46 protein-coding genes (2 of these 46 only partly in view) are annotated in these 57,671 nt (G+C 68.8%); 26 read left to right on the top strand and 20 right to left on the bottom strand.

What is annotated here, in order from left to right; all coding sequences use genetic code 11:
* A protein-coding gene (locus tag OV207_RS09340; protein WP_267554354.1) for a cyclic nucleotide-binding domain-containing protein crosses the window boundary here: on the bottom strand, positions 1 to 481 show its start. Its footprint begins 707 nt before the window's first position; 481 of the gene's 1,188 nt are visible here — the first part of the coding sequence; it begins with the start codon at positions 479 to 481; its stop codon lies beyond the left edge, outside the window.
* A 147-nt stretch (positions 482 to 628) separates the two neighbouring features.
* Here OV207_RS09340 and OV207_RS09335 point away from each other — a divergent pair, with 147 nt between their 5' ends.
* The 4 genes from OV207_RS09335 (at position 629) to OV207_RS09320 (ending at position 9,166) form a co-directional block, all read left to right on the top strand.
* The gene (locus tag OV207_RS09335; RefSeq protein WP_267554352.1) at positions 629 to 1,615 is read left to right on the top strand and encodes a Rieske 2Fe-2S domain-containing protein; all 987 of its coding nucleotides are present in this window, start codon (positions 629 to 631) and stop codon (positions 1,613 to 1,615) included.
* Positions 1,602 to 2,513 (top strand): fatty acid desaturase, encoded by a 912-nt coding sequence (locus tag OV207_RS09330; RefSeq protein WP_267554351.1) that lies wholly within the window; start codon positions 1,602 to 1,604, stop codon positions 2,511 to 2,513. The genes OV207_RS09335 and OV207_RS09330 overlap by 14 nt, the downstream gene beginning before the upstream one ends.
* Positions 2,510 to 4,021 (top strand): phosphatase PAP2 family protein, encoded by a 1,512-nt coding sequence (locus tag OV207_RS09325; RefSeq protein ID WP_267554349.1) that lies wholly within the window; start codon positions 2,510 to 2,512, stop codon positions 4,019 to 4,021. The genes OV207_RS09330 and OV207_RS09325 overlap by 4 nt, the downstream gene beginning before the upstream one ends.
* 303 nt (positions 4,022 to 4,324) lie before the next feature.
* The gene (locus tag OV207_RS09320; RefSeq protein WP_267554347.1) at positions 4,325 to 9,166 is read left to right on the top strand and encodes a hypothetical protein; all 4,842 of its coding nucleotides are present in this window, start codon (positions 4,325 to 4,327) and stop codon (positions 9,164 to 9,166) included.
* Between the two features lie 86 nt (positions 9,167 to 9,252).
* On the opposite strand, the gene OV207_RS09315 is transcribed toward OV207_RS09320, so the two are convergent.
* Positions 9,253 to 9,873, bottom strand: coding sequence for an SgcJ/EcaC family oxidoreductase (locus tag OV207_RS09315; protein ID WP_267554345.1), 621 nt, complete (start codon positions 9,871 to 9,873; stop codon positions 9,253 to 9,255).
* Positions 9,874 to 9,938: 65 nt separating this feature from the next.
* Entirely contained in the window at positions 9,939 to 10,928 is a 990-nt protein-coding gene (locus OV207_RS09310) for an HNH endonuclease (RefSeq protein WP_267554343.1), read from the bottom strand.
* 254 nt (positions 10,929 to 11,182) lie between these two features.
* Between OV207_RS09310 and OV207_RS09305 the strand changes: the two genes are divergently transcribed.
* A complete protein-coding gene (locus tag OV207_RS09305; RefSeq protein WP_267554341.1) occupies positions 11,183 to 12,436 on the top strand; it encodes a type I restriction enzyme HsdR N-terminal domain-containing protein in 1,254 nt (417 codons plus the stop codon).
* 93 nt (positions 12,437 to 12,529) lie between these two features.
* Here the strand turns inward: OV207_RS09305 and coaA are convergent, their stop codons facing one another.
* Positions 12,530 to 13,483, bottom strand: a complete 954-nt coding sequence (gene coaA / locus OV207_RS09300; protein ID WP_227028065.1) for a type I pantothenate kinase — start codon at positions 13,481 to 13,483, stop codon at positions 12,530 to 12,532.
* Positions 13,484 to 13,624: 141 nt separating this feature from the next.
* Between coaA and OV207_RS09295 the strand changes: the two genes are divergently transcribed.
* Both OV207_RS09295 and OV207_RS09290 read left to right on the top strand, forming a co-directional pair.
* Positions 13,625 to 14,920 (top strand): OprO/OprP family phosphate-selective porin, encoded by a 1,296-nt coding sequence (locus OV207_RS09295; protein ID WP_267554338.1) that lies wholly within the window; start codon positions 13,625 to 13,627, stop codon positions 14,918 to 14,920.
* A 207-nt stretch (positions 14,921 to 15,127) separates the two neighbouring features.
* Positions 15,128 to 16,084 (top strand): hypothetical protein, encoded by a 957-nt coding sequence (locus OV207_RS09290; protein WP_267554337.1) that lies wholly within the window; start codon positions 15,128 to 15,130, stop codon positions 16,082 to 16,084.
* A 27-nt stretch (positions 16,085 to 16,111) separates the two neighbouring features.
* Here the strand turns inward: OV207_RS09290 and OV207_RS09285 are convergent, their stop codons facing one another.
* Positions 16,112 to 17,398, bottom strand: coding sequence for an AAA family ATPase (locus tag OV207_RS09285; RefSeq protein WP_193430301.1), 1,287 nt, complete (start codon positions 17,396 to 17,398; stop codon positions 16,112 to 16,114).
* A complete protein-coding gene (locus tag OV207_RS09280; protein WP_267554335.1) occupies positions 17,395 to 18,096 on the bottom strand; it encodes a glutamine amidotransferase-related protein in 702 nt (233 codons plus the stop codon). Before OV207_RS09280 ends, OV207_RS09285 begins: the two co-directional genes overlap by 4 nt.
* Positions 18,097 to 18,323: 227 nt before the next feature.
* Here OV207_RS09280 and OV207_RS09275 point away from each other — a divergent pair, with 227 nt between their 5' ends.
* From OV207_RS09275 to OV207_RS09240, 8 genes are all read left to right on the top strand, one after another.
* Positions 18,324 to 19,406, top strand: a complete 1,083-nt coding sequence (locus tag OV207_RS09275) for a M35 family metallo-endopeptidase (protein WP_267554333.1) — start codon at positions 18,324 to 18,326, stop codon at positions 19,404 to 19,406.
* An 86-nt stretch (positions 19,407 to 19,492) separates the two neighbouring features.
* The gene (locus OV207_RS09270) at positions 19,493 to 20,110 is read left to right on the top strand and encodes a protease (protein ID WP_267554331.1); all 618 of its coding nucleotides are present in this window, start codon (positions 19,493 to 19,495) and stop codon (positions 20,108 to 20,110) included.
* Positions 20,111 to 20,213: 103 nt separating this feature from the next.
* Positions 20,214 to 21,320 carry an isopenicillin N synthase family dioxygenase gene (locus OV207_RS09265; RefSeq protein ID WP_193430297.1) on the top strand — a complete coding sequence of 369 codons (1,107 nt, stop codon included), beginning with the start codon at positions 20,214 to 20,216 and terminating at the stop codon, positions 21,318 to 21,320.
* A gap of 101 nt (positions 21,321 to 21,421) precedes the next feature.
* Positions 21,422 to 22,699: an MFS transporter gene (locus tag OV207_RS09260; protein WP_267554328.1), complete on the top strand. Its 1,278-nt coding sequence runs from the start codon at positions 21,422 to 21,424 to the stop codon at positions 22,697 to 22,699.
* A gap of 213 nt (positions 22,700 to 22,912) precedes the next feature.
* Positions 22,913 to 23,083, top strand: coding sequence for a hypothetical protein (locus OV207_RS09255; protein ID WP_267554326.1), 171 nt, complete (start codon positions 22,913 to 22,915; stop codon positions 23,081 to 23,083).
* Between the two features lie 39 nt (positions 23,084 to 23,122).
* On the top strand, positions 23,123 to 23,686 hold the full coding sequence (locus tag OV207_RS09250; RefSeq protein ID WP_193430294.1) for a class I SAM-dependent methyltransferase: 564 nt from the start codon (positions 23,123 to 23,125) through the stop codon (positions 23,684 to 23,686).
* A gap of 72 nt (positions 23,687 to 23,758) precedes the next feature.
* Positions 23,759 to 25,393 carry a fumarate hydratase gene (locus OV207_RS09245; RefSeq protein ID WP_267554322.1) on the top strand — a complete coding sequence of 545 codons (1,635 nt, stop codon included), beginning with the start codon at positions 23,759 to 23,761 and terminating at the stop codon, positions 25,391 to 25,393.
* Between the two features lie 146 nt (positions 25,394 to 25,539).
* Positions 25,540 to 26,349 (top strand): SDR family NAD(P)-dependent oxidoreductase, encoded by an 810-nt coding sequence (locus tag OV207_RS09240; protein WP_193430292.1) that lies wholly within the window; start codon positions 25,540 to 25,542, stop codon positions 26,347 to 26,349.
* A gap of 17 nt (positions 26,350 to 26,366) precedes the next feature.
* Here OV207_RS09240 and OV207_RS09235 read toward each other — a convergent pair whose 3' ends face one another.
* Positions 26,367 to 27,455 carry a type IV pilus twitching motility protein PilT gene (locus OV207_RS09235; RefSeq protein WP_193430291.1) on the bottom strand — a complete coding sequence of 363 codons (1,089 nt, stop codon included), beginning with the start codon at positions 27,453 to 27,455 and terminating at the stop codon, positions 26,367 to 26,369.
* Between the two features lie 223 nt (positions 27,456 to 27,678).
* Between OV207_RS09235 and OV207_RS09230 the strand changes: the two genes are divergently transcribed.
* Positions 27,679 to 27,972 carry a FruA-associating protein, FapA gene (locus OV207_RS09230; protein WP_193430290.1) on the top strand — a complete coding sequence of 98 codons (294 nt, stop codon included), beginning with the start codon at positions 27,679 to 27,681 and terminating at the stop codon, positions 27,970 to 27,972.
* A 126-nt stretch (positions 27,973 to 28,098) separates the two neighbouring features.
* On the opposite strand, the gene OV207_RS09225 is transcribed toward OV207_RS09230, so the two are convergent.
* Positions 28,099 to 28,476: a MarR family winged helix-turn-helix transcriptional regulator gene (locus tag OV207_RS09225; RefSeq protein ID WP_227028064.1), complete on the bottom strand. Its 378-nt coding sequence runs from the start codon at positions 28,474 to 28,476 to the stop codon at positions 28,099 to 28,101.
* Positions 28,477 to 28,680: 204 nt separating this feature from the next.
* Here OV207_RS09225 and OV207_RS09220 point away from each other — a divergent pair, with 204 nt between their 5' ends.
* From OV207_RS09220 to OV207_RS09210, 3 genes are read left to right on the top strand one after another with little or no spacing between them, the layout of a single operon-like run.
* The gene (locus tag OV207_RS09220) at positions 28,681 to 30,108 is read left to right on the top strand and encodes a TolC family protein (RefSeq protein ID WP_267554318.1); all 1,428 of its coding nucleotides are present in this window, start codon (positions 28,681 to 28,683) and stop codon (positions 30,106 to 30,108) included.
* A complete protein-coding gene (locus OV207_RS09215) occupies positions 30,096 to 31,313 on the top strand; it encodes an efflux RND transporter periplasmic adaptor subunit (RefSeq protein WP_415835574.1) in 1,218 nt (405 codons plus the stop codon). Before OV207_RS09220 ends, OV207_RS09215 begins: the two co-directional genes overlap by 13 nt.
* 25 nt (positions 31,314 to 31,338) lie before the next feature.
* Complete coding sequence (locus OV207_RS09210; protein ID WP_267554316.1) at positions 31,339 to 34,479, top strand: efflux RND transporter permease subunit; 3,141 nt, start codon at positions 31,339 to 31,341, stop codon at positions 34,477 to 34,479.
* 87 nt (positions 34,480 to 34,566) lie between these two features.
* Here the strand turns inward: OV207_RS09210 and OV207_RS09205 are convergent, their stop codons facing one another.
* Together OV207_RS09205 and OV207_RS09200 are read right to left on the bottom strand one after the other, a co-directional pair.
* Positions 34,567 to 35,550 (bottom strand): hypothetical protein, encoded by a 984-nt coding sequence (locus OV207_RS09205; protein WP_267554313.1) that lies wholly within the window; start codon positions 35,548 to 35,550, stop codon positions 34,567 to 34,569.
* A gap of 159 nt (positions 35,551 to 35,709) precedes the next feature.
* Positions 35,710 to 37,281: a carbohydrate-binding module family 20 domain-containing protein gene (locus tag OV207_RS09200; RefSeq protein ID WP_267554311.1), complete on the bottom strand. Its 1,572-nt coding sequence runs from the start codon at positions 37,279 to 37,281 to the stop codon at positions 35,710 to 35,712.
* 189 nt (positions 37,282 to 37,470) lie between these two features.
* Here OV207_RS09200 and OV207_RS09195 point away from each other — a divergent pair, with 189 nt between their 5' ends.
* Entirely contained in the window at positions 37,471 to 38,757 is a 1,287-nt protein-coding gene (locus OV207_RS09195) for an MFS transporter (protein ID WP_267554309.1), read from the top strand.
* 226 nt (positions 38,758 to 38,983) lie between these two features.
* On the opposite strand, the gene OV207_RS09190 is transcribed toward OV207_RS09195, so the two are convergent.
* The 4 genes from OV207_RS09190 to OV207_RS09175 all read right to left on the bottom strand — a co-directional run bounded on the left by OV207_RS09190 (position 38,984) and on the right by OV207_RS09175 (position 45,425).
* Positions 38,984 to 39,523, bottom strand: coding sequence for a hypothetical protein (locus tag OV207_RS09190; protein WP_267554306.1), 540 nt, complete (start codon positions 39,521 to 39,523; stop codon positions 38,984 to 38,986).
* A 651-nt stretch (positions 39,524 to 40,174) separates the two neighbouring features.
* Positions 40,175 to 40,756 carry an imm11 family protein gene (locus OV207_RS09185; protein ID WP_267554304.1) on the bottom strand — a complete coding sequence of 194 codons (582 nt, stop codon included), beginning with the start codon at positions 40,754 to 40,756 and terminating at the stop codon, positions 40,175 to 40,177.
* 1 nt (position 40,757) lies between these two features.
* The gene (locus tag OV207_RS09180; RefSeq protein ID WP_267554301.1) at positions 40,758 to 42,056 is read right to left on the bottom strand and encodes an AHH domain-containing protein; all 1,299 of its coding nucleotides are present in this window, start codon (positions 42,054 to 42,056) and stop codon (positions 40,758 to 40,760) included.
* Between the two features lie 93 nt (positions 42,057 to 42,149).
* A complete protein-coding gene (locus tag OV207_RS09175; RefSeq protein ID WP_267554299.1) occupies positions 42,150 to 45,425 on the bottom strand; it encodes a C45 family autoproteolytic acyltransferase/hydolase in 3,276 nt (1,091 codons plus the stop codon).
* 252 nt (positions 45,426 to 45,677) lie between these two features.
* Between OV207_RS09175 and OV207_RS09170 the strand changes: the two genes are divergently transcribed.
* From OV207_RS09170 to OV207_RS09155, 4 genes are all read left to right on the top strand, one after another.
* Positions 45,678 to 46,709: a 1,9-bis(guanidino)-5-aza-nonane synthase gene (locus OV207_RS09170; protein ID WP_267554282.1), complete on the top strand. Its 1,032-nt coding sequence runs from the start codon at positions 45,678 to 45,680 to the stop codon at positions 46,707 to 46,709.
* A 139-nt stretch (positions 46,710 to 46,848) separates the two neighbouring features.
* Positions 46,849 to 47,922 (top strand): bifunctional DNA-binding transcriptional regulator/O6-methylguanine-DNA methyltransferase Ada, encoded by a 1,074-nt coding sequence (gene ada, locus OV207_RS09165; RefSeq protein WP_267554280.1) that lies wholly within the window; start codon positions 46,849 to 46,851, stop codon positions 47,920 to 47,922.
* A 29-nt stretch (positions 47,923 to 47,951) separates the two neighbouring features.
* Entirely contained in the window at positions 47,952 to 48,662 is a 711-nt protein-coding gene (locus OV207_RS09160) for a 2OG-Fe(II) oxygenase (RefSeq protein ID WP_267554278.1), read from the top strand.
* Positions 48,663 to 48,972: 310 nt separating this feature from the next.
* Complete coding sequence (locus OV207_RS09155) at positions 48,973 to 49,734, top strand: hypothetical protein (protein WP_267554276.1); 762 nt, start codon at positions 48,973 to 48,975, stop codon at positions 49,732 to 49,734.
* Positions 49,735 to 50,168: 434 nt separating this feature from the next.
* Here the strand turns inward: OV207_RS09155 and OV207_RS09150 are convergent, their stop codons facing one another.
* Together OV207_RS09150 and OV207_RS09145 are read right to left on the bottom strand one after the other, a co-directional pair.
* Positions 50,169 to 50,615, bottom strand: a complete 447-nt coding sequence (locus OV207_RS09150) for a hypothetical protein (RefSeq protein WP_267554275.1) — start codon at positions 50,613 to 50,615, stop codon at positions 50,169 to 50,171.
* Positions 50,616 to 50,992: 377 nt separating this feature from the next.
* Positions 50,993 to 52,846 carry an Ig-like domain-containing protein gene (locus OV207_RS09145; RefSeq protein WP_267554273.1) on the bottom strand — a complete coding sequence of 618 codons (1,854 nt, stop codon included), beginning with the start codon at positions 52,844 to 52,846 and terminating at the stop codon, positions 50,993 to 50,995.
* A gap of 338 nt (positions 52,847 to 53,184) precedes the next feature.
* Between OV207_RS09145 and OV207_RS09140 the strand changes: the two genes are divergently transcribed.
* The gene (locus OV207_RS09140; RefSeq protein WP_267554270.1) at positions 53,185 to 53,760 is read left to right on the top strand and encodes a hypothetical protein; all 576 of its coding nucleotides are present in this window, start codon (positions 53,185 to 53,187) and stop codon (positions 53,758 to 53,760) included.
* Positions 53,761 to 53,801: 41 nt separating this feature from the next.
* Here OV207_RS09140 and OV207_RS09135 read toward each other — a convergent pair whose 3' ends face one another.
* Entirely contained in the window at positions 53,802 to 54,329 is a 528-nt protein-coding gene (locus tag OV207_RS09135) for a hypothetical protein (RefSeq protein WP_267554268.1), read from the bottom strand.
* 90 nt (positions 54,330 to 54,419) lie between these two features.
* On the bottom strand, positions 54,420 to 56,114 hold the full coding sequence (locus OV207_RS09130; RefSeq protein ID WP_267554266.1) for an acyclic terpene utilization AtuA family protein: 1,695 nt from the start codon (positions 56,112 to 56,114) through the stop codon (positions 54,420 to 54,422).
* A 72-nt stretch (positions 56,115 to 56,186) separates the two neighbouring features.
* Between OV207_RS09130 and OV207_RS09125 the strand changes: the two genes are divergently transcribed.
* A complete protein-coding gene (locus OV207_RS09125) occupies positions 56,187 to 56,852 on the top strand; it encodes a TetR/AcrR family transcriptional regulator (protein ID WP_227028060.1) in 666 nt (221 codons plus the stop codon).
* A 42-nt stretch (positions 56,853 to 56,894) separates the two neighbouring features.
* Here the strand turns inward: OV207_RS09125 and OV207_RS09120 are convergent, their stop codons facing one another.
* Entirely contained in the window at positions 56,895 to 57,233 is a 339-nt protein-coding gene (locus OV207_RS09120) for a hypothetical protein (protein ID WP_267554262.1), read from the bottom strand.
* Positions 57,234 to 57,284: 51 nt separating this feature from the next.
* Positions 57,285 to 57,671: the 3' portion of a hypothetical protein gene (locus OV207_RS09115; protein ID WP_267554260.1), read on the bottom strand. The gene runs 9 nt beyond the window's last position; only the last 387 of its 396 coding nucleotides appear in the window; the start codon falls outside the window, past its right edge — the gene reads right to left on this strand; its stop codon occupies positions 57,285 to 57,287.

Below are 57,671 nucleotides of genomic sequence, written 5' to 3'. Positions count from 1 at the left end.
GGTGGTACAGGTCCGCGGCCTCGAAGGGGCGTCCCAGGCGGACCAGGCAGTGCGCCATGGATTCGCTGGCGCCCAGGCCCCGGTACACCTCCAGCGCGCGCTCCAGCGCCCCACCGCGCTCGAAGGCCGCCGCGGCGCGCTCCACCTCGCCCGCGCGCAGGTAGGCCTCCGCCGCCGCCACGTGCTGGCCGCCCTGCGCGTACAGGTCCGCCACCTTCACGTCGTCGCCGCTGCCATCCAGCAGCCGCGCCGCGCCCGTGAAGTCGCGCGCCCGGCGCAGCACGTCCACCAGCCAGTGGCGCTCCTTCGCGGTGCCCTGCGAGGCCTCCTTGCGCAGACGCTCGCGCTGCGCGGCCCCCAGTTCCTCGTAGAGCTGCGCCGCGCGCTCCGGCTCTCCCTGCGCCGCCAGGGTCTGCACCACCTGGAGCGTGCCGCCTCGCATCGCGCCGCCCCGTCCGCTGCCCGCCGTCTCGCCTGCCATGTCGCCTTCCCTTCCCGGACCCGCACCGCCTCGGACGACGTGCCCGGTTCCGCCAGCGTCCTGACTAAACAGGAACCCGGGCGCAAAGCTACCACTCCACCATCCTCCCGTGGCCCAAGGGACACCGGGTCCGCTAGGGTCCGGGCCATGGCTGTCCCCGTGCCGGCCGGGGAGGATGTGGCACGCCTCCCCGGGCCCGTGTGTCCGCGCTCCTGGTACCTCGTGGGTCCTTCCGCGTCACTGCGGCGGGGCCAGACGAGGGGTGTGCAGGTGGGTGGGCGGGAGCTGGTGGTGTTCCGGAGCGCGTCGGGCCGGGTGCACGCGCTGGAGGCGCACTGTCCCCACCTGGGGGCCCACCTGAAGCACGGCACCGTCCAGGGCGAGCTGTTGCGCTGCCCCCTGCACCACTGGAGCTTCGACGGGGCGGGCCGGTGCCGCGCCGTGCCGGGCCAGGGGGACGTATCCCACCTGCCGGGTCCTCGTGCCTTCCCGGCGGAGGAGCGCTTCGGGGGGGTGCTGGTCTTCAACGGCCCCACGGCGCTCTTCCCGCCACCGGACGTGGGCGGCCCGGAGCACGTGTGGAGCGTGGGCGAGCCGGTGACGGTGCGCTGTCCGTGGCTGCCGCTCGCGGCGAACTCGTTCGACCTGGAGCACCTGCGCACGGTGCACCACCGGGAGCTGTGGGACGTGCCCACATTGGACACGCCGGATCCGTTCACGCTGCGTCTGCGCTACACGTCGCGGGTCATCGGCACCGGGGCGAGCGACCGGGTGATGAAGGCGCTGTCGGGCAACCGCATCCGCGTGACGCTCATGCTGCACGGGGGCACGTTGATGTCGGTGCGGAGCGACCTGGGCCGGGCGCGGGGCTTGCTGCTCGCGGCCCTGACGCCGGTGCCAGAAGGGGTGTCGGTGCGGCTCGCCGTCGCCGCGCGAAGGGGGCGCGTCCCGGGCGCGGCGGCGCTGGCGCTCGCGGTGTCGCGGTGGCTCTACACGTCGTTCCTGCGCCGCGACCTGTTCGTGCTGGACGGGATGCGCTTCAACGTCGCCACGGCGACCGCGGATCCGGTGATGCGCCAGTTGCTAGACTTCGCCATCGGGCTGCCCGAGGACCCGGCCGATGCGCGCCGATGACGCCCCGCCCATCCCGGCCGCGCTCAACGCGGTCCTGCTCGCCGCGGCGATGGGCGCGGGGGCGCTGTGCCTGTGGACGGCGTCGCACGCGGAAGGACTGGCGCTGCGACTGGTGGCGGCCGGGGTGTTCTCCTACGTGAACAACACGGTGTTCTCGCTGTTGCACGAAGCGACGCACGGCGTGCTGCATCCGTCGAAGCGCGTGAACAACGGGCTCGGGCGCCTGGCGGCGACGTTCTTCCCGACGTCGTTCACGTTGCAGCGCGCCTTCCACCTGACGCACCACCGCCACAACCGCACGGACCGCGAGCAGTTCGACTACCTGCGCCCGGGCGACCACCGCTGGCTCAAGCGCGCGCAGTGGTACGCCATCCTCACCGGCATCTACTGGGTGTTCGTGCCGGTGGGGGCGCTCGTGTTCGCGCTCGCGCCGGGGTTGCTGAAGCGGCTGCGAGGCACGGGCACGCGCTACGGGGAGCAGACCGGCGCGGACGCGTACCTGGGGCGGCTGGAGGAGGCACCGGGCGGCGCCATCCGCGCCGAGGTGGTGTGGATGGTGGCCGTGCAGGCGGGGCTGGCGTACGCGCTGGACCTGACGTTGGGAGGCTGGGCGCTGTGCTACGCGGCGTTCGCGGTGAACTGGAGTTCGCTCCAGTACGCGGACCACGCGTGGTCCCCGCTGGACGTGCGCGAAGGCGCCTGGGACCTGCGGGTCGCCGCGCCGGTGCGCTGGGTGTTCCTCAACTACCACTACCACCGGGCCCATCACGCGCATCCCCAGGTGCCCTGGCTCTACCTGGGCCGCTACGTGGATGAGCGCGTCCCGCGCCCCGGGTTCCTGCGCATCTGGCTGTCGATGTGGCGGGGGCCGCGACCATTGCCGGAGAAGGCGCCATGAGCGAATCCCCCGCGCTCCTCGGGTGGCCGACGTCCGGGGAGCTGAAGCGCACGGGGGCGCTCGCGCTCGGCTTCACGCTGTTCTTCCTGGCGGTCTACGGGGGCGCGAGCTGGGTGACCGGCTTCCATCCCGGCGGCCTGCGGGTGGACCTGCCCTTCGAGCAGCACATCCCGTTCATCCCCGGCTGGGCCGCCGTCTACGTCAGCATGGACGTGCTGCTGTTGCTGTCCCTGTTCATCTTCCGGACGTGGCGACAGATGCTCCCCTTCGCGCTGGCGCTGTGCGCGGAGACCGTGCTGGGCGCGCTCTGCTTCCTCCTCCTTCCCGTCGAGGTCGCGTGGCCACCGCGCGCCGTGACGGGTGGATGGACGCAGGTCTTCCACCTCGCGGACACGATGAACCTGGAGCGCAACTACCTGCCCTCGCTCCACGTCGCCTTCGCCTGCACAGCGGCCATTGCCTACGGTGAGCGTTCAGGGCCGGTGGCCCGCACGGTGTTCGCGCTGTGGGCCCTGGCCATCGCGGCGTCCACGCTGCTCATCCACGAGCACCACCTGGTGGACGTGTTCGCCGGAGCGCTGCTGGCCTGGGGCACGTGGCGCGTCGTGGCGCCCCGGGTTCGGGAGGCAGGGTTCGTCGAGGCCGTGCGGGTGGAGGCGCTCTGCGCGCGGGAGATGTACCGCTTCGCGCGCCGGCACCCGCGCTACGGACTCATCGCGCTGGCGCTGTACCAGCAGTCCGTGGGGCGCTGGCGCAAGGCACGCAGGGCGCGGGCGGGGTTCTGCTTCCTCCAGCTCGTGGACGACGTGCTGGATGGGGACCGTCCCGTGGAAGGCGAGCCGCTGGAGCACATCGACGCGCTCCTCGTGCGGCTGGAGACCGGCGCGCCCCAGGTGCCCGGGGCATCGTCCGAGTTCCACGACACCGCGACGACGCTGGGACGGGTCCTGCTCACGGAGCTGTCCGATGACCGGGCCCGCGCGCAGGTGCTCGAACTGGTGCGCACGATGCAGAAGGACCGCGAGCGGGTGCGCGACGGTCGCTGGTGGGACGCGGCCGCGCTCCAGGCGCACCATGCGGCCACCTTCCGACTGTCGGTGGACCTGATGCTGCACGTCGCGGATGCGCGCGTGCGAGCGGAAGAGGCCCCGTCCCTGCTCGCGGCGCTGGGCTGGTGCTCCGTGATGCGCGACCTGCGCGAGGACCTGGCGCAGGGCCTCTTCAACGTGCCCGCCGACGTCGCGGAGGAGGTGCGCGCCAGCGGCCATGACCCCGCGAGCCTCGACGCCCTGCTCGCCTCCGAAGCCGGGCGGGCCTGGGTGCTCGCCGAACATCAGCGGGCCCGGGCGCTGCTTGATCGGTCAGCGGTGGAGCTGGCCACCCTGGAGGGCAGGCCAGGAGCACCGCTGCTCCGCCTGTTCCACCGCTCGGTGGAGTCCTTCTGGGCGAAGAGGCTTCCCCGGAGGATGCCCTTCCTCCGCCAGTCGTCCGCGCTCAGGACCTCTTGAACTGTGACAGGCGCCGCATCCCCTGGGCGACTCAGCAGGAGCAGGCAGGCGGATGACAGCCCTCCGCGGGACGTCTGGACTTCAATCGCAGCCACGCCATGTAACAGGCGCGGTTGACGCTCCGTCAACCGCGCGTGAGTGCCCCATGAGGGGCCTGCCTGAAACATTTCTCACTCTTTGATAAACAGGTTTGAACTCAAATTGTTGTATCTTTCACTGTGCGCTCCAGAAACAATTCATGCGCCAATGAAACTTTACGGACAGCTAGAAACCTCGGAACCCAGCAACCTGGAAGCCTGCACGTTGCTGCTGGGCCAGACGCCCAAAGCGCCGCTCTTCACCGCGGAGATCACGGACCCTCAGGGTGGGTTCTTCTTCCAGAAGCTCACGGCCTCCGCGCTTCCCTTCCCCCTTTCGCTCTATGTGCTCATTGAGGGGACCCCCGTCGTGGAGCACACCTTCGCCGACAAGGCCGCGCTGAACGCGGTGCTGGTCGCGGAGAGCAAGTCCGCGGAAGCGGCCCGGCTCGTCATCCTCCAGTTGCCCGCGCGCGCTCCCGTCGTGAAGGTGGCTCAGCGCACTCAGGTCATGGCGACCACGGAGCCTGCGTCGGCTTCCCGGGCCCCGCTGGAGGCCTCTCAGCAGACCCGCCAGGTCACCGCGGCGATGCCGAAACAGGAGGTGGAGTTCATCTCCATTCAGGGCGCGGTGGAGAGCTCCGCCGGCTCGGTCACGGGGTACACCCTGGAGGTCTCCTGTCCGGACACCATCGCCGGAGACAGCGAGGTCACGCCCATCCACCAGGAGCGCCTGCTGGGCCCCACGGGCGCCTTCCAACTGGACCTCGCCGTCACCGGCCGCTTCTCCGCCAGCCCCCTCACCTTCGTGGTGCGCACCCCCAACGGCCTGCCCACCCGGCTCATCTCACCCACGCACCTCACCGTGAGCCAGGCGGCGAAGCTGGCGGTGGTGAAGGTGCAGGTGGAGCCGTTCTCGCCCATCGTCCTCGTGCCAGGCTCCAGTGCCGCGCCAGCCACGCGTGTCCTCAAGGGACGCCTGGTGGACCCCACGGGCAGGGCGCTGAAGCGGCAGCAGATCCTCTTCCAGGCCCTGCGCGGCGACGGGACGAGCCCCCCGCTGAAGATCTCCCTCGCCGCGGTCACCACGCACAGCAGCGGCAACTTCTCCGTGGTGGTCCCCAACGAGCCATTCCTCGCGGCCCACGCGGTGGTCTCCTCCCGTCCCGAGGACGAACTCCCCATCGCGCTCAACGCGGATGGCACGTTCCCCGCGTTCACCCTGCTGGTCGTCGAGACAGGGACCACGGCCGAGGATGGCGGCGGTGAAGACGACTGCGCCTGCCATGACCCGACCCCGCGCCTGCCGGGGACGGAGGAGCTCGTCGCCAACGCGTCCAGCTACTCGCAGGACATCGGTGGCTCCTGCGTCAACTTCACCGTCCCCAACCGGACGCTGGAGGAGTTCAGCCACTACGCCATCGTCCGCACCACGGATCCGCGCGGCCAGCTCGTCCCCATCCGCGAAGCGCCCGCCTGGGAGTGGAATGGCGACACCTCCGACCCGGTCGGCTACGCCCGTCATCTCCACCGCACCTTGCGGCAGACGCTGGGGACCAAGAACCCCCTGCGCTGGGACGACGACGCCAACGACTACGAGCTGTATCAGGCCGTCTCGCTGGCGCACGGCCACGTGCTCCACTTCAAGCAGACCTTCAAGGCGGACGGCTATTCGATGGGAGACCTGCTCTACTCCCTGCCGCTGGCCCCCGGTCAGAAGAAGCAGCTCGTCATCTACGACTGGAACCGGGAGGACGGGGCCTCGCGCGACGAGGCCACGGTGGCCGAAGAGGGTTTGACGCACAGCCTGTCGCGAGACCGCGACATCGACGAAATCCTCAGCGGGACCGTCCAGGAGTCCATGCGGGGTGGCAGCTCGGCCAAGACGCGAGGCTTCTCCTTCGGCCTGGGGGGCGCTGGCAGCGGCAGCAAGAACGGCGTGGCCGTGGGGCTGTCGACCGGCTTCAGCATCTCCGGCGGTTCGGGGACGTCCTCCGCGTGGCAGGACAACACCCGCGACATGACGTCCAGCCTGCACAACCGGCTGCGTGACGCCACCATGCAGGCCACGTCCTCCGTGCGCAGCCAGCGCGCCACCGTCGTCACCAGCGCGAAGCAGGGCGAATCGCTCTCCGTGCAGACCGAGGTGGTGGCCAACCACAACCACTGCCACGCGCTGACCATCCAGTACTTTGAAATCCTCCGGCACTTCGTCATCGAGCAGCAGGTGGTGGACGTCCAGGAGTGTCTCTTCGTCCCCTTGATGATGAGCCTCTTCACGGACGCGAAGATCCTGCGCTGGCGCGAGTGCCTGTCCGAGCACCTGCTCTACTCCGGGGACACGACCCGGGGGCAGGAGCTGCGCCGGGGGTTCGACGCGCTGGAGCGCATTGCCCAGAACTACCAGGGCACGGACTTCCCCCGCCGCGTGGAGCCCTCCGGCGCGGTGACGTTCCTTCCCTTCAGCGAGGAGTCCATCGAGGAGTTCTCCGGTGAGCTCCAGCTCCGCCTGACGCTGAGCCGTCCGGCGGATCAACCGGATGGGACGATTGACGCGGCCGCCTGGGCCACCCTGAGCCACGTCTTCCTGGGACTGGACATCCAAGGCATCCGCAACCTGTTCCTCAAGCTCTCCATCGAGGAGCGGGAGCGCGCCTTCCAGACGCAACACGCCCCCGCGCTCGCCCGCAACTTCGTCGAGCAGCTTCGCTTCGAGGCCATCCTCGCGAACGGGACGACGGTGAAGGACCTGCGGCTGGACTGCACCCTGCTCACCGACTACGCCCCGGGCCGGCCGTTGACCGTCTCCGTGCGCTCCACGCGGACCACGGACCTGAAGGCGCTCAAGGCCGGGGTGGCCCAGCAGCCCTTCTCCGGCACCCCCGCGGACCTCAAGCGCAATCAGATTGTCGGGCTGCGGCTGAGCGCCCCCAGCGTGAGCCTGTCGGGCAGCTTCGCCGTGCTCGACCGGGGCACGCTGCGCTACCGCACGCCCCACTTCAGCGGGACGCTGGTGAATGACCAGGCCATCCGCAACGACATCGGCTTCGCGGATCAAATCTACCTGCCCACGCCCATGAAGCCCGAGGAGCAGCGCAACCCCTGGCAGGAGGATCAACGGCTGGCCCAGCAGCTCAGGGACCATCTCAACCAGGAGAACCTCGAGTACTACCACCACACCATCTGGTGCCACGGCATCACACCGCACCGTCGGTACATGATGCTGGACCGCATCCATCTGGCGCAGGACGACTTCAACTCCATCTATGCGCAACGCGGGGTGCTGGGCCGCTCCCTGGCCTCGCTGGTGGAGAACCGGCTGCTGGGGGTCGCGGGCAACTCCCTCGTCTTCCCGGTGGCCCGTGGCCTCAACCTGGACCCCACCTATGAGATGGGCACCCCGGACCAGAGCGGCAGTGGGGCCATTGCCCATGCCTCGCTGCTGGAGCACTACCAGACGGAGGCCGAGCGCGAAGGGGGCCAGGGCTCCGTCTTCCGCCTGAGCGTGCCCACGCCCGGAGTCTTCGCGGAGGCCGTGCGCGGCGCCTGCAACGCCTGCGAGCGCATTGATGACACGCGCTTCTGGAGATGGGAGCAGTCGCCCACGGACGAGCCCACCGCCATCAACCCGGTGAGCACGGACAGCCGCTACCAGACGCCGCAGAGCACCACGCCCACCTCGCTCCCGCAGCCCATCGTCAACATCCAGAACGCACCGGCCGCGCCGGACCCCACGGGGGTGGGTTCGCTGCTGACCGCGCTCGGTCAGGTGAGCCCCTTCGCCAACCTGACGGGCCTGGACCAGAACCAGAAGAACGCCCTGACGGCGATGACCTCCAACCAGGAGACCGCGCGGGCCTTCGGGGAGATGGCCACGAAGCTCGCGATGTCGGCCCAGAGCAGCCGCAACTCCGCCGTCCTGAACGAGCAGATCGACAAGGCCTTCCCTGTCGCCAGGGCCCCGGCGAAGAACCAGGAGTGGAAGGAGCGGCTGCTGAACGCACAGCTCGGCGGCGAGTCGGTGGCTTCGGGCTCGAAGGCGTCGCCGCTGGAGCAGTTGGACCTGAGGGAGACCATCAATGCGGTCCGCGGCTCGCCTGGCATGGAGGTGGACGTGGGTCCATCCCAGGTCGCGGTGCGCAACCGCTCTGGCGCCAGGCGCGGCAGCTCCGCGACCTCCGCCCCGGAGGTCGCGGACGAGCAGCCGTCCGCGACGGAGTGGCCTTTCATCGAGGGCTACTCGCAGATCACAGCGCTCTACCCCCGACTGACGCAGATCCTCGAAAGTTCGAGCGTCTTCCGTCAGTCCGTCATCGAGCCCTTCTCCGGCCCCAGCGCCGCGGTCCCGTTGATCATCGAGGCCCATCCGACCGCCCCCAACGGCTTCGATGGCCAGTGCATCATCGAGGTGAGGGATCCTTCCGACACGACGACGCCGGGCGGCACCTGGATTTCGCTCCTCCAGCTCACCCGGGACCTCGCCGGGTTCGACATGGCCCGCGACGTGCGGATCCGCGTCCTGATCGCGATGAGGGGACAGGCCACCTCACATCCGGGCGGCATGCTCCTGATCATCTCCCACGAGTGGGCGCTGCATGCGCTTGGCTGCCGCGAGACGATTCTCCGGGCCCGAAGCGAGGCCTGGACGCTCAAGGCGCTGCGCGACTTCTACGTCGCCGAGGTGAGCAGCCATCAGCACCACCGGCAGATCGGATCGAGCACCAATGCGACGTACGAAGCGGTGAACGATGACCTGGAGCGGTTGCTCAATGAGGTGACCCCGCTGCTCACCGTGAGGATCAAGCGGTCGTACATTGATGGGCAGTCCCAACTGCTGCCGCTGCCCACCCGTGCCGTCGCGCCCCTTCCGTCCAGGATCTACAACTTGAACCACCAGCACAGCCTGTACACGGCCTACCAGATGTTCGTGTTCGAGCGAGAGATGGAGAAGAGCTACAAATACAATCCGGCGCATCCCATGAACTACCTGCAGGAGGGCACGTCGGCCGACGCCTGGCCGTGGGATTACCTCGATTCCAACCAGACGCAGCGGCCAGTGGAGCCGTAGTCCGCGGTAGCGCGGCCGGGAGGGCGCTCCGGACTCTTCGCCTCAGGCGAGGGTCCGGAGCAGCTCATCCGCCAGGTGGATCGTCATCAGGCCGTCGCGGGCCGGCGGCCCCGACGGCCGAGGAAGACCCCCACCGCGAGCGCGGCGACCGCGACGAAGGCGCCGAAGCCGAGGGCGGCGTTCTTCACCTTGGTGAGCAGGGGGTTGTCGAACACGTTGGTGGAGTAGTGGAACGCGGCGATGAGCCAGCGGTCACCCTCCTTCACCATCGTGCAGGTCCACCGGCCGTTGATGACGATGTCGCTGCCATCGCTCAGTTCGTAGTGGTCCAGCGACGAGCCATGCGCGACGCCCGCGTTGCCATACAGCCGGGTGAGCGCATCCACGTCGAACTTCGCCGTCACCTTCTCCACGACGCTGTCCGGGCCACCCAGCATCTGGGCGTAGTAGGCGCGGATGGAGTCCTTGCCCACGCGCACGTCGTTGTTCATGGTGGAGAACACGACGTCCGGGTGCAGGTGCGACAGCAGCCGCTCCAGGTCCTGCTTGTTGAGCGCGTCCTCCATGTCCTGCTTGATGGCGCGAAGCGCCTGATGCGTCGCTTCATCCCCGGAGGCGCCCGCCAGCTCGGCCGGAGCCTGCGCTCCCGCCACCACGGGAACCACGACGAACAGCAACGCCAGGAGATACAGCCGGGTGCGCACCATCGAAGCTCCGTGAAGGAAGAGGACGGCGCGCAGCATAGACGACCGGAAACGTTTGGGGCGCGAAGTCAGGAAGAGGGCTTCTGGCGTGACTGGAACTTCTCCCAGCGACTCTCAAGGGCTTCCCTGCTGATCCCTGTTGCATCGCAGGCCAGTGGAATGCGGTGAAACGGGTCGTACCCCATCCCCACGACCCTGGGATGGAGGCTTACGGTGAGGGTTTCAGGATGAATGCCCAGCAGGTCCAGATCGAAGAGCGTGTGGATGTCAGCTCGTAGGAGCAATCCATTGGAGACATGGTTGTCCTTCTCACCGCGATAGGGCGCGATGTGCGCGGCCTCAAGGAGATCAACAAGGCCGCAGCGGGTGATGACACAGGTGTCCGCAAAGCGCTCCCTAAGCTCTTGACGGAAAACGGCCTGTCCACGGCGTGCACGGATAGCCCGTGTAATGATCTCCCTCGCATCGACTTCATCCGGAACGTACGGCGCTTCCTCAGCATCCTGCGCCAGGAGAACTGCGCTGGGCACAGGCATGGCGAGCCCTGTCAGCGATGAGACCAGGGGCTTTGCCGTAGCTCCGAGCAGCGAGAGCACGACTTCCTGCATGGCGAGCTGGCCATTGTAGCGCGGGCAAGCATGGCGCACGTGTTCTACAGGCACGACGGTCGGTGGTGGGCGAAAGGATCCATCGAACCAAGCGATGAAATGCGTGCAGGGCTCCGGGGTTCTGACGGGCTCATCAAAGGTATGCCCCTCCCGACACCGGAAGGCCGGGGTGCGCTGGGTTCGCATCTTGATTGTCGAGATCCTGCACGTCGGGCAGCGGCTCAACATCTTGGGGGACGTCGAGCGATCAATCCGCGCAATACGGCTGAGGCCCAGGACCTGCTTGCGATCACAGATGATGAGCAGATCTCCTACGTTCAGCTGGAGGTGGTTCGGTACGAAGCTGTCATACCGATAGAGCCTCGTCAGTTCGTCCGCATAGCCCTGATTTCCTGCGTATTCACGCTCAGCCCCGAGTGAAAGCACCAACCAGATGCGGTTCGTATCCATCTTGCCAGTGGAGGTGCAGCCCGGCGAAGGATGAAGGATGCAGGGGGTAGGCTTCTCGGAACGGGACGGGGTCCTTTCGCGCCACGCAACCCATTGCCGGCCCCATCCTTCGCAGCCCCGATCTCACTCCTTTGGGGGATGGACAAGGGGGATCGAACGTACTGTAGTTCTGGAAGTTGCCAGACATGACGAACCTCTGGCGCAGCGCAAGTTCGACGGAATGCAGGGGGAATACCGTGGACGCGAATCAACTAATGGAGCTGGTCAAGCGCTATCAGGACTCCAAGTCATTCATCACCAATGAGGAGACCGCCAAGCTCGCGCTGGTGGTCCCCTTCATCCGGTTGCTTGGCTACGACCCCGGTTTTCCACGCGAGGTACGGCTGGAGTATGCGGCTGACTTCGTCCAGGGCGACGGGAAGAAGCTCCCGGATCGCATGGACTTCGCCATCTTCGACCAGACCGGCGCGAAGCCCCTCATCGTCATCGAGACCAAGCCCCTGGGCACGGACCTCAAGTCCCGTGCCCAGCAGCTGGCACGCTACCTCTCCCAGCTCCCGGAGCTCCACTTCGGCATCATCACGGATGGGTGCCACTATCTCTTCTTCGGAGATCTGGAGAACCCCAACGTCATGGACCCGGAGCCCTTCTTCACGTTCTCCCTGGAGGACACGAAGGCCGACTGGGCGAAGGTCGCGAAGTTCCTGTCCAAGTTCAGCCGCGAGTCCTTCAACGCGACCACGTTGATCACCGACGCGGAGAACAGCCGGTATCGCCAGAGCATGATCGACAAGCTGTCGGCCGTGCTGAAGGCCCCCGGTGAGAACGAGGGCTTCCTCAAGTGGCTCACCGAGGACATCTACAAGGGGAAGCGCACCACCGCGGTGATGGAACGCCTTGGAGAAGTCGCTAAGGAATCCATCGAACCCACCCTCCTCCGGGTGATGGGCGATGACTTCCTGAACAAGCTCAAGGAGCGCATCCAGCGGTTGAACGAAGGCACGGAGCCGTCCATCCCGCTTGAAGGCGCCAACGTGGTGAAGGCGGAAAGCGCCAAGCCCTTCGACACGGAACCGCGCACCTCCGGAGATGAGAAGGGCCGCTCCGTCAACGACACCACCGAGGAGGAGCTGGCCTTCTTCAACGTCATCCGGGACATCTGCGGCAAGAACGGACACCAGACGGAGGACATCCTCTACCGGGATACGTCGAACTACTTCAACGTGTCCTTCAAGAAGCCCACGAAGTGGTTCGTCCGGTTCTTCGGCAACGGCAAGCGCAAGAGCATCGTCACCTGGGCTCCGGTCGAAGAGGCCAGGAGCCTCGCGGCGGGGTTCGAGGTCGAGGTGGCCCCCGCTGCTCTCGGCACCAGCCGCGTCTACGTCGAGACGATTCCACAGGTATGGGCGCTCAAGGCCCTGGTGACCCGGAGCCTGGAGCTGTCGCTCACGGTCAAGGACGAGGCCAGCCCGGAACCCGCGGTGCTCAAGGTCGTCTCCAGTCAGTAGGAGACAGCCCCCTTCCTTCCCCGGAGCCTCAAACCGTCGGCGGCGGCTTCACCGTGAGCTGCTTCGACGCCAGGAGTTCCGGGTACAGCACCCCTACAGCTTGCGCATGCGCACGCGGCGGACCTTGTGGTCGTTGCCCTTCACCAGGATGAGCCGTGCGCGTGAGCGCGTGGGCGCGATGTTCTGCGCCAGGTTGGGCCCGTTGATCTCCGCCCACACCGACGCGGCCCGGGCCACCGCCTGGTCCCGCGACAGCTCGGTGAAGCGCCGGAAGAAGGACCGCTCGTCGTGGAACGCCGTCTCCCACAGGTGGAGGAAGCGCTCCACGTACCAGTGGCGGATGTCCGTCTCCAGCGCGTCCACGTAGATGGAGAAGTCGAAGAAGTCCGACAGGAACGTCTGCGGCAGCTGCCCCCCCTCCACCAGCCCCGTCTGCAGGACGTTGAGCCCCTCCAGGATGAGGATGTCCGGCTGGCGGATGGTCTGCGCCTCTTCCGGGACGATGTCGTAGACGAGGTGCGAATACACCGGCGCCGTCACCTCGTCCTTCCCCGCCTTCAGCTCCGCCAGGAAGCGCACCAGCCCCCGGCGGTCATAGCTCTCCGGAAAGCCCTTGCGGTTCATGATGCCGCGCTCGGTCAGCACCCGGTTGGGGAACAGGAACCCGTCCGTCGTCACCAGCTCCACGCGCGGATGCTCCGGCCAGCGCGCGAGCAGTGCCTGGAGGATGCGCGCCGTCGTGCTCTTGCCCACCGCCACGCTGCCCGCGATGGCGATGATGAACGGCACCTTGCGCCCCGAATACCCCAGGAACGCCTGCTGCGCCGCCCACAGTGACTGCGCCGACGCCACCTGCAGGTGCAGCAGACGCGACAGCGGCAGGTAGACGTCCACCACCTCTTCGATGTCCAGCCGCTCGCCCAGGCCGCGCAGCTTCTCCACCTCCTCCGCCGTCAACGTCAGGGGCGTGGAGGCCCGCAGTTGCCGCCACGCGTCGCGGTCGAGGTCGACGTACATCGATGCGGCGCGGGGCTTGGTCGCGGACATGCCCCCAAGCATGAAGCAGACCTGCATGGATCCGGCAAGTGAACGTGACAACAGGCCTCCCGGAGTGCCTTGACAGGAGGGCTGCCCCCTCGCAACGTCCCCTGTCGCCTCCTGGCGAGCCCCCCTCTCCCGAGGTCCCGAGTGTCCGCCGTCCCTGGTCCAGCCCTCGTCGTCGTCGCAAGCCTGCTGCTCGCCGCGCCCCGCGCCAGCGCCCAGCCCCCGGCCCCCGAGGCCCCGCCGCCGGAGGCACCCATCATCCAGCTTTCCGAAGAGGGCTTCTCCCTGTCGTCCGGGGACAAGGCCTTCGTGGTGAAGCTGCGCGGGCAGCTCCAGGCGGATGGGCGCTTCTTCGTCGACGACCCTGAGCGCAACGGCACCAACACCTTCGTCATGCGGCGCGTGCGCCCCATCCTGGATGGGACGTTCTTCGGCTTCGTCGACTTCCGCTTCATGCCGGACTTCGGCAGCGCGCAGCCGCTGGTGCAGGACGCGTGGATCGACTTCCACCCCAGCGACAAGGTCCGCCTGCGCGCGGGCAAGTTCAAGACGCCCTTCGGCTTGGAGCTGCTCCAGGCCGCGGTCAACACGCCCTTCATCGAGCGCTCGCTCACCGTGGACCTGGTGCCCATCCGCGACGTGGGCCTGGAGCTGCACGGCAACGTGCTCGGCGGGCGCCTGCAGTATTCGGTGGCGGCGCTCAACGGCGAGGCGGACGGCGTGAGCTCCGACCTCAACACGGATGACGGCTTCGACCTGGCCGCGCGACTCTTCGTCCAGCCCTTCAAGGCGGGCGGCCCCTCCCTGCTCAAGGGCCTGGGCGTGGGCTTCGCGGTGACGCGGGGCCAGCAGTTCGGCACCCCCGGCTCCGCCAGCACCACCGGCGTGTCCGTCCTTCGCAGCACCGGTCAGGAGATCCTCTTCAACTACCTCACGGGAGCGGGCGCTGGCGCCACCGTCACGGCGTACGGCGAACACCTGCGCTACTCACCCCAGGGCTACTTCTACGTGGGACCGCTGGGGCTGCTCGCGGAGTACGTCAGCTCCTCGCAGGAGGTGCGCGTGGGGGACGCGCGCGCGCGGCTGCGCCACCAGGCGTGGCAGGCGCTGGCGTCGTGGGTGGTGTTCGGCGGGGACGCCGCGTACGACGGCGTCAAGCCGACCACGCCCTTCGACCCGGAGACGGGCCGGGGCGGCGCGCTGGAGGTGGCGGTGCGCTACCACGCCCTGGACCTGGACGATGACGCCTTCCCCCTCTTCGCGGACCCCACGAAGTCGGTGACCGCGGCGAAGGGCTTCGGCGTCGGCGCCAACTGGTACTTCAACAAGCGCGTGCGCTTTGGCGCGAACTTCCACCGCACGGACTACGAGGGCGGCGCCACCGAGGGCGACCGCGCCCCGGAGAACGTCTTCATCACCCGGTTCCAGGTCGCCTTCTAGGGCCCGCGAGCCGGCCGCTGACGCCCGGTGTCACGCGGGCTTCGTCCTGCTGCGTCTTGATGCGCGTGCACGACCTGGACGACGCTCGCGTCCGCCGCGGCGTCCAGGCCCTCCCCCGGGGGGACCGCCGCGACGGTTCCCCCGCCGAGAGGACGCATGCCCGCGAACGTGTTCCCGCAGTGCCCGGCGACGGTCCGGAGGCACTCCGTGTCGAAGTGGCTCCGCCGTGCCGCGATGATGGCCCTGGTGGGGTTGTCCGTGCCCGCGACGGCGCAGCAACCCGCCCCCCCCACGACGGAGAACGTGCCGCCTCCGGTGCTTCCGCCCATGCCGGAGCGCCGCATCTTCTTCACCAGCCTCAACGTGTTCCGCTACAACCCGCTGGGGCTCGAATCGCAGAACAAGCTCGTCTACCAGAAGCGCCTCTTCGACAGCCCGTCCCTGCTGCTGCGCGACACGTTCGCCAGCGCCGCCGCCAGCCTCCGGCTGAGCCCGGCGTTCTTCAAGCTGGGCCCCGTGGTGGATCTCCAGCCCGTGGCGGTGTTCAACCTCCGCGCCGGCTACGAGTACGTCCAGTTCTTCGGCACCTTCGGCAGCGTCCAGTCGTACCCGGACTCCTTCCAGGACTACGACGACGACCTGCGCAGTGAGACGAACGACACCGCCTACGGCACGTCCGGCCACCACTTCTTCGTGGAGCCCACCCTCCAGGCGAAGGTGAAGTCGGTGGCGCTGCGCACGAAGATGGCCATCGAGTACTGGAACATGGACCTGCGCGACGGAGGCACGCGCGGCACCTTCTACGACCCCACGCTGGACACGCTGGTGCCCGGCAAGGGCTGGGTGCTCGCCAACGACACGGACCTGCTCTGGATGGGCGACCGCTGGACGCTGGGCGCGCGCTTCTCCGCCGTGTGGCCCAACTACGACGACAGCACGAACGCCGTGGATCCACTGCCCGGCCGGACCCTGCCCACCAACAAGCACATGCGCGTGGGCCCCATCATCGCGTACGCCTTCGACACCCGTCCGGGCGGCTTCATGAGCAAGCCCACCGCGGTGCTCATCGCCGGCTGGTACCTCACGCACGAGAACCGCAACAGCGCCCTGCCCTACCTGCTGGCGGGCTTCTCCTTCAGCTCGGAGCTGCTCGGCGGTCGCTGAAGCCCGGCGCCTCCTGGCCCGGACGGCTCACCCGAAGCCCTGGGCGCGCAGCACCGCGCCCAGCGGTCTGGCCCCCTCGCGGTACGCGCTGAACAGGCGCGCCGCCACCTCCGGCGACGGCTGCGTCCAGCGCCAGGCCCCGCGCCCCGTGCCGCCCTCGCAGTGGATCACCGACGTCCGGAGGTCCTCCGCGTCGCGGAAGGACAGGTGTTCGAACAGCAGGGGGTTCTGGCTGGTGAGGAACGCCTGGCGCTCGCCCACGTCCTTCACGCACGCCGCCACCAGGTCCGGGTGCAGTCCGTCCGGCAGCTCATCCGCGATGACGAACGCGTCGTGGACGTCCAGGTAGTACAGGAAGGACAACAGCCGGCGCTGGCCATACCCGAGCTGCTCCTGCGCCACCGGCGTGCCGTCCCCGCGCACGAACGCGAAGCGGAAGCCGCTGAAGCCCAGCCGTCCCCCCTGGGACAGGGGCGTCGTCTCCGTCACGTCCAGCGTGAGCGTGCCCGACGCGAACCCCGCCAGCGTCACGAAGCGCGCGAGGAAGCTCTCCGGCAGCGTTTCGTGGCGGAACATCAGCGTCGGGGGCAGCGGTTCATGCTCCACCTGCTCGCGCAGCCACCCGGGCATCCACGTGGGCAGCGCCATGAGCCCCAGCGGGAACAGGTCCTCGCCCCGCCGCTCCATCGCGTAGCGGATGGCGCCCAGGTGCTCGAACATCCCCAGCGACTCGTCGAAGCGCGGCGGCGCCAGCAGGAAGGTGCGGCGCAGGAGGTCCTTCAGCCGGTCCTTCACGCCGCGCTCCAGGTACTGCGCCGCCATGAAGAGCAGCGTCCAGACGGAGCGATCCAACACCGACCAATGCATGCGCCGGGTGAAGCCGGCCGCGCCGTCCACCTCGCACGCGAAGCCGGTGGCGCTCGCGCGCATCACCAGCCGCACGTCCTCCGCCGCGTCCCAGCGCACCGTCGCCACGATGGAGGGCATCAGCCCATGCGCGAGCCCCGCGGGCGGCAGGGCCAGCGACGCCCCGGGGCCCTCCTCGCCCTTCGGCGCGGGCAGCGCGGCGGGCGGCTCGTTGCGCACGGCCACCTCCACCGTCAGCCCGTCGAAGCGCAGCGCGTAGTCCAGCGAGAACGGCTCGCGCAAGAGCCCGGAGAAGTCCGAACACAGCACCCTGGACACCAGGTCCAGGAGCGTCGTGCGCCCGCTGCCCGTCGCCCCCACCACCACGTTGAGCGTGGGGCCGAACGTCAGGGCCGTGTCCGGCGCCAGCTCGCGGTAGTGGTGGACGTGCAGGCGCGTCAGCTTCATGGCGTGCGCAGCCCCCGCGCCAGCGCGTGCGCGAGCCGCCCAAGCAGCGCCGTGTTCTCCGCCTCCGCGGCCTTCAGCCTGGGCAGTTGCGCCTTCAAGTCCTCCAGGTCCTTGCCGCGCGTGAGCAGGTCCTCCGCGCCCAGCTCCAGCCAGCGCCCCAGCTCCTTCGCCGTCAGCTCCAGGTGGAACTGGAAGCCGTAGGATTTGCCCAGCCGGAAGGCCTGCTGCGTGTAGCGGTCCGTGGACGCCAGCAGCGTCGCGCCCGGCACCGGCGTGTACGTGTCCCCGTGCCAGTGGGCCACCGCCGTGCGCGGCTTCACGCCCGCCACCACCGGATCCTTCAGCGCCTCCGGCGTCCAGCGCACCGGCCCCACGCCCACCTCGAAGCCATTCTTGCCCGGCGACACCTGCGCCCCCGCCGCCGCCGCCAGCAATTGCGCCCCCAGGCACACGCCCACGCAGGCGCGGTCATTCGCCAGCCGCTCCCCCAGCAACGCCAGCTCATCGTTCAGGAACGGATGGGCGTCCGCCTCGTACACGCCCATGGGTCCGCCCATCACCACCACCAACGGTGCGTCCACGTCCTCGCGCCGCACCGTCCGGAACCTTCGCACCAGGGTGAAACCCGCCGCCTCCAGCGTGGCCCCCAGGAGCCCCGGGCCCTCGTGCTCCTCATGCTCGAACACCACCGCGCGCATCGTCCGACACCTCGTTCCTTCGGCCGCGAACCAACGCGGATGCCGCATGAAGCCTAACGCCCCACGCCACCCCGGGCCGCACCGCGACATGAACTGGAATAGTGGGGAGGCGTTTATTTCACAGTATTTCGTGCCATCATTACCGGGCCCGTCTTCCCCTATAAGTGGGAGGACCGGGCATTCCCCCGGATGTTCGCTGCGTCGTTTTTTCCGAAAGGACGTTCCTCGTGAGCAAGAGCCTTCGCGGTTTCAAGTGGCTGGTGGGCACGGTGGTTGGCGTTTCCCTGCTGGGAGCCTGTGGCGCTCCGGCCGATGGTGACACCGCGCCGACCGAGGCCACCGACCAGGCCCAGGGCGCCCTGACGGCGACCGTGTCGGTGCCCAAGGCGTCCATGGCGGCGAACGAGACGGTGACGGTGCAGGTGACGTTGACCAACACCTCCTCCGCGCCCGTCAGCCTCCACAAGTGGGAGGTCCCGGGCACGGGCCTCACGGAGGGCCGCCTGTCGGTGATGCGCGACGGCCAGTCGGTGGCCTACACCGGCGCCCACTACAAGCGCGTGCTGGGCCGCCCCGAGGACGTGGTGACGCTCGCCCCGGGTGAGAGCCTGTCCGGCCCGGTGGTCGTCTCCGACGTGTATGATTTGTCCGTCACCGGCACCTACGCCATCCGCTACGAGCTGGAAGAGCGCGCGAGCGTGACGGCGCTGGCCTCCAACGAGGTCCGCCTCTTCATCGAGGGCCGCCGCAACAGCCGCGAGGAGACGCAGGCGATGGGCCAGGTCACCGCCCAGGGGCTGAGCTACTCCGGCGCGTGCACCAGCTCCGAGCAGGGCTCCATCTCCACCGCGTTCAACAGCGCGAAGACCTACTCCACCAACTCCCTCTCGTACCTGAACGGGACGCCGTCCGCGACCACGCGCTTCACCACGTGGTTCGGCACGTACTCCACCACCAACTGGGGCACGATCAGGACGAACTTCAGCAAGATCAAGACCGCGTTCGACTCCGCGAACGTCGTGGTGGACTGCAGCTGCAACGAGAGCGGCACGTACGCCTACGTGTATTCGAACGCGCCCTACAAGATCTACGTGTGCGGCGCCTTCTGGAACGCGCCCAACACGGGCACGGACTCGCGCGCCGGAACGCTGGTCCACGAGATGAGCCACTTCACCGTCGTGGCGGGGACGTCGGATTACGCCTACGGCCAGTCGGCGGCCAAGAACCTGGCGCGGACCAACCCGGCCCGGGCGCGCGCCAACGCGGACAGCCACGAATACTTCACGGAGAACACCCCGTCGCTGCCGTAAGGTGACGCAGGTCCGTTGACCGGGGGGCGCGGGCGCCAACGCCTCGCGCCCCCTTCTTTTTTCACGAGCACAAGGAGCGTCACGTCATGGGGCTGGGACGAAAGAACCTCGCATGGCTCGCGGTGCTGTCCGCCGCCAGCGTCACCGCCTGTACCCCGAAGCCCGCGGAGCAGCCCGCGCAGCAGGCCCCCGCCGCCGCGGCCCCGCCGACCTCGCCTCCGCCCACCTCGCCACCGCCCACCCCGGAGCCCGCCGCCGTGACGACCCCGAACCTGGAATGCGCCCTGAGCGCGCCCGCGAAGGCCCGCGTGGGCGAGCCGGTGGAGGTGCTGTTCACGCTCACCAACCGCTCCGCGCAGCCCCTCTGGGTGCTGAAGTGGCAGACGCCGCTGGAGGGCATCCTGGGCACCGTATTTCAAGTCACCCGCGACGGGACGGAAGTGGAGTACCAGGGCCCCATGGTGAAGCGCGCCGCGCCCTCCGCCTCCAGCTACGAGGCCATCGCCCCGGGCGCGACGGCCCAGAACCGCGTGGAGGTGACGCAGGCGTATGACTTCAAGAAGCCGGGCACCTACCGCATCACCTTCCGCGACGAATTGATGGACGTCGCCACGCGCCAGGAGGACGTGCCCCGGCCGGGCGGCGACTACAAGTCCACCCCGGTGACGTGCGCCCCGGTGGACGTGACGCTCACCGCGCGCTGACGGCCTGCTCCCGGATTTCCCGGGAAGCGGGTGTCGTCCCTCAAGCGGACAGGCATCGTCCCCCTCCTCAGGCGGGCCCGGGCGCGATACACCTGGGCCCACCATGGCGGACACCTCCTCGATCCACATCCCGACGGTCGACCTCGCGGACCTCGCGTCGGGCGAACCGGCCCGCCTCGAGCGGGCCGCGGCGGCACTGCGCGAGGCCTTTGGCGTCTTCGGCCTCGTGTTCGTGAAGAACCACGGCGTGGACGCGGCGGCGCTGGAGCGCTTCTACGACGCGTTCTCCACGTTCGTGGCCCTGCCCGAAGCCGCGAAGCGCCCCCTGGGCCGCGCGGACCTCTGGTACCAGCGCGGCTGGACGCCTCCCAACACGGAGGTCGCCGTCGCCGGCAACGGGCAGCCGGACTTCAAGGAGTGCTACTTCGCGTCGCCCACGCCCACCGACGCGCAGTCCGCGCTGGAGTTCCCGGAGCTGTACCCGGAGAACATCTGGCCCCCGGACGCGCCGCCGTACTTCCAGGACGGCCTGCTCACCATGGGCCGCGCGCTGCACGAGGCCGGCCTCAAGCTGCTGCGCGGCTCCGCCCTTGCGCTGAAGCTGCCGGAGGCCACCTTCACCGACTTCTGCGACCGGGCGCCCCACGTCACGCGCGCCCTCCAGTACCTGCCCCTGGGCCCCTCGCAGGTGAACACCGGCATCCTCTGGGGCGAGGAGCACACGGACTTCAACCTGCTGACGCTGCTGCCCGGCGGCCGGTTCCTGAGCCCCGAGGGCCGTCCAGCGCCGAAGCCGGATGACCAGAGCGGGCTGTACCTGCGCACGCGCGCGACGGCGGACGCGCCGCAGGGCCAGATGGTGCGCGGCACCGCGCCCGCGGGCTGCATCGTGGCGCAGGTGGGCCAGCAGTTGGAGATCCTCACCGGCGGCACCTTCCTCGCCACGCCGCACGTCATCACCGCGCCGGGCGTGCCCGGGTGGCAGCGCCAGTCCGCCGCGCACTTCATGCACGTGCACACCAGCACGGTGCTCTTCCCGCTGCCGGGCTTCCGCACGCCGGAGGCGGTGGGCAACTACGCGCCCCCGGTGCTCGCGGGCACGTACGACATCAAGACGCTGGTGGACATCGGCCTCGCGCCGCCCGCCGCGCTCAACAAGCTGGGCTACCGCCACTACGACCGGCTCAACCAGATGCGCGCCACCTCGTAGGCCGGGCCACCGGGCTCCGAAGCCGCCCCAGGGCTGCTCCGGGGCCGCCACGCCTTGTGGCTGGCGGTGGAGGACGGGCTGCGTTACAGCGCGACCCCAGCATGGCCAACGTCCTCGGCACGTCCGTCTTCCGTCACCGCGACTTCCGGCTGTATCAAGTCGCCCGTCTGTGCGCGGTGCTCGCGGCGCAGATTGAATCGGTGGCCATCGGCTGGCAGGTGTATGAGCTGACCGGCAGCGCGCTCGCGCTGGGCTACACGGGCCTGGCGCAGTTCGTCCCCTTCCTCGCCTTCAGCCTGCTGGGCGGACAGGTGGCGGACCGCTACGACCGCCGCCGCATCCTGGCCATCTGCCAGGCCGTCATGCTGGTGTGCAGCCTGCTGCTGCTGTCCTTCACGCTGGGCCACGTCACCGACGTGCGGTTCGTCTACGGGGTGCTGGTGCTGTTCGGAACGGCGCGCGCCTTCTACGCGCCCGCGGGCTCCGCGCTCACTCCGTACCTGGTGCCCCCGGAAGAGCTGACGCGCGCGGTGGCGGTGAACTCCACCACCTGGCAGGTGGCCACCATCGCGGGCCCCGCCGTGGGCGGCCTGCTGTACGGGTGGCTGGGCGGCAAGGGCGTCTACATCGCGTCCGCGTCGCTGTGCGCGCTCACGGTGGTGTGGATCCTCTCGCTCAAGGTCCGCACGGGCAGCGCGTCGCGCGAGCCCATCTCCCTGGCCACGCTCGTCGCGGGCCTCCGGTTCGTGCGCCAGAAGCGCCTGCTGCTGGGCAGCCTCACGTTGGACCTGTTCGCCGTGCTGCTGGGCGGCGCGGTGGCGCTCCTGCCCATCTACGCGCGCGACGTGCTGCACACCGGGCCCTGGGGCCTGGGCCTGCTGCGCAGCGCTCCGGCCGCGGGGGCCGCGGTGGTGGCGGTGCTGCTCGCCTTCCGTCCGCTGGGCGGCCGTGCCGGGTGGAAGATGTTCGGCGCGGTGGCGGTGTTCGGCGCGGCCACGCTGGTGTTCGGCCTGAGCACGTCCCTGCCCCTGTCGCTCGTGGCGCTCGCCATCGCCGGGGCCGCGGACATGGTGAGCGTGGTGGTGCGCCACACGCTGGAGCTGGTCTCCACGCCAGACGACATGCGGGGCCGCGTGGGCGCGGTGAACACGATGTGCATTGGCGCCTCCAACGAGCTGGGCGAGTTCCGCGCGGGCTCGTTCGCCGAAGCGCTGGGCGCCGTGAACGCCGTGGTGATTGGCGCCGTGGGCACGCTCGTCGTCGTGGGCCTCTGGGCGTGGCTCTTCCCGGAGCTGCGCAACGTGGACCGCCTGGAGTCCGCCGCCTGGCGGCCCCCGCCCGAACCCGCCGACTCGGCGCCCTCGGCACCCTCCGCCTGAGGGCCGTCCCGGCGCCCACCGTGCGGGGCGCCCGCGCCTCCAGGTGAAGTGCTGGGCCCCCCCACGGATGAACGGCGCGTGGGGGCGCTGTTGCCTGGGGAGCAACGCCCGGGTCCGCCGCTGTAGCGCGAAGGGACACAGCCGGGGTCGTCCGACCCCCGCCTCCCGAGTGCGCCACCCGGACGGCACGGTCCATGCTTCGTGTCAGGCCCCATGGCGTACTACTGGAACGTGATGACACTCTGCGTGGGGGCGGCCTTCTGCTTCATGTTGGGTCAGGCCGTCTTCGAGGACACCCGGCCGGCCCCTGCCGTTACGCAGGTGAAGCCCCCACCGCCCTCGCCCGTGCGCCATGCGGACGCGGGGAACCTCCCGCGCAAGTAGGGCCCCAAGTCCCCGGTCCTTTGCGATGATGCGCGCCCGGTGAGCACGACGGGCACCCTCCTCTACCTGCTGCTCTGGGCGGTGCTCCTCGTGGGGGCGCTGTCCATCGTCGTGTCCACGCTGCGCACCGGCGCGCCCCCCATGCCCAGCTCGCCCCGGGTGCGGCGGGCCCTGCTCGCGATGCTCCCGGACCCCCTCCAGGGCACCGTGCTGGACCTGGGCGCGGGCTGGGGGGACGTGGCCTTCCTGCTGGCCGACCACCGTCCCCAGGCCCGCGTCGTCGCCTACGAGCTGTCCTGGCTGCCCTACGCCTTCTCCCGGCTGCGCCAGCGGCTCTTCCCCCGCGCGAACCTCACCCTGCACCGCGCGGACTTCTTCCGTGCGTCCTTCCGGGACGCAACCTGCGTCGTCTGCTACCTGTCCCCGGGCATCATGGCGCGCCTGGAGCCCCGCTTCGCCGCCGAGCTGCCCGAGGGCGCCCACATCCTCAGCCACACCTTCGGGCTCCGGGGGTGGACGCCCGTGCGCTCCGTGCGCCTGGACGACCTGTACCGCACCCCGGTGTACCTCTACGTGGTGCCACCCCGGGAAGAGGCCCGGTAGAGTCCCCCGCCGGGCACCTGCTGCCCGCCCCCTCGTTCCACGTTCCACCCTTCCTGTGAGAGACGCGACGCGATGAGTGACTTCCAGTTCCAGGACATGCTGCCGCTCGGCAAGGACGAGACGCCCTACCGGCTGCTCACGAAGGAGCACGTCTCCGTGCTGGAAGCCGGCGGACGGTCCTTCCTCCAGGTGGAGCCGGAGGCGCTCACGCTGCTCACGCGCGAGGCCATGCGGGACATCTCGCACCTGCTGCGCCCCGGGCACCTGCGGCAGCTGGCGAACATCCTCCAGGACCCGGAGGCGTCGAACAACGACCGGTTCGTGGCGCTGGAGCTGCTCAAGAACGCGAACATCGCCGCGGGCGGCGTGCTGCCCTCGTGCCAGGACACCGGCACCGCCATCGTGATGGGCAAGAAGGGCCAATACGTCCTCACGCAGGGCGGCGACGAGGCGGCCATCTCCCGGGGCGTGTTCGACACGTACCTCACGTCCAACCTGCGCTATTCGCAGATGGCGCCGCTGGACATGTACCGGGAGGTCAACACGGGCAACAACCTGCCCGCGCAGATCGAGCTCTACGCCACCGACGGGGACGCCTACAAATTCCTCTTCATGGCCAAGGGCGGCGGCTCCGCGAACAAGAGCTACCTGTTCCAGGAGACCAAGGCGGTCCTCAACCCGCAGAGCCTGCTGGCGTTCCTGGAGACGAAGATCCGCGCGCTGGGCACCGCCGCGTGCCCGCCCTACCACCTGGCCATCGTGGTGGGCGGCACGTCCGCGGAGTTCGCGCTGAAGACGGCGAAGTACGCCTCCGCGCGCTACCTGGACTCGCTGCCCACCGAAGGCAACGCCCTGGGCCGGGGCTTCCGCGACGTGGGGCTGGAGCAGGAGGTGCTGAAGCTCACCCAGCGCACCGGCATTGGCGCGCAGTTCGGCGGCAAGTACTTCTGCCACGACGTGCGCGTCATCCGCCTGCCGCGCCACGGCGCCTCCTGCCCGGTGGCCATCGCCGTCTCCTGCTCCGCGGACCGGCAGGCCCTGGGCAAGATTACGCGCGACGGCGTCTTCCTGGAGGCCCTGGAGATGGACCCGGCGAAGTACCTGCCGGAGGCGAAGGACACGGACCTGTCCGACGACGTGGTGAAGCTGGACCTGAACCGCCCCATGAGCGACCTGCGCGCGGAGCTGTCGCGCTACCCCATCAAGACGCGCCTGTCGCTGTCGGGCTCGCTGGTGGTGGCGCGCGACATCGCGCACGCCAAGCTCAAGGAGCGCCTGGACCGGGGCGAGGGCATGCCCCAGTACATGAAGGACCACATGGTCTACTACGCGGGCCCGGCGAAGACGCCGGAGGGCTACGCGTCCGGCTCCTTCGGCCCCACCACCGCGGGCCGCATGGACGCGTACGTGGACCAGTTCCAGGCGGAGGGCGGCAGCTTCGTGATGCTCGCCAAGGGCAACCGCTCCCCGGCCGTCACCGAGGCCTGCAAGAAGCACGGCGGCTTCTACCTGGGCTCCATCGGCGGCCCGGCGGCCCGGCTCGCCAAGGACTGCATCACCAAGGTGGAGGTGCTGGAGTACGAGGAGCTGGGAATGGAGGCCGTGTGGAAGATCGACGTGGTCGACTTCCCCGCCTTCATCGTCGTGGACGACAAGGGCAACGACTTCTTCGCGCACATCAACAAGCCCTCCGCGAAGAAGGCCTGACACGGCAGCAGCCCCCTGCGACCCGGGCGGAAAAGAAGCACGGGCGCTGCAATGCATCAGCCCATGCGAGGGTTGTCATGCGCAATCCTTGCCAGGCATGAAAGGAATCACACCGGGTGTGGGCTTGCGCGTCTAGGGTGGCGCGCATGACCACTGCCTCCCTGCAGAACAAGAACGTGCTCATCACCGGCGCCAACCGCGGCATCGGTCTGGCCATGGCCCACGCGTACGCGAAGGCCGGGGCCCGCGTCCTGATGATGAGCCGCAAGATGGCGACCCTGGCCCAGGCCGCGGAGGCCGTGCGCGCCGCCGGTGGCCAGACCTGGCACCACGAGCTGGATCTCACCGACGACGCGTCGGTGCGCACCGCCGTGGAGGCGGCCCACGCGGCGCACGGCCCCATCGACGTGCTCGTCAACAACGCGGGCCTCTACTTCCAGCAGCCCTTCCTGGAGCAGGATCCGGCCCAGGGGCGCATGGAGATGGAGGTCAACTACTTCGGCGCGCTGCGCATGGTGCGCGCGGTGCTGCCCCGGATGCTGGAGCGCAAGGACGGCATCATCGTCAACGTCAGCTCCGTGCTGGGCCACGTGGCCTACCCCACGGAGGCCAACTACAGCGCCACGAAGGCCGCGCTGAGCATCTTCTCCCACGCGCTGCGCGGCGAGGTGGAGCCGCAGGGCGTGCGCGTGGTGCTCTTCGTCCCCGGCCACACCAGCACCGAGCGCGCCCTGGAGCTCAAGCTCACCCACGTGCCGCTGCAGACCCCGGAGGAGGTGGCCGACGAGGCGGTGCACGCCACGCTGGAAACCCCCGCCATGCACGTCTCCGGCTCCGGCAACCGCACCTTCGTGTTCCTGTCCGGCCTGTTCCCCGGCTGGGCGCGCAACTACATGCGCAAGGTGGCCGAAGACTCCTTCGCCCCCAGCGCCTCCCCGGCGTCCGGGGAGGGCTGAGGCCCCGCGGCGCGCGCTCAGTCGAATTCGAGCGCGCGCTGGAAGTCCGCCGGGTTGGAGGCCGCGCTCTGCGCCGTCTCCAGCGTGATGTCCCCGTTGCGGTACAGCTGCGTGAGGTGCTGATCGAAGGACTGCATGCCGAACATGTCGCGGCCCTTCTCGATGACGTCCTTCAGCTCGCTGGCGCGGTCGTCGCGGATGTACTGCTCCACCGTCTTCGTCTGCACCATGATCTCCAGCGCCACCGTGCGCCCCTTGCCGGTGGCGCGCGGCAGCAGGCGCTGGGAGATGGTGGCCTTGAGGCAGTCCGCCAGGCGCATGCGCACCATGGTCTGCTCCTCCGCCGGGAACACCGACACCAGCCGGTTGATGGTGCGCGACGCGTCCGTGGTGTGCACCGTGGACAGCACCAGGTGGCCCGTCTCCGACGCCTTCAGCGCGATGTCGATGGTCTCCGTGTCGCGCATCTCGCCCACCAGGATGACGTCCGGGTCCTGACGCAGCGCCGCGCGCAGCGCGATGGCGAAGTTCTGCGTGTCCGGGCCAATCTCCCGCTGGGAGATGGAGGACTTCACGTTCTTGTAGATGAACTCGATGGGGTCCTCGATGGTGAGGATGTGCAGGCTCTCCGTGTGGTTGATGTGGTTGATCATCGACGCCAGCGTGGAGCTCTTGCCGGACCCCGTCGCCCCCGTCACCAGCACCAGCCCGCGCTCGTTGCCGGCGATCGTCTTGAGCACCTGCGGCAGGCCCATGCCGTCGATGCTGGGAATCTCGTCCGGGATGATGCGCAGGATGCAGGCGAGCGAGCCCCGCTGCCGGTAGATGTTCACCCGGAAGCGCGCCACCCCCGGGAGGCTGTAGGAGGAATCGCACTCCTGCACGCTGTCCACCTGCGCCTTCATCAGCGGATCATTCATCACGTGCAGGGCCACCTGCTTGGTGTGATCCGCTTGCAGCTTTTCCATCTTCAACGGCCGCAGCACCCCGTTCACCCGGTAGATGGGGGGGTCCCCAGGCCGGAAGTGGATGTCCGAGGCCCCATTCTGGACGCCGACGGTGAGCAGCTTGTTCAGGGTGTTCAGATCCAGGGCAATGCCTCGCACTTCACGGATGGAGCGGAGGATTCTAGGAGAAGGGGCTCGATTCACTCCAGGATTGCAGTGAGGGAAGCATTCTCCCAAGCATACTGTACTGAACCTCCCCGCAAAACAGGAAAGGACAGTACCCCGGGGGATGATGGAACTGTCCTCGACTGCTCACCAGTGGCCTTCCACCTGCCCAGGCGGCCCGGATGCCCTGCCTGGAGGCCGTGGCGAACATCCGGGCATGAACGCACGAACCGAGCAGGCCGCTGGATACGAGGAGCTGTCTTCCGCCGACTTCGCCGCCCTGGAGGTGTGGGACCCCACGCAGGTCGTCATCACGCCGCGCATGGCGGCCCGGCTGTGGCTGCAGACGAGCCTGCGGCTGACGCGGGCGCAGAAGGAGCTGCACGACGCCATCTTCGCCAACGACGGCACCGACGAGTCGCTGGATCGCTTCGCCAGCGCCCGCGCGGAGCTGGACTCGGCGGAGGCGTGGGCCCTGCACGTGGCTCGCAACATCCCCCGTCACCGCTAGGACTCCACCCTCCACCCTTCCCCCCCGGAAGCGTCGCACACGGGTGGCGGTGGGCCGGCGCCGGGCACAAGCCCGCTCCCGTCCCGCCGTCACCCGTCGTCTTCCAGGCGGCCGGCGGAGGCGGCCCTATTCGTCCTTGCGCGAAACGCCGCAGGGGTTGCTCCCCGGGGCCCCGGAGCCGAGCTTCTGGAACAGGCCGCCCTGGAGCTTCACCAGCAGGCGCGACAGCTCCTCGAACTCGCCGGGCGACAGGCACGCGCGGGCCTCGTCATCCAGCCACTCCGTCGCGCGCTGGAGGGCGTCGAACTCCGTGCGCCCCGCGTCGGTGATCTCCAGGCGCACGCAGCGGCGGTTCTCCCCCGCGCGGCGCTCCACCAGCCCATCCTCCTCCAGGCGATCCACCAGCCGGCTCACGGCGGGCGCGTCGATGAGCAGCCGCTCCGCGATGAGCGCCTGACTGTGGATGTCCAGCACGTGGATGTACTTCAGCACGAGCAGCTGCATCAGCGGCCGATCCGTTTGCTCACCAACCTTCTGGCTGAGCAGTCGGACCACTGCGCGTCGCGTTGATGCCACTTGCTCAGCGAGGGTCATGGGCGTAAGAGATCATTGCATTCAACAACGGTTGTCAATTACATCGTGACCGCGTGCGGGGCTTTGGGGGTGTGTCTGCCACATACCCACCCGAAAGTCCTGTCGCTCCAGAGTATGGCCTCCCCCAGCGCGCTCCTCGTTCTCTTCCTCGCCGCCGCGCCCCAGGCCCAGCCTCCCGCGCCACCGGCGGGACAGCCCCCGCCCTCCACCCCGTCCGCGCCGGTCCCCTTCCAGCCGAAGGTGGAGGACCCGATGCTGGCCCCCATCCCCCCTGCCGCGGAGCAGGTGAAGACGTGGGACGAGGCCCTCGCGCTGGTGCGCCAGCGCTCCACGGACCTGCGCGTCGCCGAAGCCGGCATCGAGCGGGCCCAGGGCCGGTGGCGCCAGTCGCTGTCGCTGCTCCTGCCCAACGCCCGTGCCTCCGCGGGCGTGGGGTTGGACGTGCTCCACCCGGACACCCCCTCCGCCCCGGGCGGCGGCTTCGTGGGCGGGGGCGCCAACGTGAATGGCGGGACGGGGGCGAAGGTGCCCAGCGCACCCCTGGGGACGCTGTCGGTGTCGCTCTCCCAGTCCCTGGTGGATGTGGGTGCGTGGCGGGGCTTGTCGTCCGCGAGGGCGTCGGAGCGGGCCTCGGTGGCCACCTTCAAGGACACGCAGCGTCGGCTCACCCAGGGGCTGGCGCAGGTGCTGGTGGCCACGGTGGCCGCCGAGCGCGCCGCGGAGATCAACCGGGTGGGCCTGCGTCAGGCGCTGGAGCGGCAGGCCCTCACCCAGCGCTCCTTCGAGCTGGGCGCGGGCACGCAGTTGGACGTGGTGCGGGTGAGCCAGGACGTGGCGCTGGCGCGGCAGTCGCTGGTGGCGGGCGACGAACAGCTGCGCCAGACGCGCGAGGCCCTGGGCCTGTCGCTGGGCACCGACCACGGCGTGGGCGTCAACCCGGACTTCAACCTGGCCGGGCTGGTGGAGCAGACGCGCCGGGACTGCTCGCCCCTGGATGAGCCGGGCGCCCGGGCGGATCTGCTCGCCGCGAAGGCGAACGTGGACGCGGCCCGGGACAGCCGGCGCCAGGCGTCCGCGGGCTACCTGCCCACGCTCGGGGTGAGCAGCACCCTGCTGGGCCTCACCACCGAGCCCGGCTTCGGCCGCTTCGCGCTGTGGAACGTGTCCGCGGTGCTGTCCGTCCCCCTGTGGGAGGGCGGGCTGCGCGGGGGGCTGGTGCGGGAGCGCGCGGGCGTGGAGGAGCAGGCCGCGCAGCAGCTGGAGGCCGCACGCCGGAACGTGGGCGTGGAGGTTTCTCGCGCGCGGCGTGGAGTGGAAGTGTCCGAGGCGCTGTTGAAGACGGCGGCCGAGTCCCTCGACCTGGCGGACCGGACCGACCGGCTCACCCGGCGGGCCTTCGAGGTGGGACGCGGTGGCAGTTTGGAGCTGGTCCAGAGCGGAGCCGCCCTCCGTCAGGCCCAGCTCGCGTTGGTTTTGAGGGAATTCGAGCTCGTCCAGGCCCGCCTGGACGCGTTCCTCACGGAGGCCCGGTGCGACTGGTGACGAAGGTGCGCCCCCTGAAGGCGCTGTGGACGAAGACGGTGGTGGGCGCGGCCCTGGTGGCTGGCGTGGCCGGGTGCTCGGGCAAGACGGAAGTGAAGACGGCTCCCCCGCCGCGCGAGGTGCAGGTGGTGGCGCTGGCGCCGCGCGAGGTGCGGGACACCGGGGAGTACCTGGGCTCGCTGCTGTCGCGGCAGAGCGTCACGGTGCTGCCGCAGGTGAACGGCTACGTGCGGAAGATCCTCGTGAAGCCCGGCCAGAAGGTGGAGGCGGGCACGCCGCTGGTGGAGGTGGACGCGCGCCAGGAGACCGCGGCGCTGGACAGCGCCCAGGCCCAGCAGAGCTCCTCCACGGTGGACCTGGAGCTGGCGCGGCGCACCCTGGCGCGCACGGAGTCCCTCAACCAGGAGGGCCTCGCCAGCGTGCAGGAGCTGGAGCGCGCCCAGGCGGCCGTGAAGGCGGCGGAGGCCGCCCAGCGCGCGGCCGGCGCGACGGTGGCGCAGCGCCAGGTGCAGCTGCAGTTCCACGTCGTGCGCGCGCCGTTCGCGGGCACCATGGGCGACGTGCTGGTGCGCGTGGGGGACTTCGTGGGCGCGACCACGACGCTCACCACCGTGGCCCAGGCGGACGCGCTGGAGGTCAGCGTGTCGGTGCCGGCCTTCCGCGCCCGGTCGCTCAAGCCGGACACCGTGCTGGAGCTGTTGGATCAGCAGGGCAGGCCCATCCTCTCCAGCACCGTCTTCTACGTGGCGCCCCAGACGGACCCGCGCACGCAGCTGGTGGAGGTGAAGGCCGCCTTCCGCAACACCGTGGGACTGCGCCCCAGCGAGCTGCTGCGGGCGCGGCTGGTGTACTCCACCCGCGACGCGCTCCAGATCCCCGCGCTCGCGGTGGTGCGCCAGAGCGGGCAGCCCTTCGCGATGGTGGTGGAGAAGAAGGACGGCAAGACGGTGGTGGAGCGCCGCCCGGTGGCGCTGGGCACGCTAGGTGACATGTCCTACGTGGTGGAGGGCGGCCTGAAGCAGGGCGACCTCGTCGCGGTGTCGTCGCTGCACATGCTGAAGGACGGCATGGCCGTCATCCCCAAGCAGGTCTCCGCGCCGGACGAACCCGCGAAGACGCCGGAGCCGGCGCGCGCGGCGGACGTCCCCACCCGCGCCATGGCGCCCCGGAGCGCGGCCGGTGGCACCACCGGCGGCAGCCACTAGGCGATTCGAGAGAGGGCGTCACCCCGTGTTCGTCGACTTCTTCATCCGCAGGCCCGTCTTCGCCATCGTCTGCTCCATCATCCTGACGCTGGTGGGGCTCATCGCCATCCCCACGCTCCCCATCGCGCAGTACCCGGACCTGGCGCCGCCGCAGGTGACGGTCACCAGCACGTACGTCGGCGCGAGCGCCGAGGTGGTGGAGGCCGCCGTCACCATCCCGTTGGAGCAGGAGCTCAACGGCGTGGAGGACATGCGCTACATCACCTCCACCAGCAGCAACGACGGCCAGAGCACCATCACCGTCACGTTCGCCCCCACGCGCAACATCGAGGTCGCGGCCGTGGACGTGCAGAACCGCGTCAGCCGCGCCGCCGCGCGCCTGCCCGCGCAGGTGAACCAGACGGGCATCGTGGTGAACAAGGCCTCCAGCCAGATGCTGCTGACGGTGGGCCTGTCCAGCCCGGACAACCGCTACGACGCGAAGTTCCTGTCCAACTACGCGGACGTGAACCTCAAGGACGCCATCAAGCGCGTGAAGGGCGTGGGCGAGGTGCGCATCTTCGGCGAGCGCAAGTTCTCCATGCGCCTGTGGTTGGACCCCTCGGAGCTGGCCCGCCGCCAGCTCACGCCGCAGGACGTGGTGCGCGCGCTCCAGGAGCAGAACCTCCAGGTGGCCGCCGGCCAGGTGGGCCAGCCGCCCTCCAGCGACACCCAGCCGTATCAGATCGCCGTGCGCGCCCGGGGCCGCCTCATTGAGCCGGAGGAGTTCGGCGACATCGTCCTCATGCGCAACACGGACGGCCGCGCCGTCACCGTGAAGGACGTGGGCCGCGTGGAATTGGGCGCGGAGAACTACGCCACCCTGCTGCGCTTCAACGGCCGCACCGGCGTGGGCCTGGCCATCTTCCAGCTGCCCACCGCCAACGCGCTGGACGTGCGCGACGGCGTCATCAAGGAGCTGGACCGGCTGGCGCAGGCCTTCCCCCCGGGCCTGGAGTACCGCACCGGCACGGACACCACGCTCGCGGTGCGCGCCTCCGTCAACGAGGTGGTCCGCACGCTCATCGAAGCCATCGCGCTGGTCATCCTGGTCATCTTCCTGTTCCTGCACGGGTGGCGAAGCGTGCTCATCACCGCGCTCACCCTGCCGGTGTCGCTCGTGGGCACGTTCGCGTTCGTGTACCTGATGGGCTTCTCCATCAACACGCTCACGCTGTTCGGCCTCACCCTGGCCACGGGCCTCGTGGTGGACGACGCCATCGTCGTCATCGAGAACATCGAGCGCCTGATGGTGGAGAAGGGCCTGTCCGCGATGCAGGCGGCGCGCGAGGGCATGAAGGAGGTGGCCGGCGCGGTGGTGGCCATCTCCGTGGTGCTGGTGGCGGTGTTCATCCCGGTGGCCCTCTTCCCGGGCACCACGGGCTCCATCTACCGCCAGTTCGCGCTCACCATCGCCGCGTCGGTGGGCCTGTCCACCTTCTGCGCGCTGACGCTGACGCCCGCGCTGTCCGCGCGGCTGCTCAAGCACCACCACGGCCCCAAGTGGATCTTCTTCCGCAAGGTGGACCAGGTGCTGGACTGGACGCGCGACACCTACGGCAGGTGGCTGCGCAAGCTGCTGAAGCACCCCATGCTGGTGCTGGTGGCGTTCCTGCTGTGCATCGGCGCCACGGTGATGCTCTTCCGCGCGGCGCCCACGGGCTTCATCCCGGACGAGGACCAGGGCTACGTCATCATCTCCGTGCAGGGCCCGGAGGGCATGTCGCTGGCCCAGACGGAGAAGGTGCTCCAGGAGACGGAGGCCGTGCTCAAGGCCCAGCCGGAGGTGAACGTCATGTTCGCCATTGGCGGCTTCTCCCCCAGCGGCAACGGGTCCAACTACGCCACCGTGTTCACCGCGCTCAAGCCCTGGGAGGAGCGCAAGGGCAAGGACCAGTCCGTGGCCGCGCTGGTGGAGCGGCTGCGCGGGCCGCTGGGCAGGATTGGCAGCGCGCGCGTCATCCCCTTCCAGCCCCCCGCCATCCGGGGCGTGGGCAGCGTGGGCGGCTTCCAGTTCATCGTGGAGGACGTGGCCGGCAGCCACTCCCTGGAGGAGCTGGCGAACGCCACCCAGGAGCTGGTGCAGAAGGGCAACGAGGAGGGCCGCCTGAGGGGCGTCTTCACGCCGTTCAACGCCAACACGCCCATCCTGGACGTGGAGGTGGACCGCCAGAAGGCCAAGGCGCTGGGCGTGCCCATTGAGCAGATCTTCGGCGTGATGCAGCTCTACATGGGCAGCCAGTACGTCAACGACTTCAACTACGCCAGCCGCACCTACCGCGTCTACGTCCAGGCCGAGCAGCAGTTCCGCGACAGCCCGTCGGACATCGGCTCGTTCTACGCGCGCACCGACACCGGGGACATGATTCCGCTGGAGTCGCTGGTGAAGGTGAAGCCCATCGTCTCCGCGCAGGTCATCAAGCACTACAACCTGTTCCGCTCCGTGGAGATCAACGGCCAGGGCGCCCCCGGCGTGTCGTCCGGCCAGGCGCTGGAGGCCATGGAGAGCGTGGCCCGCCAGGTGCTGCCGCAGGGCATGTCCTCCGAATGGACGGGCATCAGCCTGGAGCAGAAGGAGTCCGGCGGGCAGACGATGATCATCTTCGGCCTGGGCATCCTCTTCGTGTTCCTGGTGCTGGCGGCGCAGTACGAGAGCTTCAGCCTCCCGTTCGTCATCATCCTGTCCGTGCCCCTGGCCATCATGGGCGCGCTGGGGTTGCAGGTGGCGCGAGGCTTCGCCAACGACGTGTTCTGTCAGGTGGGCCTGGTGATGCTGGTGGGCCTGTCCTCCAAGAACGCCATCCTCATCGTGGAGTTCGCGGAGCAACTGCGCGAGCAGGGCAAGGACGCGCTGGAGGCCGTCGTCACCGCGGCGGAGGTGCGCCTGCGGCCCATCCTGATGACGTCCATCGCGTTCCTCCTGGGCGTCGTGCCCCTGATGACGGCGTCGGGCGCGGGCGCGGCGGCGCGCAACTCGCTGGGCACCGCGGTGTTCGGCGGCATGCTGGTGTCCACCATCGTCAACCTCATCTTCATCCCCGGCCTCTACGTGCTGATGCAGAAGCTGCGGGGCGAAGCGAAGCGGTCCAGCGAAGCGGACGTCCTGCCGGCGGCGCACGCGCCCTGAGCTGACAGCACATGAAACGACGAACCGCCCTCCCCTCCCGACGTGGAGAGGAGGGCGGTCTCGTTTTCAGCGTGCGGGGGCGCGCCTTCAGATTTCGTGCGCGGTCTGCTCGTACACGAGGACGTGGCGGGAGACGGGCAGGAGGATGACGTTGAGCGTGCGCCAGTTGTCGCCGTTGGGGCCGGTGCTGAACTCGCGGAAGTAGCTCTTCACCTGCGCGTTCGCGGCGTCCTCGCCGTAGGTGTCGAGGATGGCCTGGTGCAGCGGCTGGAACTGCCCGTACATCCGCGCCTGGAACGCCGCATAGGTGTACGTGTCCGGGGACGGGTCGTTGCGGTAGCCCCGGTACTCGCTGCGCGCGAGCACCGCCGCCGCCGCCGCGTCCAGCGACGCGGGCGTCGAGTACGGCCACGCGAAGTCATACCGGTCCAGGAAGGAGTACATGTCCTCGCGGTACGCGTTGCCCGTGTTGAGCAGCGCCCGGAGGTTCCCCTCCAGCGGGAACTGGGCCAGCGTCACCGGGGCACCGGCCGGCGCCGGGGCGGGGTTCGGCACGCACGCGCCGCCCACGCAGGAGGCCTGGAGACGGTAGTTCTTGGCCAGGCCGTTGCTCCAGCCCACCACCACCAGGTACTCGCCCGCCTGATTGAAGGTCGCGAGCGGAAGCTTGCTCAGCTCGCCGTAGCCGGAGTCGTCGTCCCCGTAGCGCGGCATGAAGCCGTAGCCGTACTGCGTCTTCGGGCCGTACACGTACAGGCCGGTGTCCACCCCCATGCCCGTGCCCAGGTGCGTGACCTCCAGCGCCACCTGCGTGTGCGCCGCGACGGTGAGCGTGTAGCCCTCGTAGTTCGCCGACGTGCCGGTGTTCCCCGTCACCGCGCTGCCCACGGAGAGGTTGCCCGCGATGTAGAGGTAGCTGTCGAACGGCGTGGGCGGGGCCGGCACCAGCGACTGCGTCGCCGTCGTCACCGCCTCATCGCCCGCGAGCGCCGGGCCCTGCTCCGGCTGACCACCACAGGCCCCCAGCAGGCCCACCGCGGACATCCACAGCATCGCGCCACGCACTGCCATTCCACGCTTCATCGCTTCCGCCTTCGTTCGAGGAGGGCGGGAGGAACCCGCCCCCAGAGGAGGCGGTCCCTGTGACAGTTTGAAGACGGGAACTCAAGCAACAGTTGAAACACAGGCGCCCCCAGCAAGACGTGCAACAGGGGCGCCTGTCTCGGCGTCTTAGAAGCTGGCGGTGGTGGTGATGCTGCCGCCGGCGGCGGGCGTGTTGACGGTGTTGTTGCCACCGCCCTGCCACACGACGTTGCCGGCGCCGTCACGCTTCACGCACTTCCACTGGATGGAGGTGCTCGCGGGCAGGGCGTAGGTGGCGCGCCAGGTGGGGTACGCGGTGGGGTTGAGGATCTTGTTGGTGGCCGTGCCGCTCCAGCTGGACAGCTCCGGGATGCTGCCCGTGACGTAGACGTTCTGGCCCATCACCGTCGTGCCGTTGTTGCACACGAACTCCACGTTGGCGGTGGTGGGAGGAGGCGTGGTGCCGCCCGCGGTCCACACGGAGTAGTCCGTGCCGGAGGCCGCCAGCGTCCAGCCGGTGCCGGGGTTCCAGGCCGTGGCGCCAATCTTCACCGCCACCTTGCCGGCGATGGTGGCCGCGTAGAGGCCCGCCTCCGCGCGCAGGATGGTGACGGGGGACTCGGAGGTGAGGCCCGCGTTCTTGCGGATGGTCATCAGGTCCTTGATGGCGTTGCCCAGGCCCCAGTTGAAGTAGTGCGGCCAGTAGACGGTGGGGATGCCCGGGTGGGTCAGGATGTAGGCGTAGCCCTGCATCACCTTGGTGCACGGCACCGGCCAGTGGTTCTGCCCGTTGCCGCACGTCTCGCTGGGGCCCGTGTCGTGGTTGTCCACGAACGTGACGGAGCGGGACGGCCACCAGCCGATGGTGCCCGCGGGCTTGCCGTCGCTGGCCTTGAGGCGCGCGTAGTTGTTGTGGGTGAAGACGTCGTTGAGCAGGCCCTTCGTCGCGAAGTCGAAGGCGGCGCAGGTGCCGGTGGTCTGGTCCACCCAGCCGATGATCTGATTCTTCCAGTTGTCGGGGTTGTTCGCGTCGAAGTAGTTCGTGGGCCAGTGCTCACCCACGCAGAAGTACGGCGTGGTGGCCGTCACGTACTCCTTCACGTAGGAGCCGGCGAAGCCCTTCACGAAGTCGAAGCGCCACCCGGCGAAGCCCACGCCCTTCAGGCGGCTGTTCATCCACGTCTTCAGGTCCGCGCGGACGATGGCCTGCGAGTGGTCCAGGTCACGGGCGGCCGCGTAGCCCTCGCCGCTGTCGTTGTTGCCGCAGGCCGAGGCCCACTCGTCGCCCTTCGCCACCGCGTTGCAGCCGCTCCAGGTGGGGTTGGTGAAGTCCGCCCAGTTGGCGGTGCCCACGCGGTGGTTCACCACGATGTCCGCGATGGGCTTCACGCCCTGCGCGTTGAGCGCGGCCAGCGCGGCGGTGAGCTCCGCCTCCGTGCCGTAGCCGGAGTTGAGCACGTTGAGCTGCCGGGGCAGGTAGCCCTGGATGGAGGCCGCGTCGGACGGCGGCGGCAGCCACACCATGGTGAAGCCCGCGGACTTCAGCGTCGCCGCGCTGTTCTTCACCGTGTTCCACCAGCCACCGGCGTTGGCGGAGTTCCAGTGGAAGCCCTGGATCATCACGTCGGTGCTGGCGCCATCCAGCGGCTTGGCCACGGCGGGGGCGGCGGCGAACACGCTGGCCGCGGAAGCGGCCAGCAGGCGGGTCTTCAGCGTCATCGGGACCTCGGGGTTGGGGGAGGAAGCGGCGGCAAGCTAGTCCTGCCATCCCATGCAGACCAGGACCGCCCGTCTGGGCCGCCCTCCCACACGGCGTGCCCCGGCGACGCCGCGGTGCGTCGAGCTTTGCTGAACGGTGGAGCTGTCTAGAATCCCACCCTCCCCCGTTTCCACCCCCGAGCGTTGCCCTTGATTGAACCCGAGACGGCCCTCCCGGCCACGGCGCCGGTCGCCGAAGAGCGTTGGTCCTGGCCTCCCCTGTTCGGCCTGCTGGAGGTGCAGTTCGGCGCCGCCGTGGGCTACCTGCAGACGGCGGTGCCGTACTGGCTGGCGAAGGACGGGATGCCGCTGGCGCAGATTGGCGTGCTGTCGGGCACGGCCTTCTCGCCGCACGCGTGGAAGCTGTTGTGGGTGCCGCTCATCGACCTGGGGCCGTGGCGCCGGGTCTGGTACGGCGTGAGCACGCTGCTCACCGCGATGCTCATCCTGGCGTGCGCGCTGTTACCGGAGCCGGCGAAGCACCTGGGCGTCTTCACGCTGCTGCTGACAGCGTTGCAGGCGGCGTCGACGACGGCGCACGCGGCGCTCAACGGGCTGATGGCCACGACGTCGAAGCAGGAGGACAAGGGGCGCACGGCGGGCTGGCAGATGGCGGGCAACGTGGGCTCCACGAGCCTGATGGGCGCGCTGGCCCTCTTCCTCGCCAGCCAGTTCTCCCGGCAGGTGGCGGGCATCGTGCTGGCCACGCTGGTGCTGGCGAGCGGCGCGGGCATCTTCTGGATCACCGAAAGGCATGACGCGTCCACGGTGCCCACCGGACCACTGTTCAAGGCCGCGCGGGAGCGGGTGAAGGGCATCCTGGTGGACCTAGCGAAGACGGCCTTCAGCCGCGAGGGTATCATCATGCTGGTGCTGTGTCTGGCGCCGGTGGCCTGCGGGGCGCTCACCAACCTGTTCAGCGCGATGGCCCACGACTACCAGGTGCCGGAGCGCACGGTGGAACTGGTGAACGGCCTGGGCATGGGCATCACCGGCGCGCTGGGCTCCCTGCTGGGCGGCTGGCTGTCGGACCGGGTGAACCGCAAGATGGCGTACGCGCTGATGGGCGGCGCCACCGGCCTGTGCGCCTTCGCGATGGCGGCGGCGCCCATGACGACGACCACGTACATCTGGGGCACGCTCGCGTACAGCTTCGCGAACGGCGCGGCCTTCGCGGCCTTCGCGGGCATGGTGCTGGAGATGGTGAGCGAGGGCGCGGCGGTGACGACGAAGTACTCGCTGTTCGTCGCGGCCTCCAACTTCGCCATCAGCTACACCACCGCGCTGGACGGTCAGGCGTCCGCGTTCCGGGGCATCGGCACGCGCGCGAGCATCGCGGCGGACGGCCTCATTACCTTCGGCGGCATCAGCATCGTCGTGATCATCTTCGCGCTCTTCCTGCGCAAGAAGCCCGCGGTTCCCGCCGCCACCGCATAGGGGCTTGGCAACTGTCAAAGCACGCATTTTGAAGGGATTCTGCACCCTTAGCGCGGTCGGCACGGACAAGGACGGTCACAAGAGCGCCATCTCTTCGGGGCACGGCGTCGCGGAATCGGAGTACGATGCGACGCCGCTCCTTGACGACTTCCAGTCCATCCACCATCGGCAGGAAGTGTCGCTCGGGCTCGCTGGCTGGCTCCGTTGGTACAAGACTCGAAATCGGTCAGGCGGCCCCTGGATTGACCCGCCTTCGCTCCACTGACGCGGTAGTCGGGAGGACCTGGATCTTGCCAGCTTGCCTTCGTGCTCCTGAATCCCAGACAAACCACGCATACTCAATGCTGTCAGTGCCCTTTCCGGTGAAGGAAGGCCGGTCAGGCAGAACATAGACGTCCGGACAATGCTCCCGCATGAATGTATTCCGCTTGTTCGAGGCCAGGAAGTTGAGACGCAATAGCATCGCCACATGGTGGGACAGTTCCAGGCAGCGCGCTACGAATTCCATTGCGTCAAGATAGGGTGGATTGGTGATGGCCGCGTCGAATGGCCGTTCCGAGCGCAAAGTCGCTGGCGGCTGGTAATCCATGAAATCGCCAATCTCAATCGACTTGAGCCCCGGGATCTTCCTGAGGGGGGGTTCGAACCGCCGCTGGATCTCCACCGCCGTCCACCGCACATCGGCCCGGTCGACGGTCGATATGATCGCACCCTCGCCCGCGCAAGGCTCCAGCCAGTGCCCCCCCTTGAAGTGGACCGCTTCCATCAGACGCCGCACAGCCCACGACGGGGTCGGGTACTCGTCGAAGCCGGTTCGCCCAGCCCCTCGATTCGTAGAACTCATATGTGGGGCGCATACCAGCACATCCACCGCTACTTGTTGCTCTTTTTCGGGTGGACGCGGCGAGAGCGCTATCAGGGCTCTTTGGCGGCCACGTCGCTGCAAAGAGTGAAGGGCGCACCATTGGGCGGATACCCTTGATCCTCCTCCTTCAGGGCTCGGCAGGCTTCACACCAACTGTGGATACCATCCGGAGCATTCGCGGTGATTCGGTGGACGGTCACACCGAACTCATCCAATTTCCGAAAGGCATGTTCCTTCAGTGTGTTTCCGGAGCAATTCGGGCAGGCCTTGTACTTGCCAAGCGGGCTGCTCACACCTTTCCGAAGAGTCTGTTTGCAGTGATCACACGCAAAACCAGCACCAGGGAGAGTCATAGCCAAACCATGGCACGACCCACCGACCAACTCAATCCTACCCAGGCGTTCAGCCCGCTGGGTAGTCATTGACTCAGAGTGCAGGTAGAACCATTACGGAGGTCATGATGACCGCCAGTCTCCCAACGCATCAATCCCTTCGCGAACCGCGTCCCGGCCATGCGAAAGCTCAAGTGTATTGCTGGATTCACTGCGCATCTCATCCTCCAGTGGGCGCCGTCACCTGCTCGAACGACACGCCCAGGCTCCCGACTCTTTCGAGGGCTTCCTTGACGTCGTCCGACACGACGAACGCGGTCTTGAACTTCGTCAGCCGAAAGACCCGAGCACCCTCGGTCCTCAAGGGGTCGATTCGCAGGCCATAGATCCAGCGGTACTCTCCCTCATATTCAGGAAAGGAGTTCTCGGGGTAGTGCTGCACCTCCTGGCATCGCGCTTCGTCGATGCAATCCATCAATCTGATGGCATTGACGACGAAGTAGGACTCGGACTCTCGCTCAATCGACACTGGAAGAAGCTGCACATCGTCGGGAGCCAGGGTTCTGAAGACGTTCGCGACGGCTGCGTTGACGATGGGGGCTTGCTCTATCCCAGACAACACAAATGCGCGTTTCACACCAGGATGTGAAATCTGCGCCTCCATGGGTCCAGGATCGGGAAGCACACGACCCTCCGCGAACATCCAAGGCTCCTCGAACGAGCCACCGCCCGCAGGCGCAGGAGTCCTGACCACCCACTGTGGCACGTCAGCAATACCTACCCAGTAGAAGTCACGCGCCACCTCACCCCTCCATCTTCACGATGAGACTCCGCAACGGGGAGCCCGGCGTCAGAAGCTCGTTGGCAATCCTTGCAAGCTCATCGCTCAAACTGGCTCGACAGCTCTCCGTCGTGCGACATCGCGCGACCGCACGCTCAAGACGAACCACCACTGCGTTGTGATATTTCTCAGGGTGCGGTCCTTCATGACCATTGAGCCTCACCTTGTTTGAAGCGCTTTCGAGTGTCATCCCGGCTTTCTTGAAGACATCCTCGCATCTCGGTGTCCACGGGCCACCTGTAACAGCCGAAATCAGGTTCTTGTTCGTGCAGATGTGGTGAATTGGCCCTTCGGCATCGCCCGGAATACCGTTCGAGTACATCGCCACGGCAGCGGTAGCCCCTGGAGCCAGCGCCACGTTCAGCACACCCGCGGCGGGCATCGCGATGGAAGTCACGCCGCCATTCAGTGCCGTCCCAAGCTGGAATCCCGCTTCCGCCTGTACGCGAAGGGCGGCCTGGGAGAAGCCAGGGAGCCTGGGTCCCCGGGCTGCCATCGCGCTCTTTCCGCCCAAGGCCGTCGTGACGAGCAGCACCAGGACGCGCGTGCCGTTTGTGCCGAGCGTCTTGCCGAACCGATGCCCTATGTCCTGCAACTCGATGACACTGGCGGCCTTCTCTGCGTCGTCCCAGAGTCTCACGAAGCCGCGACCTATTTCCCAGACTGGCACGACACCGAGGTACGCCACCATCGCTGCCGTCAGGGCTATCGCGAGGACTTTGGTGATCGGCTCGGGAATGGCCATCGTGAGAAGCACGGTCAGTGCCGCCGACGTCAACATGGCCTTCAGCACAACCGGGTTCAGCAGCTTCCCGACCTCCGCCTCGACACTCCCCCACACAGTATCGAGCGCGAAGGACAGCGCCGTGAGCGTCCGGTCCCTCCGAGAGAACGCCAGCCCCGCCCCGCCCATCAGGCTCAGGCAGTCATTTGGATCGGGGCAGATGCGTGCGTACAACGACTCGGGGGGAGCATCCGCTCCCGAATCCGCGAGGCCCTTCGACGATGCAAGCAGCGTCCTGGACCGGGCCCATCCCCGTGCGTCCGCTGCATCCATCTCGCGGAAGGCAACGTCCATGCGCAGGTCGAGGATGAGCTGTGTGAGGGCCAATTTGAACTCGTCCTCGCCCACCTGAACTGGATCAACCTCCACCGACTCGTGGAGCACCTGCCTGCCGTCTCCAGCATCAAGGTGGACGACGCGAGCGGTCGCACATCCCCCCGCGAACAACAACAACGAGACAACTGCGACCAAACGCACAGGACCTCCAAAAGCCGGACCACTGCTGACCGTCAGTGAATCAGGCCCGGGCGGAAGCGCAGGGCCTCCACCCGGGAGAGGCGGCCCCTCGAATCAGGGCGTGGCCATGCCCAGCTTGGGCGCGGGCAGGTCCACGGACAGCTCCTGCGTGAGGCCCTCCGTGGCGTGGAAGCCCTTGCCGCTCACCTCTCCGGCGCGGAACAGGGCCCAGCTCTGGAGGCCGCGCTGGAACGTGCGCGTCATGTGCCACAGCTCCAGGCCGCTGTTCGCGACGAAGAGGTACAGGGTGCGCTTGGGGTTCCAGGGGTTGGGCAGCGCCACGGCGAGGCCGTCATCCGCGCGGCCATACGTCTTGCCCTGCCAGCGGAAGTAGCGCCGGCCCAGCTCCACCGGCAGCTTCTTCTCCGCCTGGAGCCGCGCGAGCAGCCCGTTGTCCTCCGCCCCACCGAACACCACGAGGTCGCGCTCCGCCAGCTCCGCGTCCGTCACCTCCGCGTCCGGCTTGAGCGGTGCCAGCTTCTCCGGCGACGCGTCCGCCAGCTGCTCGCGGTAGTTCAGCGCCAGCGTGCGCATGGACTCCACCTGGCGGGCGGAGCCGTACACGAAGAGCAGCTTCTCCCAGTCGTCCAGCGTGTTGGCCAGGGTCTGGTAGCGCTCGCGGGCCACGGGGATGTCGTTGCCCACGTTGAACACCACGCGCACCGGCTTGTCCGCGACCTTCACGGTGAAGGTGTCGCTGGCGCCCTTCACCTCCACGCGCTCCAGCGTGGCGCCCTTCTCCGTCTGCACCTCCACCAGCGTGGCGAACTGCCAGGGCTTGCCGGACTGATCTACCTTCAGCACCACCTCGTAGCCCTCCTTCGCCTTCTGGGCGCGCGAGGTGAGGCGCGGCGCGGGCAGCCCCTCACGCGCCACCCACTGGTTCACGAGCGGCGCCACGTCCCGGCCCGCGGCCGCCGACGCCGTCTTGATGAAGTCCTGGGTGGACAGCTTCTTGTTCGCGAAGCGGCCGTGCACCGCGGCCATCACCTGCGCGAACTTCGCGTTGCCCAGCGTCAGCCGCAGCTGGTGCAAGAGGTACGTGCCCTTGATGCGGGGCACCGCGTACTGGCCATAGCGCCCGTAGTCCGTGCGGGCGGCCGTGGGCACCACGTCTCCTTCGCGCGAGGAGACGTAGAGGTAGCGGGCATTGAGCTCCGCGAGCGCGTCGCGCTGCTGCTCGAACGCCTTGCCCAGCACGTCGTCCCCCTCCGGCAGGTCCTTGAGCTGGGTCCAGTACGCGGCCGAGCCGCTGACGAACCAGTTCTCCCCATCCGTGGCGGGGAACACCGTGTTGGCCCACAGCTTCTTCTCATCGAAGGCGAGCGCCTCCTTCACCCGGCTGAAGTCCTTCTTCGGCTTCTCCACCTTGGGCTCGGGCTTCTGCTTCGCCTTCGCGGCCCTGAGCTTGTCCGCCACGTAGACGGGGCTGAAGGCGGTGTAGCCCAGGGACAGGTGCGGCGTGGCGCCGGGCAGGTCCGGAATCCAGCGGCTGCCCACCATCTTCTCGCGCAGCGTCGTCTTGCCGAAGTGCGCCAGGAACATCAGCTTCTCCGCCATCTCCGACGTGGTGACCTTGCCGTCACACGCGTGGGGGCGGTTGATGGGGCTGGTGGCCAGCATCCGCGTGGCGCTCTCCACGTCGAAGCCGGCCTTGCCGTACCGGGCATAGGCCTCCTGGAAGGCGATGTCGCGGTTCCAGGTGTTGAAGGCCAGGTCCACCGGGGCGTTGCTCGCGTTGGGCACGGACTCCTTGCGCACCTCCGGGTCGCGGTTGTTGTTGTTGGCCCAGATGAAGTCCTTGAGGTTTCCGGGCGTGTCCGCGGGCTTGCCCTTGCTGCCGGTGCGCCACAGGCGCGCCTTGTTCGTGCCGAGCAGCAGGCACGCGCCCTCGTCCGTCTTGGTGTCCGCCAGCGTCCAGTCGTTGGTGTACAGGCCGTTGTTGCGGTCCTTGAGGATGCGCTCCACGTCGTCGATGGACGACGCGTACTGCGCCGCCCGCCGGATGCGGTTGCTCTGCGGGGTGCCGTCGATGTTGAAGGGCGTCTGGCCCACGGTCGTCTCGCCGATGACGATGCCCGCGTCGTTGATGAACCAGTCCGAGCCGCTGTGGATGCCGCCCGGGAAGGTCTGCATCACGAAGCGGCGGCCCTTCGTGGGCTGCACGTCCAGCACCACGTCCCAGTGGACGCCGGTGTAGCCGTTCCACATGAAGATCTGCCCCATGACGACGCGGCCGTCCTTCGTCGCGGACTTCGTGGCGACGAACGACGAGCAGTGGTCGCCCTCCCCCGCCCGGCCGTTCTCGTCCTCGCCCTTGAGGAAGGTGCGGCCGGACAGTGGGGACGCCGTCACGCGGTTGGCGTCCTCCAGCTGGCCCAGGTCCACCGCCGAGTTGAGCGCGACGATGTCCAGCACGTCCAGCTCGCGCTCCTTGCCATCCGGGCCCTTGAACTTCGCGCCGCCCACGTTGGCGCCGTCCGCGATGCCCTTCATCTCCTCCAGGAACTCCGCGTCGAAGCGGCGCAGGAAGAGCGAATCCGCGAGCAGGCGCACCTGCGCCCAGCCCTTGCCAGCGTCCGCCTTGTCCTTCTGGATGCCCAGCTTCTCCATGTAGCGGACGATCTCCTGGGGCACGAGCTCACCGAACTGCCGGCCGCGCTCGTAGGGCTCGCCCTCGATGTGCACGTACACCCAGCCGCCGTCGTCATACCGGAAGCCCTTGCCGGCCCAGCGCACGCTCTCCATGGGGACGTACGCGGTGATGTCGTCCACCTCCTCCAGCTTCACGTCGTCGAACCACGCGGTGCCGGTGGCCTTGCCGTTGTGGCCCAGGTGCGCCTGCACGCGGTCGGTGGACTGGGTGGCGAAGAACATCACCTGCACCCGGCCGCTGGCGTCCGCGCCCTGCGGCGGCGAGCAGTTGGTGAAGGGGAAGCTCTGCATGGACAGACATGCGCCCAGCGCCGTGGGGTAGCGCGCCTGGGCATCCGCCTGCACGCCCTTCGTGCGCACCCACGCGCTCAGCCGGTAGAGGCGGCCCACCTGGAGCTTCACCGCGTCCGACTGCACGGTCGTTTCGGCGCCGCCCTGGGGGCTCTCAATCACGAGCCCGCGGCTGCCCTCCGCCTTCGCGTCGGTGCTGGTGGACACCTTGCCCTGGCCGGTGACGGACCAGCCCTTGGGGAGGCCCGCGCCAGCGGTGGCTTCAAAGCCTGCGTTGGGGACGGCGACGGGCGCGGGGGCCGCCCAGGCGGGGGCCGCGGCACAGGCCAGCAGCGTGGACCCAAGCAGACGGGAGCGTTTCCACATCAGTCGGAGGTGGGGCATGGCTTGCTCATCTCGTACTGGGAGTTGGGAAGTGCGGCGCGGCATCCTGTCACGCCGCCCCCGAGCGTGCAGGCCATGAATGACTCGCACCTGCCTGGCTGGCGTGATAGGGGGCGCATGTCGCACGCCACCTGACGTCTCCGATGGCGGTCTCCCCCGTTCGCGGGCCGGACCGTAGGACGTCTCGGGTGGCGCTTGTTGTCGGCCCAGGGCCTCCCGACCTCCATCCAAGGCCGTCGGGGTACACCCTCCGTGACAACGACTCCCAGCAAGCAGGCGCTGCTTCGCGACACCATCCAACACATCGACATCAAGGCCTTCGACGTGCGCCCGCTCGTCCAGGCCATGGGCCACATGGCCTTCCAGGCGCGCAACCTGGGCCGCGCCGCCAGCCTCTATGACACCATGCTCCGTGACGAGAAGTGCGGGGTCATCCTCTGCCTCGCCGGCAGCCTGTTCTCCGCCGGCCTGAAGCAGGTGGTGGTGGACATGGTGCGTCACCGGATGGTGGACGCCATCGTCTCCACGGGCGCGCTCATCGTGGACCAGGACTTCTTCGAGGCCCTGGGCTTCCACCACTACAAGGGCCGCGCGGACGCGGACGACAACGCGCTGCGCGACCTGAGCATCGACCGCATCTACGACACGTACATCGACGAGGACCAGCTGCGGGTGTGCGACGCGACCATCGCGGCCATCGCCGCGGAGCTGGAGCCCCGGCCGTACTCCTCGCGCGAGTTCATCACCGAGATGGGCCGCTACCTGGAGACGCACGCGAAGAACAAGGACAGCGTGGTGCTGGCGGCGCACCAGGCGGGGGTCCCCATCTTCTGCCCGGCGTTCAGCGACTGCTCGGCGGGCTTCGGGCTGGTGCACCACCAGTGGCACCGGGCGGGGAAGCCGCAGGTGTCCATCGACAGCGCCAGGGACTTCCTGGAGCTGACGAAGTGCCGGCTGAAGCTGGAGGACTCCGGCCTCTTCATGGTGGGCGGCGGCGTGCCGAAGAACTTCGCCCAGGACATCGTGGTGGCGGCGGACTTCGTGGACCAGCCGGTGTCCATGCACAAGTACGCGGTGCAGCTCACCGTGGCGGACGAACGGGACGGCGCGCTGTCGGGCTCCACGCTGCGCGAGGCCAGCAGCTGGGGCAAGGTGTCCACCGTGCACGAACAGATGGTGTACGGCGAGGCCACGGTGACGATGCCGCTGGTGGTGGGCGCCGCCTACCATGAGCGCGGCTGGACGCAGCGGCCGGAGCGCCGGCTCGTGAACGCCTGCCGGTAGCGGCTTCGCGGGCCCCCGCGCTCCGGGTGCCGGGGCGCGGGGCCCCTTCCGAATTCAAGAGCAAGACGCGGAGTGCTGGCCTGGAGCGCCGGGGTTAGTTTCCTGGCGTGGTCATGGAGACCGCTGGGAGGCAACGCACGTGAAGACGAAGGTGGAAGCCCTCGCGGCGGTGACGCTGGGCGATGCGCGCTGGGCCTCGGTCGTGGCGCGGGATGAGGGCGCGGATGGGCGCTTCTTCTATTCCGTGAAGACGACGGGCGTGTACTGCCGTCCGTCCTGCGGGGCCCGGACGCCCCGGCCGGAGAACGTCGGCTTCCACGCGACGACCGCCGAGGCGGAGCAGGCGGGGTTCCGGGCATGCAAACGCTGCAAGCCGGGCCAGCCCTCGCTCGCTTCACGGCACGCGGATCAGGTGGCCGAGCTGTGCCGCTTCATCCAGGGGGCGGAGCAGCCACCGAGCCTGGAGGCGTTGGCGGAGCGCGCGGGCCTGAGCCCCCATCACCTCCACCGCGTGTTCAAGGCCGTCACCGGGCTGACGCCCAAGGCCTACGCGGCGGCGCACCGGGCCGAGCGGATCCGCACGGGCCTCGCGCGGCGCGGCTCCGTCACCGAGGCCATCTACGACGCGGGGTTCAACTCCAGCGGGCGCTTCTACGAAACCTCCAGCCAGGTCCTGGGCATGACGCCGACGAACTTCCGCGCCGGTGGCGCGAACACCGAGATCCGCTTCGCGATTGGCGAATGCACCCTGGGCCCCATCCTCGTGGCCACGAGCGACCGGGGCGTGTGCGCCATCCTGATGGGGGAAGACCCCGACGCGCTGGCGAAGGACCTCCAGGACCGCTTCCCCCAGGCGACGCTGGTGGGCGGGGACGCGGAGTTCGAGCAGTTGGTGGCGCGGGTGGTGGGCTTCGTGGAGGCCCCCCGCGTGGGGCTGGACCTGCCCCTGGACGTGCGAGGCACGGCGTTCCAGCAACGCGTGTGGCAGGCGCTGCGGGAGATTCCGGCGGGCGCGACGGCGAGCTACACGGACATCGCGGAGCGGATTGGCTCACCGAAGTCGGTGCGGGCCGTGGCGCAGGCGTGCGGCGCGAACGCGCTGGCCGTGGCCATCCCCTGCCACCGGGTGGTGCGCAACGACGGTGCCCTGTCGGGCTACCGCTGGGGCGTGGAGCGCAAGCGCGCGCTGCTGGACCGGGAGGCGAACCGATGAGGGCGGGAGGCGCGCTCGCGAAGGCTCCCATGGCTGGGATCGCGGCCCGGGTGGGCGCGGTGGCGTGGGACATGGTGGCCAAGGAGCTGGATGCACGGGGCTGCGCGAGCGTGGAGCGGCTGCTCACCCCCGAGGAGTGCGAGGCCCTGGCGCTGCTGTACGACGTGGAGGATGCGTTTCGCAGCCGGGTGGTGATGGCGCGTCACGGGTTCGGGCGGGGGGAATACCAATACTTCGAGTATCCCCTGCCGGAGGTGGTGTCGGAGCTGAGGACGGCGCTGTATCCCTGGCTCGCGCCCATCGCGAACCGCTGGAACACGGCGATGGGCATCGACGTGCGGTATCCGGATGTCCACGCGGACTTCCTCGCGCGCTGTCACGCGGCGGGACAGGCGCGGCCCACGCCCCTGCTGCTGCGGTACGGCCCGGAGGACTACAACTGCCTGCACCAGGACCTGTACGGGGAGCACGTCTTCCCGCTCCAGGTGGCCCTCCTCCTGTCCGAGCCGGAACGGGACTTCACGGGCGGGGAGTTCGTGCTGTCGGAGCAGCGGCCCCGGATGCAGTCACGGCCGGAGGTCGTCCCCCTGCGACAGGGCGACGCGGTCGTCTTCGCGGTGCATCACCGCCCGGTGCAGGGCACGCGGGGCACCTACCGCGTCAACCTCCGGCACGGCGTCAGCCGGGTGCGCTCGGGGCAACGACACACCGCGGGCATCATCTTCCACGACGCGACCTGAAGCGCCGCGCGGCATGGAGTCGATTGCCGCCGCTCCCAAGCAGGGCGACCCACTGCCCGCAGGCGCGTTCCCGCTGGTTCGAGCTGAATCCCCCCACGTCGCGGACCGCGCATGGTGACAGGAGACACCAGGGAATGACGGCGGTCATCAGGCCGCGCCGCGCGGCGCCGCGTTGGCGCGCATCCAAGCCGAGGAAGATCAATGGATTGCGCGTGCCCCCAGGCTTCCAGGGCGCTGGCACGCCCGCTGCTATGGGTGGACTCAACGCTGAACGCGGCAACCACCCTCTTCTTCCGAAACGAGTTCCCCCATGAAGCTCTCCTCCGCTCGCGGCTCCTCCACCAACGCCATCCGCCGTCCCCCCGCGCAGGACATCCCGTCTTCCAAGCCGAGCTCGCCGAACGTACCCCAGAAGCCGGACGCCAGGCCCTCCTCGCCCAACGCTCCGAACGGCCCCCAGAAGCCGGACTCCAAGCTCTCCACTCCCAACTCGCCGAACGCGCCCCAGAAGCCGGACGCCAGGCCCTCCTCGCCCAACGCTCCGAACGGCCCCCAGAAGCCGGACTCCAGGTTCTCGTCGTCCTCGCTCCTCGACACCGCCACCCAGCTGCCGGACGCCATGCTCTCCGCGTCCTCGCTGCTCAACGGCGCCCAGCTGCCTGGCCCCATGCTCTCCGCGCCTTCGCTGCCCAGCGGCGCGCAGTTGCCGGACGCCACGCTCTCCGCGCCCTCGCTGCCCGGCGGCGCCCAGCGGCCTGACGCCACGCTCTCCTCGCCCCTGATGCAGTCGCTCCAGGCGGACGGCTTCTCCGCCGGCGGCTCCAGCAAGACCGAGAGCCTCGGCAAGCTGCTGGAGGGCATCACCTCCGTGATCAGCAGCATCACGGAGCTGGTGCAGGCCGCCACCCAGGGCGTGCAGGCGGTCTCCCAGGGCGTGCAGGGCGTGGCCCAGGGCGTGACGGGCGTCGTCGGCGCCGTCGGCACCGCGGGCAGCTCGCTGCTCGGTGGCGCGCTCGGGCAGGCCCACTCGGATCCGACGGCCGGCATGAGCCAGGCCCCCACCATCGAGTAATCCGACGGCACCCCGCTTCGGATGAGACAAGCAGCCCCTCTCCAGCACGGGCCGGAGAGGGGCTTCGTCATCACGGGGATCCGCCGCGGGTTGCTTCGCGTCGACGGTGGACTCGCCCACGATGCTCAGGCCGCCGACGCCAGGCCTGGTGCCGTTGACGGTGGCACGCCGCTCACCGTCGCCCAGGCGGCCGTGGGCGCCTTCAATGCCCTCCTCCAGCACCTGCTTCACCACCCCGGGCTTTGAACTCCGGCGTGTACTTCCTGCGCTCGCGTCCCGGCATCGTCGTGGACATCCTTCGGTCACCTCATCTCGGGTGTCCGCAGAACCCGGGAAGGCTCACCCTGGGATTGCGCGCCGATGGAGCGCAGTCCGCCGACGGAGGGGCCGTCCAGCCGGGCGACCTCCCAGTGCGTACTTCACGGCACTCCAGCTCAGCAGCCGCAGGTGCTGAAGACGGTCTGGTATTGGTATTCCGTGTGCGTGTAGGTGCCGGCATCATTGAAGCACACGCGGTAGCTGGACTGCTGGTTGGAGCGGCCACTCTCGTAGCGCCGGACCGCCGTCTGGCCGGAGGGGCACACCGGGGGGCGGTTCGCGCTGCCGCCTTCGCCCAGGATGGACTCGGCGTCGTCCTCCTTGAGGAGCCGCTCGCAGACCCAATAGAAGTCACACATGGTGGAGGGGGCACAGGAGGTCGTGCCCGTGTTGGTCCAGCTGGACCAGGTGCCACACGAGCCCAGCTCGGCCTCCACCGTGGCCAGCGCCGCCGCTTCCTCGGCCGCAGCCTCCTCGGGCGTCATGACCCCACCACAGGCCGTCAACGCCAGACTCGTGCACACCAGGGCCACCGCGCGCAGCAATGAGGATCCAGGCTTCATGGATGATTCCTTGGTCCGGGGGGCTCCGGAATGGAACCCGGCCGTCTGACAGGACTCATGCTATCCACGAAATCCCCGCAAGACGAGCGCAGACCTGGAAGGCAGGCTCCGTCTCTTGGGAGTATTGTCCAGTCGACGTTTGCGGGGACACCGAGACCGGACGCCGTACGCGCAAGACGTCTGCCGTTGAGGAAATGGAGTCCATGGGGGGCGCCCGTCGGAGGCTGCTCGCCAGAGCCTGTCCGACAGTCGGACAGGTTCGCGGCATGCGCCCCCGTCGGGGAGCCTCGTCCAGATGGCTCACCCGGAGCGGGGCGAAGCGTGTGGCGGACGCTCCACCCGCCTGGCTGACGGGTGGAGCGACTCCACGGGAGTCTTCAGCCAGAGGTGGCCACGGTGAAGGACTGGGGGGCGAAGTTTGGGCTGTTATTGCCCGCCGCATCCGTCGCCCAGGCCTTCACCGTGTGCACTCCCAGCGTCAGCGCCTTCGTGGGAGTGAAGCTCCAGGTGCCCCCGGCGGTGGCCTTGGTGGTGCCCACCTTGACGCCATCCACGATAATCGCGACGGAGAAGCCGGCCTCCGTTCTTCCGCTGTAGGTGGGCGTGGTGTCGCTCGTCACCGAACCAGCGGCCGGAGTCAGCACCGTCGGAGGCGACCGCTTGATGCGCAGTGTGACGGAGGTGAACACCTCGGTGCTGGTCCCATTCACCATGACTTGATGACTCTCGTAGCGCACCGGCGTGATGAGCAGGTCGCTCGCGATGTTGCTGACAACCGCCTTCGGGCCAAACCGCCCGACCTGCAGCGTCCCCATCGCCATGCCCGTGCATCCCTCGCACTTGGGTGCGCGGTACACGAACACACCGCCTCCGCCGATCTGGTTCACGCTGTTGACGCGTGACTTCGGCACGGCGACGAACAGCCGCATGTCAGAGTCGGGGCTCTCCCAGACGGCCCCCAACGGCAGGGGGCTGGCGCTGTCGGCGTTGTTGTCCACCGGCCGGAGCGTGACTTCAATCGAGCCACCGGCTTCGATCGCCGGGTTGACCTTGATCAGGTCCGCCTTCTTCGTCCAACCCAGCCAGTGGAGCTGCGGGAGGTTGTAGTTGTCCGAAGGAAACCGGCCCATGTTCGTGCTCGCGTCGCCGTAGGCGTCGACATCGCCCGTGGCATCGAGCCGGTTGCCGTGCGCGAGGCCAAGGACGTGTCCGGTCTCGTGGTAGTAGGTCCGCATCAGGCCGTCATTGAGGTAGATGCGGTGCGCACTGGCCCTTGAGCTTGCGCACATCCCCAGGGGCATGAGGTACACGTTCAAGAACGCGTTCGGCTTGCTGTTCTTCACGGCGTAGCCCTTCGCCGTCTCGCAATCGCTGCTCGTCACCCTCACGGTCTCGTCTGGGCCGAGGAACTGCAAGTGCACCTGGTTGTGCGACGCCACGGCGAAGAATTCATACATCGCCTGGATGCGGCTCCGACTCGTCGCGATCGAGGGTGTTTCGCGCCCCTCGAGGACGACGCGGATGACCTTGGCCGTATGCGTCGTGTTGATCGCGCCCAGCTTGCTGTTGAAATTCCTGACGCAAGTCGGCTCGTTGGCGGCACAGACGTAGCTGGCTGGCGACGACGCCTCGTCGGCGGACTGAACCCGGAATGATCGCACGTTCTCGTTCGCGCTCGCGCCGCTCGGGAACGAGGTCCCGCAGAGGCTCGTGTCGTATTGGACGACAGTCGATTCGCCGGCGCAGCCCGCGGCAGCATGGAGCGTCACGGTCTTGCCAAACGGAACCTCGACGAAGGAGGCATCCGTGCCACCGAGCGTGTAGCAGCCGTCAAGCTCGGCTTCCTGCATGACCGCGGAGTCGCCATCGCAGCCCACGCGCACGCGAACGCGCGGCGCATGGGAAGCGATGAGCTGAGCGCGCAACGTGGGCCAGTGGGTGGACGTGCAACGCCCTGCCTTCACCTCATCAAGGAAGAGACCGTCTTCGAGCTCCGGGTGCTCGTAGGTCTGGCACGTCTGCCACAGCTCGCTCCAGTGCGGCCAGTCACAGGTCCCCGCATCGACGTACTCCTGCACGCACGAGAGGGACGCCTCGAGTTCCGAGGAGAGGAGTGCCTGGCGGGTGGTGGCCACAGCCCCCTGACGCTCTGGAGACGGCTCCGCCGCGCCACCACATCCTGTCACCAACGCCGCGCCCATCACGACAGCCACCACGAACGTCTTTTTCATGTTTCCCACGCTGGTAGCTCACGGTGCCCGTGCGCCACCGCCCGTCATGTGCGGCGGCACGACAGCCTCAATCCAATGAATCGGAGCCTCAATTCGTGGAGTCGACCAGTTATCCTGGAAAGGCCGTAATAATGACTTGTCCGCCTATTGATCGATTTAGGCAAGCTTTGATGTGACGCGCAGTGCGATTGCCGTATGACCGTGGGTAGGAAGCCCTCTGTGGGGTAGCCCTGAGCGGTCAGGGCTTCCCATTTCAAGACCTGAGGAGAAGACGGTCCATCCTGCACGGATCGAACTGCCGGGGTGCTGCTATGAGTGCGAGACACTCAAGGAGACCCATGGGAAACGCATCCGGCAGGCAGAAGCAGAAGCCGCTCATCCTCGGTCCAGCTCCCGGCTCCGGCATGGGCGCCTACGCGGCGACGTTCGACACCCTGGAAGATCGCGAGATGGCCATGCTCAAGGAGAGCAAGGCTCCCGATGCCTTCTACCTGCCCTGGGCGACGGGGGATGTCACGGAGTGCGGGATCGATCTCACGACCCACAACCTCACGTACTTCTTCACCGCGAACCTGAGCGGTTGCAGCCTCTGGTACAAGTTCCAGGATGGCCGCATCCTCATCCGGCACGAGGCCCGCACGGACAGCGCCTCGCAGAACCTGCACAAGCTGGCAGGCTTCAAGTGTGTCGTCGACAGCAGCCTGAACAAGGACGACATCCAGCTCTCGGTGGACCCGGAGACGATGGTTCGCAAGGCGCGGTACTACGTCGTCTACGCGCTCTTCGACCACGAGGCTCGACAGGTGGAGTTCCGCGCGCAACTGGTCGCGCAGGAGACGAACCTGCTCAACCGGCAGGAGTCCTTCGATCTCGTCAAGGTCACCACCACCGTCGTCAACTTCCCCAAGCCTTAGCGCTGTGTGGCCCACCTTCCAGGCTCGGCGCGGCGCTCGGCTCAGAGCCGAGCGAGGATCTCCGCCTTCGTGCGCGCGTATTCCTCCGGGGTGACGAGCCCCTCGTCCGCCATCCGCTGGAGGTCCGCCAGGCCCTTCACCGGATCCCCCGGCGCTGGAGCGGCCAACGCCCCCAGGCCGCTGAAGTGCCTGCCCAGGTCCTGCGGGACGACGGGCCCCAGGACGACGAGCCTCTGAAGGTCGTTCGGGTCGACCTTGACCTTCAGCCGCAGGCCCACGTCCATCACCCGCACGTTCCAGTCGTGCCACCGGCTCCTCAACCGGACCTGATACGGCGCCAGGCCGGGCAGCGTCACCTCCAGCAGGAAGTCGAAGACCTGGCTGCGGTTGATGCGCATCCCGGTCCCCTGGAGCCGCAGCACCGTGGCCTCCGCCGGCAGCCCATGCTGGCGCAGCCAGGCGCGCTTTCTCTGCCGTTGAATCAGGTGCCAGGCGAACCAGCTCGCCCCAAAAGCGAGGAGGCCCCAGCTTCCCATCAACACCGCCGCGAGGATTTGTTTCTCGCTCATCACACCCTGCTTCGCCAGGCACGCCGCCTGTGCAGCCCCGTCCCGGGCGCAGCCGGAGTACCGCGCGGGAATCCTACTCCTCCCAAGGGGTCAGAGCAGCGATTCCGGCACGTCGACGTGGCGCGCACGCAGCCACTCGCCGAGCGCCTTGCCCTGGGCATCGAAGCGGGTGGACGACGAGACGCCCTCCCCCAGCAGACGCTCGACGACGAAGTTCAGGGCGCGCAGGTTCGGAAGCACGTGCCGGTGGATGACCAGCTCGCGCGTCTCCGGAAGCAGCGTGCGCAGGTGCTCCTCCGTGAGGGCATGCACCAGCCAGCGCCACGCCTCGTCGGTGCGGACCCACACGCCGATGTTCGCGTCCCCGCCCTTGTCTCCGCTGCGGGCCAGGGCCACCCGGCCGAGCGGCACGCGCCGGACGGGCCCCGCCGATGGAGGCGCGGGCAGCGGCGGCACGGCCACCGCTTCCAGCGCGCGGGAGGCATCCGTGGGCGCCACGTCCAGGCGCTTGCCGTCCGGGAGCACCGCGACGTGCGGCACCTTGCGCGCATCAATGAAGGCTGGCGTGTAGACGCCAAAGGGCGAGCCGTCACCGGGCAGCGCCGGCAGGAAGAAACCGGGGTAGCTGGCCAGCGCGAGCTCCACGACCGCGCCGCTGAAGGACCGGCCGACGACCTTCGCGTCCGCGTCCTTCACCGCCACCCGCAGCGTCGCGGAGGCCTGCTCCTCGGTCGCGGCGTCGGCGTGGTCGGTGCGCGCCAGCGTGTAGAGGACCTCCGCCGGCCGGGGCTTGAGCGTCGCGTCGAGCTGCGCCCGGACGAGCGCGGCCTTCTCCTCGATGTCCAGGCCCACGAGGATGAAGCTGGCTTCGCTGCGGAAGCCGCCCAGCCGGTTCAGGCACACCTTCACGTCCGGCGGAGGCGGCTCACCGCGCACGCCGGACAGGCGCACGCGGTCGGTGCCCGCGGATTCAATGGCGATGGTGTCGAAGCGCGCCGTGGCGTCGGGGCCGGCATAGCGCGCCCCGGCGATTTCATAGACGAGCTGGGCCTTCACGGTGTCGACGGTGACGGCGCCGCCCGTGCCCGGATGCTTCGTGATGATGCTCGAGCCGTCCGCGAACACCTCCGCGAGCGGGAAGCCGGGCCGGCGTGCGTCCAGCTCACCGAAGAAAGCGAAGTTGCCCCCGGTGGCCTGGGCCCCGCATTCGAGCACGTGGCCCGCGACCATAGCGCCCGCGAGCCGATCCCAGTCGTCGCGCTTCCAGCCGAAGTGGGAAGCGGCGGGCCCTACGACGAGCGACGCGTCCGTCACCCGCCCGGTGACGACGATGTCCGCGCCCGCGTCGAGGCAGGCCGCGATTCCCCAGGCGCCCAGGTACGCGTTCGCCGTGAGGGACTCACCGAAGCCGAACTCGTCCGCGCGTCCGACGAGGTCATCGCCTTCGACGTGCGCGACGCGGACGGAGAGGCCCAGCTTCGTCGCGAGCACACGCAGGTCGTTCGCGAGCCCCGCCGGATTGAGGCCGCCCGCGTTCGCCACGATGCGGACCTTCTTCTCCAGCGCGAGCCCCAGCGTCTGCTCCAACTGGCGCAGGAACGTCCGGGCGTAGCCGCCCTCCGGGTTCTTCAGCCGGTCGCGGCCCAGGATGAGCATGGTCAGCTCCGCCAGGTAGTCGCCGGTGAGGACGTCCAGCGGACCGCCCTCCAACATCTCCCGGAACGCGGAGAAGCGGTCACCGTAGAAGCCGGATGCATTGCCGATGCGCAGCGTTCGAGCGTCCATTCTCACCCCTGGTACCGTGGAAGGAAGGGGCGTCCCCGTCCCTTGAAAAAGCAATCATGATTGCTTTTTTCCATGCCGCGCAAGAAGGTTGTCGACATGAGCGGTCCGGCGGGTTCAACGACGCGGCAGGAGCAGGAGCGCAGTCGGGTGACGCGTCAAAAGCTGATGGCGGCGGCCATCGACGTGCTCGTGGAGCAGGGCTGGGCCGGGGCGACGACGGGCGCCATCGCCGAACGGGCCGGGGTGTCTCGCGGCGCCTGCCAGCACCACTTCCCTACACGCGCGGTCCTGGTCGCGGCCGCGGTCGAGCACGTCTTCCGCCAGCAGGTGGAGGAGATCCTGCGGCGCGCGAAGGACCTGCCGGAGCGCCGACGGCGTGTCGAGCCGCTGCTGAACCTGCTCTCGGATGTCCACGCCGGCCCGCTCTTCAAGGCCGCGACGCACCTGTGGGTGGCGGCCGTGGCCGATGCGGAGCTGAAGGCGCTGCTGCTGCCGCTCGAACAGGACGTGGGCCGGGAGGTGCACCGGCTCACCCTCCAGTTGCTGGGCCTGGATGAACGCGACCGCGAGGCCCGCGAGGCCGTGCGCGCGACGCTCGACCTCATCCGGGGCCTGGCGCTCGCGAACCTGCTCCACGACGACACCGCCCGGCGCCGAAAGGTGCTCGCGCACCATGCTCGAACGCTGGAGGCGCAGCTGCTGCCGAAGCGCGCATCCAAGGCCGCCGCCGGGTCCTGACGCTTCCGGCGGGCAGAATGCGCCGCTTGGCCCTCGCGCGCTTCAGGCCGTCCTCCAGGCGTCCGCTGCGGGCAGCGGTGTTCCAAGCGGCACCCTCGCCAGGAGCGGGACGAACTCGAGCGCGGTCAGGGGAGGCATGGCCTCCAGTTCCGCCACCCTCAACAGTGCCAGCCCGTCCACGTAGAGCTTGCCCGTCGTCGCTCCCACCTCGGCATCGAAGTCGAGTCGCCGGCCGTACTCGTTGAATTCCCGCTTCCGCTCGCGGAGGAGCGCTTCAAACGCGGTCTGGAAGCCATTGGCGTCCTTCTCGAGCAGGGCCTGGCAGGCCTCGCGCCGAGGGTCGGCGCCACCCTCCAGGACGTCTTCCCAGCGCGCCAGCACTTGGTGCAGCGCGTCCGGGGTTCTGGGGTGGGCCAGCAATTGGCGGAGGAACTAGGCGAAGAGGAAGTCCTCTTCGTACTCCACACCCTCCAGGTGGCGGTGCGTCGACAGCCGGGCAATGGACCTCGCGGTCACGAGGTCTCCGGCGGCCAGCGCATCGCTGAAGCCGATGTTGTCACTTCCCGGCAGTCGCTCCGCTGGGAGGGGCATCGTCTTCGCGAGCGACAGGAGGTGGAGCCGGGCCTGCCCCGACCTGCAGAGCTGCCCCGCGAAGGCCTCCACATCGGCCTTCTGCAATAGCGCGCAGATGCCGAGCACCCGGTACGCCACGCAGATGTTCGAGACGTGGTCAGCCTCGTACTCGTCCTGGCGCACCATGCCCTCCAGGCTGGAGCGGAGGGTGAGGGACATGTTGTACCGGGCAACGTCCACGTAGTC

Source organism: Corallococcus sp. BB11-1, assembly GCF_026626625.1.
GTDB lineage: Bacteria > Myxococcota > Myxococcia > Myxococcales > Myxococcaceae > Corallococcus > Corallococcus soli.
Note: the sequence above shows the minus strand (reverse complement) of the source record. Positions and strands in the feature narration are given on the sequence as shown.

Excerpts from the sequence above, each read along its gene's own strand:
- OV207_RS09335 (WP_267554352.1), top strand. The coding sequence starts at position 629 with ATGGCTGTCCCCGTGCCGGCCGGGGAGGATGTGGCACGCCTCCCCGGG.
- OV207_RS09330 (WP_267554351.1), top strand. The coding sequence starts at position 1,602 with ATGCGCGCCGATGACGCCCCGCCCATCCCGGCCGCGCTCAACGCGGTC.
- OV207_RS09325 (WP_267554349.1), top strand. The coding sequence starts at position 2,510 with ATGAGCGAATCCCCCGCGCTCCTCGGGTGGCCGACGTCCGGGGAGCTG.
- OV207_RS09315 (WP_267554345.1), bottom strand. The coding sequence starts at position 9,873 with ATGGTGCGCACCCGGCTGTATCTCCTGGCGTTGCTGTTCGTCGTGGTT.
- OV207_RS09310 (WP_267554343.1), bottom strand. The coding sequence starts at position 10,928 with ATGGATACGAACCGCATCTGGTTGGTGCTTTCACTCGGGGCTGAGCGT.
- OV207_RS09305 (WP_267554341.1), top strand. The coding sequence starts at position 11,183 with ATGGAGCTGGTCAAGCGCTATCAGGACTCCAAGTCATTCATCACCAAT.
- coaA (WP_227028065.1), bottom strand. The coding sequence starts at position 13,483 with ATGTCCGCGACCAAGCCCCGCGCCGCATCGATGTACGTCGACCTCGAC.
- OV207_RS09285 (WP_193430301.1), bottom strand. The coding sequence starts at position 17,398 with ATGAAGCTGACGCGCCTGCACGTCCACCACTACCGCGAGCTGGCGCCG.
- OV207_RS09280 (WP_267554335.1), bottom strand. The coding sequence starts at position 18,096 with ATGCGCGCGGTGGTGTTCGAGCATGAGGAGCACGAGGGCCCGGGGCTC.
- OV207_RS09270 (WP_267554331.1), top strand. The coding sequence starts at position 19,493 with ATGGGGCTGGGACGAAAGAACCTCGCATGGCTCGCGGTGCTGTCCGCC.
- OV207_RS09265 (WP_193430297.1), top strand. The coding sequence starts at position 20,214 with ATGGCGGACACCTCCTCGATCCACATCCCGACGGTCGACCTCGCGGAC.
- OV207_RS09260 (WP_267554328.1), top strand. The coding sequence starts at position 21,422 with ATGGCCAACGTCCTCGGCACGTCCGTCTTCCGTCACCGCGACTTCCGG.
- OV207_RS09255 (WP_267554326.1), top strand. The coding sequence starts at position 22,913 with ATGGCGTACTACTGGAACGTGATGACACTCTGCGTGGGGGCGGCCTTC.
- OV207_RS09245 (WP_267554322.1), top strand. The coding sequence starts at position 23,759 with ATGAGTGACTTCCAGTTCCAGGACATGCTGCCGCTCGGCAAGGACGAG.
- OV207_RS09240 (WP_193430292.1), top strand. The coding sequence starts at position 25,540 with ATGACCACTGCCTCCCTGCAGAACAAGAACGTGCTCATCACCGGCGCC.
- OV207_RS09230 (WP_193430290.1), top strand. The coding sequence starts at position 27,679 with ATGAACGCACGAACCGAGCAGGCCGCTGGATACGAGGAGCTGTCTTCC.
- OV207_RS09225 (WP_227028064.1), bottom strand. The coding sequence starts at position 28,476 with ATGCAGCTGCTCGTGCTGAAGTACATCCACGTGCTGGACATCCACAGT.
- OV207_RS09220 (WP_267554318.1), top strand. The coding sequence starts at position 28,681 with ATGGCCTCCCCCAGCGCGCTCCTCGTTCTCTTCCTCGCCGCCGCGCCC.
- OV207_RS09205 (WP_267554313.1), bottom strand. The coding sequence starts at position 35,550 with ATGGCAGTGCGTGGCGCGATGCTGTGGATGTCCGCGGTGGGCCTGCTG.
- OV207_RS09200 (WP_267554311.1), bottom strand. The coding sequence starts at position 37,281 with ATGACGCTGAAGACCCGCCTGCTGGCCGCTTCCGCGGCCAGCGTGTTC.
- OV207_RS09190 (WP_267554306.1), bottom strand. The coding sequence starts at position 39,523 with ATGGAAGCGGTCCACTTCAAGGGGGGGCACTGGCTGGAGCCTTGCGCG.
- OV207_RS09175 (WP_267554299.1), bottom strand. The coding sequence starts at position 45,425 with ATGCCCCACCTCCGACTGATGTGGAAACGCTCCCGTCTGCTTGGGTCC.
- OV207_RS09160 (WP_267554278.1), top strand. The coding sequence starts at position 47,952 with ATGGCTGGGATCGCGGCCCGGGTGGGCGCGGTGGCGTGGGACATGGTG.
- OV207_RS09155 (WP_267554276.1), top strand. The coding sequence starts at position 48,973 with ATGAAGCTCTCCTCCGCTCGCGGCTCCTCCACCAACGCCATCCGCCGT.
- OV207_RS09150 (WP_267554275.1), bottom strand. The coding sequence starts at position 50,615 with ATGAAGCCTGGATCCTCATTGCTGCGCGCGGTGGCCCTGGTGTGCACG.
- OV207_RS09145 (WP_267554273.1), bottom strand. The coding sequence starts at position 52,846 with ATGAAAAAGACGTTCGTGGTGGCTGTCGTGATGGGCGCGGCGTTGGTG.
- OV207_RS09140 (WP_267554270.1), top strand. The coding sequence starts at position 53,185 with ATGGGAAACGCATCCGGCAGGCAGAAGCAGAAGCCGCTCATCCTCGGT.
- OV207_RS09135 (WP_267554268.1), bottom strand. The coding sequence starts at position 54,329 with ATGAGCGAGAAACAAATCCTCGCGGCGGTGTTGATGGGAAGCTGGGGC.
- OV207_RS09130 (WP_267554266.1), bottom strand. The coding sequence starts at position 56,114 with ATGGACGCTCGAACGCTGCGCATCGGCAATGCATCCGGCTTCTACGGT.
- OV207_RS09125 (WP_227028060.1), top strand. The coding sequence starts at position 56,187 with ATGCCGCGCAAGAAGGTTGTCGACATGAGCGGTCCGGCGGGTTCAACG.